The organism is Herbaspirillum sp. NPDC101396 (genome assembly GCF_044767365.1).
Taxonomy (GTDB): Bacteria; Pseudomonadota; Gammaproteobacteria; order Burkholderiales; family Burkholderiaceae_D; genus Herbaspirillum.
Genome location: NZ_JBIWNT010000006.1, coordinates 341382 through 396604 on the forward strand (window position 1 = coordinate 341382; position 55223 = coordinate 396604).

Consider the following 55223-nt stretch of genomic DNA (forward strand, 5'->3'; position numbering starts at 1 on the left):
TGTCGCAGTTTATGGACCAAACCAACCCGCTGTCGGAAATCACGCACAAACGCCGTGTTTCCGCCCTAGGACCTGGTGGTCTGACCCGCGAACGCGCCGGCTTTGAAGTCCGCGACGTGCACCCGACCCACTATGGCCGCGTGTGCCCGATCGAAACGCCTGAAGGCCCGAACATCGGTCTGATCAACTCGCTGGCGCTGTATGCGCGCCTGAATGAATACGGCTTCCTGGAAACCCCATACCGCAAGGTTGAGGGCAGCAAGGTTACCAACCAGATCGACTATCTGTCGGCAATCGAAGAAGGCCGCTACATCATCGCTCAGGCGAATGCGACCATCGACGCCTCGCTGAAGCTGTCCGATGAACTGGTCTCGGCGCGTGAAGCCGGCGAAACCATTCTGGTCTCGCCAGAGCGCGTCCAATACATGGACGTGGCCCCAGGCCAGGTCGTGTCGGTGGCGGCATCGCTGATTCCGTTCCTCGAACACGATGATGCGAACCGCGCATTGATGGGCGCCAACATGCAACGCCAGGCTGTGCCTTGCCTGCGTCCGGAAAAGCCGCTGGTCGGCACCGGTATCGAGCGTACCGTTGCAGTTGACTCCGGTACGACCGTGCAAGCGCTGCGTGGCGGTATCGTCGATTACGTCGATGCAGGCCGTGTGGTGATCCGCGTGAACGATGAAGAAGCCCAGGCTGGTGAAGTCGGCGTCGACATCTACAACCTGATCAAGTACACACGTTCGAACCAGAACACCAACATCAACCAGCGTCCTATCGTCAAGGTTGGCGACCGTGTTGCAAAGCATGACGTGATCGCCGACGGCGCATCGACCGACCTGGGCGAACTGGCTCTGGGTCAGAACATGCTGGTGGCGTTCATGCCATGGAACGGCTACAACTTCGAAGATTCGATCCTGATCTCCGAAAAAGTCGTGGCTGACGACCGCTACACCTCGATCCACATTGAAGAGTTGTCGGTTGTTGCACGTGACACCAAGCTCGGCGCGGAAGAAATCACCCGCGATATTTCGAACCTGGCGGAAAACCAACTGGCGCGTCTGGACGAGTCCGGCATCACCTACATCGGTGCTGAAGTCGAAGCCGGCGATACGCTGGTCGGTAAAGTGACGCCAAAGGGCGAAACCCAGCTGACACCGGAAGAAAAGCTGCTGCGCGCGATCTTCGGTGAAAAGGCTTCGGACGTTAAGGACACCTCGCTGCGTGTGCCTTCGGGCATGGTCGGCACCGTCATCGACGTGCAAGTGTTTACCCGCGAAGGCATCCAACGCGACAAGCGCGCACAACAGATCATCGACGATGAACTGAAGCGCTATCGCCTGGACCTGAACGACCAGTTGCGTATCGTTGAAGGCGATGCCTTCCAGCGTCTGGAAAAGATGTTGATCGGCAAGGTCGCCAACGGCGGTCCGAAGAAGCTGTCGAAGGGCACCAAGCTGGACAAGGCGTACCTGGACGATCTGGACAAGTACCACTGGTTCGACATCCGTCCTGCGGATGACGACATGGCGACTGCACTGGAAGCGATCAAGGAATCGATCGCCGAAAAGCGTCACCAGTTCGATCTGGCGTTTGAAGAAAAACGCAAGAAGCTGACACAAGGCGACGAGCTGCCGCCGGGCGTGCAAAAGATGGTCAAGGTTTACCTGGCCGTGAAGCGCCGCCTGCAACCAGGCGACAAGATGGCGGGTCGTCACGGTAACAAGGGTGTGGTTTCGCGCATTCTGCCGATCGAAGACATGCCGCACATGGCCGACGGTACACCAGCCGACATCGTGCTGAACCCGCTGGGCGTGCCATCGCGCATGAACGTCGGTCAGGTTCTCGAAGTCCATCTGGGCTGGGCAGCCAAGGGTCTGGGCCTGCGCATCGGCGAAATGCTGACCGCACAGGTGAAGATCGCTGAGCTGCGCAAGTTCCTGACGACCATCTACAACGAATCGGGCAAGAAGGAAGCGCTCGACGAGTTCAGTGATGAGGAAATCCTGGAACTGGCATCCAACCTGAAGAAGGGCGTTCCGTTCGCCACACCGGTGTTTGACGGCGCGCACGAAGACGAAACTCGTCGCATGCTGGATCTGGCGTACCCGGATCACATCGCCAAGCAACTGGGCATGACGCCGTCGAAGAATCAGGTCACCATGTATGACGGCCGTACCGGCGAAGCTTTCGAGCGCACCGTCACTGTCGGCTACATGCACTACCTGAAGCTGCATCACTTGGTTGATGACAAGATGCATGCACGTTCGACCGGTCCTTACTCGCTGGTTACTCAGCAGCCTCTGGGCGGTAAGGCGCAGTTCGGCGGTCAACGCTTCGGTGAAATGGAAGTCTGGGCATTGGAAGCCTACGGCGCATCGTATGTGCTGCAGGAAATGCTGACCGTGAAGTCCGATGACGTGAACGGCCGTACCAAGGTTTATGAAAACCTGGTCAAGGGCGACCACGTGATCGACGCCGGCATGCCGGAGTCCTTCAACGTGCTGGTCAAGGAAATCCGTTCGCTCGGTATCGACATCGATCTCGAACGCGACTGATGTTCCCAAGGGCAAGGCGGCGTGGCCGTCTTGCCCTGTTTCATCGTCTGATCCTGCCGCCGGCAACAACGGCGGCAACGCAGTAAAGTAAAGCAATACAGCAGTTCAGCAAGCAGCTACAAGCAATTGTAAGCAGTCAAGGACGACCAAGTCTGTCCCGGTACATGCGGAACCCGGCGCAAGCCACGGCTCTCCCGCAGGTGCGAACAGGGTGTGCGCAGATTGTGGTGCGGCCGTCTCGATATACATAGCATTACCTAGCGTTCTCACGCCAACCTGGAGTGATACATGAAAGCACTGCTCGATCTATTCAAGCAAGTTCAGCAAAACGAACAATTCGACGCGATCAAAATTGGTCTGGCGTCCCCGGAAAAAATCCGTTCGTGGTCCTACGGCGAAGTAAAAAAGCCGGAAACCATCAACTACCGTACTTTCAAGCCTGAGCGCGACGGTCTGTTCTGCGCCAAGATCTTTGGCCCGATCAAAGACTACGAATGCCTCTGCGGCAAGTACAAGCGCCTCAAGCACCGCGGCGTCATCTGCGAAAAATGCGGCGTTGAAGTCACGCTGGCCAAGGTGCGTCGTGAACGCATGGGCCACATCGAGCTGGCTTCGCCAACTGCGCACATCTGGTTCCTGAAATCGCTGCCGTCGCGTCTGGGCATGGTCCTCGACATGACCCTGCGGGACATCGAACGCGTGTTGTACTTCGAAGCCTACGTCGTGACCGATCCAGGCATGACTCCGCTGAAGAAGTGCCAAATCATGTCGGAAGACGACTACGCCGCCAAGTACGAAGAGTACGGCGACGACTTCACCGCATTCATGGGCGCCGAAGGCATCCGTGAACTGCTGCGCTCGATTGACATCGACCGCGATGCAGAAACCCTGCGCGTGGAACTGAAAGAATCGAAGTCCGAAGCCAAGATCAAGAAATACGCCAAGCGCCTGAAAGTGCTGGAAGCGTTCCAACGCTCGGGCATCAAGCCTGACTGGATGATCATGGAAGTGCTGCCGGTGCTGCCACCGGAATTGCGCCCGCTGGTCCCGCTGGACGGCGGCCGTTTTGCGACCTCCGATCTGAACGATCTGTATCGCCGCGTCATCAATCGTAACAACCGTCTGAAGCGTCTGATGGAATTGCGCGCTCCGGAAATCATCACGCGCAACGAAAAGCGCATGCTGCAGGAAGCGGTTGACTCGCTGCTGGACAACGGCCGTCGCGGTAAGGCGATGACCGGCGCCAACAAGCGTCCGCTGAAGTCGCTGGCCGAAATGATCAAGGGCAAGGGCGGTCGTTTCCGTCAAAACTTGCTGGGCAAACGCGTCGACTACTCCGGCCGTTCCGTCATTGTGGTGGGTCCGCAGCTCAAGTTGCATCAGTGCGGTCTGCCGAAGCTGATGGCGCTGGAACTGTTCAAGCCGTTCATCTTCAACAAGCTGGAATTGATGGGTCTGGCAACGACCATCAAGGCAGCCAAGAAGCTGGTCGAAATTCAAGAGCCGGTCGTCTGGGACATCCTGGAAGACGTGATCCGCGAACATCCGGTCATGCTGAACCGCGCGCCGACATTGCACCGTCTGGGTATCCAGGCGTTCGAGCCGGTCCTGATCGAAGGCAAGGCGATCCAGCTGCATCCGCTGGTGTGCGCCGCGTTCAACGCCGACTTTGACGGCGACCAGATGGCGGTCCACGTTCCACTGTCAATCGAAGCACAGATGGAAGCGCGTACGCTGATGCTGGCGTCGAACAACATTCTGTTCCCATCGAACGGCGAACCGTCGATCGTGCCGTCCCAGGATATCGTGCTGGGTCTGTACTACGCGACACGTGAAGCGATCAACGCCAAGAACGAAGGCATGTTGTTCCAGGACGTCTCGGAAGTCATCCGTGCGTACGACAACAAGGAAGTCGAACTGGCTACCCGCGTCACCGTGCGTATCGTCGAAAATCCAAAGGATCCGGTCACCGGCGAATTCGTGCGTACCGTCAAGCGTTACGAAACGACTGTCGGCCGTGCCATCCTGTCGGAAATTCTGCCGAAGGGCCTGCCATTCTCCGTGCTGAACCGCGCGTTGAAGAAGAAGGAAATTTCGAAGCTGATTAATACTTCGTTCCGCAAGTGTGGTCTGCGCGCAACCGTTGTGTTCGCCGACCAGCTGATGCAATCGGGCTTCCGCCTGGCGACACGCGCCGGTATCTCGATTTGCGTGGACGACATGCTGGTGCCGCCACAAAAGGCGACCATCATTGCGACTGCAGAACAAGAAGTGAAGCAGATCGAACAGCAATACTCGTCCGGTCTGGTTACCGCCGGCGAACGCTACAACAAGGTTGTGGACATCTGGGGCAAGGCCGGCGACGACGTCGGCAAGGCCATGATGGACCAGCTGAAGGTCGAAGACGTGGTCCGCCGCGACGGTACCAAGGGCACGCAAGAGTCGTTCAACGCAATTTACATGATGGCCGACTCCGGCGCCCGCGGTTCCGCAGCGCAGATTCGTCAGCTGGCAGGTATGCGTGGTCTGATGGCGAAACCGGACGGTTCGATTATCGAAACGCCGATTACCGCGAACTTCCGCGAAGGCCTGAACGTGTTGCAGTACTTCATCTCGACGCACGGCGCCCGTAAGGGTCTGGCCGATACCGCGCTGAAGACTGCGAACTCCGGTTACCTGACACGTCGTCTGGTTGACGTGACTCAGGATCTGGTCGTGATCGAAGATGATTGCGGTACGTCCAACGGCGCGTCCATGAAGGCAATGGTTGAAGGCGGCGAAGTCATTGAAGCGCTGCGCGACCGTATCCTCGGCCGCGTTGCAGCTACCGACATCATCAATCCGGAAACCCAGGCTACGCTGTACGAAGCCGGCACCCTGATGGATGAAGACACCGTTGAAGAAGTCGAACGCCTCGGCATCGACGAAGTCAAGGTTCGCACTCCGCTGACTTGCGACACGCGCTACGGCCTGTGTGCCAAGTGCTACGGTCGCGATCTGGGCCGCGGCGTGCTGGTCAACAGCGGCGAAGCAGTCGGCGTTATCGCTGCGCAGTCGATTGGTGAGCCAGGTACTCAGCTGACCATGCGTACGTTCCACATCGGTGGCGCGGCATCGCGTGCAGCAGTGGCCTCGTCGGTGGAAGCCAAGTCGAACGGCACCATCCGCTTCACGGCGACCATGCGTTACGTCACCAACGGCAAGGGCGAGCTGATCGTCATTTCCCGTTCGGGCGAAGTGCTGATCACCGACGATCTCGGCCGTGAGCGTGAGCGTCATAAAGTACCGTACGGCGCGACCCTGATCGTCAAGGACGGCATGATCATCAAGGCCGGTACTGCACTGGCGACATGGGATCCGCTGACACGTCCGATCATCACCGAGTACACCGGTACCGTGAAGTTCGAAAACGTCGAAGAAGGTTCGACCGTCGCCAAGCAGATCGATGAAGTGACCGGTCTGTCGACACTGGTGGTTATCGATGCCAAGCGCCGCGGTTCGTCCGCTGCCAAGGTGTTGCGTCCGCAGGTCAAGCTGCTGAACGAGCAAGGTGAAGAAGTCAAGATCGCCGGCACCGAACACGCAGTGACGATCGGCTTCCAGGTCGGCGCGCTGATTACTGTCAAGGACGGTCAGCAAGTGCACGTTGGTGAAGTGCTGGCACGTATCCCGACTGAATCGCAAAAGACACGCGATATTACCGGTGGTCTGCCGCGCGTTGCCGAACTGTTCGAAGCGCGTTCGCCGAAGGATGCCGGTATGCTGGCTGAAGTCACAGGTACTGTGGCGTTCGGTAAGGAAACCAAGGGCAAGCAACGTCTGGAAATCACCGACATGGACGGCGCCAAGCATGAGTTCCTGATCACCAAGGACAAGCAAGTCCTGGTGCATGACGGCCAGGTGGTGAACAAGGGCGAAATGATTGTCGACGGTCCTGCCGATCCGCAAGACATCCTGCGCCTGCTGGGTATCGAAGCGCTGGCGCGTTACATCGTCGACGAAGTTCAGGACGTGTACCGTTTGCAAGGCGTGAAGATCAACGACAAGCACATCGAAGTCATCGTGCGTCAGATGCTGCGTCGCGTGCAGGTTGTGGATCCGGGCGATACCAACTACATCACCGGCGAACAGGTCGAACGTTCCGAACTGCTGGACGAAAACGACCGCGTCAATGCAGAGACCAAGATCCCTGCAACGTACGAAAACGTCTTGCTGGGTATCACCAAGGCATCGCTGTCAACCGACTCGTTCATCTCGGCTGCATCGTTCCAGGAGACCACACGTGTCCTGACCGAAGCGGCGATCATGGGCAAGAAGGACGGCCTGCGCGGTCTGAAGGAAAACGTCATCGTTGGTCGTCTGATCCCGGCTGGTACCGGTCTGGCGTTCCACCGTGCACGCAAGGAAAAAGACGCATGGGAAGCCGACGAGCGCGCAGCGCTGTTGGAATCCGAGCGTGTGGCGCGTGTGACCGAAACCGAAGCGCATCCTGCCGAGACTTTCGGCGGTGCGGACGGCGAAGCGTGATGATGCAATAGCAGCGCATCTGCCCTGAAGGGTGGATACGTGGCAAAGAAGAGCGGCGTCGGAAGAAATTCCGGCGCCGTTTTTTTATGGACGGAAACATTGCAGCGCACTTGAGCGCGGGCTGTCATGTAGCGCCGTGTAAATGCTGACGAATCAACTTGAGATGATTCAGGTTTTGTCCTACAATCTTTGAATAAGAATTATTCTTATTAAAAATAATCCGCCTCAGGAATGCCCGACGGTACTCCCACCCGTTTCATCGGACCGGACGTCGCGCGTGACCAAAACAAAAACGACTCTGCGCGATCAACATGTCGCGGTGCAGTCGCGGGGCAGGCAAAAATCTCGTACTAACATCCAGGTAGCCAGCTAGCAGCATGCCAGTAACCGAACTCACTCAGGGGAATGGTTATCATGAAGCTATGCAAGAAAAAACTGGTCTTGGCAACGGCTGTCGTACTGCAACAATGGGCCATGGCGCCCGCCACCGCGCAGCAAGCCACGCAGCAACTGGCAGCGCTGAATCGCCCGCTCGATGAAATCACCGTCACCGCCACCCGCGGCGTCGACAGTGACCTGAACCGTGTCGCCGCCACCGTTTCGGTGATCACCGCCGAAGAGCTCGAACAACAGAACGCCAAGGACATCAAGGATGCGCTGCGCTATGAACCGGGCGTGGAAGTGCGCCGTTCTGTATATCGCGTCGGCGGCGTGACCGGTGCGTCCGCCACGATGGGGCGGGGCGGCAACGAAGGCATCAATATCCGTGGCCTGGAAGGCAATCGCGTCATGTTGCTGGAAGACGGCGTGGCCTTGCCGCGTGCATTCAGCCAAGGCACATTGAGCGCCGGTCGTGGCGCCTACACCGATACCGACCTGTATCAGCGTATTGAAATCCTGCGCGGTCCGGCGTCATCCATGTATGGCAGCGACGGTCTGACCGGTGTGGTCAACTTCGTCACCAAAGACCCGCAGGATCTGCTCAACGTCTTCGGCAAGAGCAGCTACTTTGCGCTGCGTCCTTCCTATGATTCGAGCGACAGCAGCTATGGCGCTACCGGCACCATGGCCTTTGGAAATGATCGCGTGCAAGGCATGCTGGTGCTCAATGCGCGTCATGGCAACGAGACCGAAACCAAGGGCAGCGTCGGCGGCACCGGCGCCGCGCGCACCAAGGCCGATCCACTGACCTACAACAATCGCTCGGCGCTGGGCAAGCTGGTGTTCAAGATCGATCCGCGCAACCTCCTCAAGCTGAGTTTTGAAACGGTGGAAAACAAGTTGCGCGGCGACAGCCTGTCCGCCGTCGCCGCGCCGACGATCACCGGTTATCGGAGCACCAGCGACGTCAAGAGCAACAAGCTGCAACTGCAATTCGAGCATGACGACGTCGACAACCCGGTGTTCCAGAAATTGCGCGCCAACATTTACTACCGCGATTCGAAGACCAATCAATACTCCTTCGAAAACGGCGCTGCGCCGACGCGTCCTCGTTTCCGTGACATCACCTACCAGGACGACATCCTCGGCGGCGGCGTGCTGGCCGAGAGCGGCTTCAGCACCGGCATCGTCAAACACAAGATGACCTATGGCGTCGACCTCAGCGTGGCCAAGTTGCAGATGGCGGCATCCGGCACCGGCTGGACGACCTGCACCGGTACGCAATACTGCGAGTATTTCCCGAAAACCGAGTACAGCGTGTTCGGCGCCTACCTGCAGGACGACATGCGCATCGGCGCATTGAGCATCGTGCCGGGTCTGCGTTACGACGCCTACAAGATCAAGCCGGAAGCCAGCGCCAAGTACGACGCGCAGGCCGTCGCCAACGGCCAGCCGGCGTCGACCAGCAAGGACAGCGCATTCTCGCCGCGCCTGGCCTTCATCTACGAAGTCGCACCCGCATTTGCGCCGTACATCCAGTACGCCCGCGGGTTCCGTTCGCCGTCCCCGCACGAGGTGAACTCCTACTTCAACAACGCGTCGCAGGGCTATTCGCAAATCGCCAATCCGGCTCTCAAGCCGGAGACCAGCAATTCGTATGAAATCGGTTTCCGCGGCAAGCTGCCGACCTCAGCCGGCCTGTTCAGCTACAGTACCGCAGCCTATGCCGGCGAGTATCGCAACTTCATCGACTCGGTGTCGGTGGCAGGCGCAGGAACGGTACTCAACCCGACCATCTTCCAATACGTGAATGCAGCCAAGGCATCCATCCACGGCTTCGAGGGACGCCTCGACTGGCGTATGGAAAACGGTATCTCGCTGAAGAGCGGCTTCGCCTACACCAAGGGCACGACCACCGACCGGACGGGCAAGAAGACCGGACTGGAGTCGGTGGCGCCATTGTCCGTGGTCGCCGGCGTGCGCTACGAGCCGAGCCAGGTGTGGTTCGTGCAGAGCGACGTGGTCTACAACGCCGCCAAGAAAAAGGAAGACATTGCGACGCCGACCAACTTCGTCTCGCCATCCTTCTTCGTCATGGATCTGAGCTCCGGCTATCGCTTCAGCAAGAACGCTGTGCTGTATGCCGGCATCCGCAACCTGTTCGACCGCAAGTACTGGAATTGGACCGACATCCGTGGTCTGTCGCTGGCCGACAGCGCCACCAACAAGGACGCCTACACAGAACCGGGCCGCAGCTTCAACGTCAGTATGAAGTTCGAATACTGACATCAGCAAAAAAAACGCCGCAAGGCACTTAACCGAAAAGAGGCATGAAATGAAATACACCAAACTGGGCGCGTTGCTGCTGGCGGCAGGCGTCATCAGCATCGCCGCATGTTCGACCACGCCGAACAGCAACCTGGCCGAGCGCTGGTCGGCATTGCGTGCGGAACAGCCAAAGCTGCAACCGCGCGACGCCGCGCAGAAGCTCAACGTCTCGGAAGCAGAGCTGGTCGCCACCAATGTCGGCAAGGGGGCGACCCGCCTGCGCGACGGCGGCGTCTCCTACAAGGCGGTGTACGACCGGCTGCATGAGCTTGGCCAGATCAAGGCCATCACGCGCAATGACACCGCCGTGCTGGAGCGTGTCGGAACGGTCACGCAGGCAAAGCTCAATGCGGACGGCCGCGTGATTCCAGGTACCGGATTCGCCGGGGGCCCCATTGATCTACGCTTCGGCACCGATCAATGGCGCTCGGCGTTCGCCGTGGTGCAGCCCGGCCGCGAAGGCAAGATCAGCCGCAGTCTGCAGTTCTTCGACGTGCATGGCAACGCGGTGAACAAGGTGTACCTCGACAACGAAGCCGGCGTGGCGGCGTTCGACAAGCTGGTGGCGGACTTCAAGGCACCCGAGCAGCCTGCCTACCTGAGTGTCGACAAAGCGCCGGCCAAGGTCGTCAAGAAGCCGAACGGCGAAGTCGACGTCAAGGAGTTGCGCGACACCTGGAACGAACTCAGCGACGTGCATGAATTCCCGCGTCTGCTCAAGGACCTGGGGATTACGCGTGAGCAAGCGCTGGACCTGATCGGCAAGGATGCCGCCTATCGCATCAGTGCACAGTCGGTGCAGACCCTGCTCGACAGCGCCGCTACGCAAGGGCAGCCGATCATGGTGTTCGTGAGCAATCCGGGCATGACACAAATCTTCAGCGGCAAGATCACGAAAGTGAAGGCGACCGAAGAGTGGTACAACGTGCTGGATCCGGATTTCAACCTGCATCTGCGCCAGGCCGGTATCGACCATGGCTGGGTGGTCAAGCGTCCGGCCAAGGACGGCATGATCACCTCGGTGGAGTTCTACGACGCCAAGGGTGAGCAGGTCGTCAACTTCTTCTCGCGCCGGGACCGCAACAAGGAGGAGACAGCCGCCTGGCGCAATATTGTTGCCAGTCTGGCAAAATCGTCTTGACGCGGGATGCCGCTTGATGAAAAAAGTGGCAGAAACGTCGTAAAACGGACACGGGGGTCAGGGCGCAGGGAGCTGCCCTTGACCCTTTTACGTTTTTGGCATACACTCGCGAGTTCTCGAATTTGGGCTCTCCTGAGCTTAAGCGTTCTTTGGTCTGCTTCCGGCTTTCTTCGGCGCTTCTCTCGTTTTCTCTAAAATCGGTGTGCACAGGTTTCTTTCGTGCAAGTTTCTTGTTTAATTCCAAGCAACCGTTCCTGGAATTAATGTTATTAACGTCGTAAATTTTGTTGGATATAAAACGATGCCAACCATCAATCAATTGATTCGCAACCCACGTGTCTCCGCGACCGTGAAAAGCAAATCGCCGGCGCTGGAAAACAGCCCGCAAAAACGCGGCGTATGTACCCGTGTTTACACAACGACTCCTAAAAAGCCAAACTCCGCTTTGCGTAAAGTTGCAAAAGTGCGTTTGACCAACGGCTTCGAAGTGATTTCGTACATCGGTGGTGAAGGCCACAACCTGCAAGAACATAGTGTCGTGCTGCTGCGCGGCGGCCGTGTGAAGGATTTGCCGGGTGTGCGTTACCACATGGTTCGTGGTGCTCTGGATACCCAAGGCGTCAAGGATCGTAAGCAAGCTCGCTCGAAGTACGGTGCTAAGCGCGCCAAGGCCGCTAAGAAGTAATTTGTTTTTTGTCGGGCGCAAGCCTGGTGAAATGTGTCGGTCCGTAACGGGCCGAGTAAGTGGTTGGCTATGATGGCCGTCCGCGAGTGCGGCAAGAGTTTATCTGCGCGCTCAACTGAAGACTGAAAGGAATTGAAATGCCACGTCGTCGTGAAGTACCCAAGCGGGATATCCTGCCTGATCCAAAGTTCGGCAATGTTGAAGTTGCTAAGTTCGTCAACGTGTTGATGTTGTCCGGCAAGAAGTCGGTCGCTGAAAACATCATCTACGGTGCGTTCGACCATATCCAAACCAAAACCGGTAAAGACCCGCTGGAAGTGTTCTCCGCTGCGCTGAACAACTGCAAGCCGCTGGTCGAAGTGAAGTCCCGCCGCGTTGGTGGCGCCAACTACCAGGTGCCGGTGGAAGTGCGTCCTGTCCGCCGTATGGCGTTGTCGATGCGTTGGTTGCGCGAAGCCGCAAACAAGCGTAGCGAAAAGTCCATGCCGCAACGTCTGGGTGGCGAGTTGATCGAAGCGGCTGAAGGCCGTGGCGGTGCGATGAAGAAGCGTGACGAAGTTCACCGTATGGCTGAAGCGAACAAGGCGTTCTCGCACTTCCGCTTCTAACAAGACTGTGCGGGGCTTTCCGGGCTTTTTGGAAAGACTTCGCTTGTATCTAAAATTTGTTCGAGCCGAGCGACTATTTTACAAAAATGGCGCTCGGTTTCGCGCATTAAAGACTTAGGAATAAATCATGGCTCGCAAGACCCCCATTGAGCGCTACCGCAACATCGGTATTTCCGCTCACATTGACGCCGGTAAGACAACGACGACTGAGCGCGTTCTGTTCTACACGGGCGTGAACCACAAGATCGGTGAAGTGCATGATGGCGCCGCCACCATGGACTGGATGGAACAAGAGCAAGAGCGTGGCATCACCATTACCTCGGCTGCGACGACCTGTTTCTGGAAGGGCATGGCGAACAACTTCCCGGCTCACCACATCAACATCATCGACACCCCGGGCCACGTTGACTTCACCATTGAAGTTGAGCGCTCGATGCGCGTGCTCGACGGCGCCTGCATGGTCTACTGTGCAGTCGGCGGCGTGCAGCCACAGTCGGAAACAGTCTGGCGTCAAGCGAACAAGTACAAGGTTCCACGTCTGGCGTTCGTCAACAAGATGGACCGTACCGGCGCGAATTTCTTCAAGGTGTACGATCAAATGCGTGCACGCCTGAAGGCCAACCCGATCCCTATGCAAGTGCCTATCGGCGCCGAAGACAACTTCGAAGGCGTGATCGATCTGGTCAAGATGCGTGCGATTTATTGGGATGACGCCAGCCAGGGCATGAAGTTCGACTACCGTGATATCCCTGAGCATCTGAAGGCAGAAGCTCAAAAATGGCGCGAGAACATGGTCGAAGCGGCTGCTGAAGCATCCGAAGAACTGATGAACAAGTACCTGGAAGACGGTGATCTGAGCGAAGAAGAGATCAAGGCTGCGATCCGTCAACGCACCATCGCCAGCGAAATCGTTCCGATGATGTGCGGCACCGCGTTCAAGAACAAGGGCGTGCAAGCCATGTTGGATGGCGTGATCGAATACCTGCCGTCGCCGGTCGACATCCCGCCTGTTCCAGGTCTGGATGAAGACGACGAGCCGGTCGTGCGTAAAGCAGAAGACACCGAGAAGTTCTCGGCGCTCGCATTCAAGATCGCAACTGACCCGTTCGTTGGTCAGCTGTGCTTCATTCGTTGCTACTCGGGCACCCTGAATTCGGGCGACACCGTGTTCAACTCGGTGAAGTCCAAGAAGGAACGTATTGGCCGTATCGTTCAGATGCACGCCAATCAACGTGAAGAAATCAAGGAAATGCTGGCAGGCGATATCGCTGCCGTGGTCGGTCTGAAAGACACCACAACCGGCGACACCCTGTGCGACGACAAGGCTGTGGTCGTGCTGGAACGCATGGTCTTCCCTGAGCCAGTGATTTCGCAAGCTGTCGAGCCAAAGACCAAGGCTGACCAGGAAAAGATGGGCCTGGCGCTGAACCGTCTGGCTGCAGAAGATCCGTCGTTCCGCGTGCGTACCGACGAAGAATCGGGTCAAACGATCATCGCCGGTATGGGCGAGTTGCATCTGGACATTATCGTCGACCGCATGAAGCGTGAATTCAACGTCGAAGCGACCGTCGGCAAGCCACAAGTTGCTTACCGCGAAACCATCCGCAAGACTTGCGAAGAAATCGAAGGCAAGTTCGTCAAGCAATCCGGTGGTCGTGGTCAGTACGGTCACGTGGTTCTGAAGATCGAACCGCAAGAGCCGGGCAAGGGCTTCGAATTCGTTGACGCGATCAAGGGCGGTACCGTTCCTCGCGAATTCATCCCTGCAGTTGAAAAGGGTGTGCGTGAAACACTGAACACCGGCGTGTTGGCCGGCTATCCAGTGGTTGACGTCAAGGTCACTCTGTTCTTCGGTTCCTACCATGACGTCGACTCGAACGAAAATGCGTTCCGCATGGCCGGCTCGATGGCGTTCAAGGATGGTTGCCGTAAAGCCAGCCCGGTCATTCTGGAGCCGATGATGGCCGTTGAAGTTGAAACACCGGAAGACTACGCCGGTACCGTGATGGGCGATCTGTCGTCCCGCCGCGGTATGGTGCAAGGCATGGATGAAATCGCCGGCGGTGGCGGCAAGATCATCAAGGCTGAAGTGCCGCTGTCGGAGATGTTCGGTTACTCGACTTCGTTGCGTTCGGCAACACAAGGTCGTGCGACATATTCGATGGAGTTCAAGCACTACTCCGAAGCACCGAAGAACGTCATCGACGCGATCGTTACTTCCAAGACCAAGTAATTTAGTTTTGCGCATTCCCTGCGTTGGCAGGGATGCGCTTTTAATTGTTGAGAAAATCGTTCTTTTTGAAGGAAATGCAAAATGGCAAAAGGTAAATTCGAGCGGACCAAGCCGCACGTGAACGTTGGCACGATTGGTCACGTTGACCACGGCAAGACCACACTGACAGCCGCAATCGCGACCGTGTTGTCGAAGAAATTCGGCGGCGAAGCGAAGGCCTACGATCAAATTGACGCAGCGCCAGAAGAAAAGGCACGCGGCATCACCATCAACACTGCGCACGTTGAATACGAAACAGCAAACCGTCACTACGCACACGTTGACTGCCCAGGCCACGCTGATTATGTGAAGAACATGATCACCGGCGCCGCGCAGATGGACGGCGCGATCCTGGTTTGCTCCGCAGCAGACGGCCCGATGCCACAAACGCGCGAACACATCCTGCTGTCGCGTCAAGTTGGCGTTCCTTACATCATCGTGTTCCTGAACAAGGCCGACATGGTTGATGATGAAGAGCTGCTGGAACTGGTCGAAATGGAAGTGCGCGAGCTGTTGACCAAGTACGAATTCCCAGGCGACGACCTGCCAATCATCAAGGGTTCGGCGAAGCTGGCCCTCGAAGGCGACACTGGCCCGCTGGGCGAGCAAGCGATCATGGCCCTGGCAGAAGCGCTGGACACTTACATCCCGACACCGGAACGTGCTGTTGACGGCGCCTTCCTGCTGCCAGTGGAAGACGTGTTCTCGATCTCCGGCCGCGGTACCGTTGTGACCGGTCGCGTTGAGCGCGGTATCGTCAAGGTCGGCGAAGCCCTGCAAATCGTCGGTATCCGCGACACACAAGACACAGTTTGCACCGGCGTCGAAATGTTCCGCAAGCTGCTGGACCAAGGTCAGGCAGGCGACAACGTTGGCGTGCTGCTGCGCGGCACCAAGCGTGAAGACGTGGAGCGTGGCCAAGTGTTGGCCAAGCCAGGTTCGATCAAGCCGCACAAGCACTTCACCGGCGAGATCTATGTATTGTCGAAAGACGAAGGCGGCCGTCATACTCCGTTCTTCAACAACTATCGTCCACAGTTCTACTTCCGTACTACGGACGTGACTGGTTCGATCGAGTTGCCGAAGGACAAGGAAATGGTCATGCCAGGCGACAACGTGTCGATCACCGTGATGCTGATCAACCCGATCGCGATGGAAGAAGGTCTGCGTTTCGCTATCCGTGAAGGCGGTCGTACCGTCGGCGCCGGTGTGGTTGCCAAGATCCTGCCAGACGCGTAATACGTAGTTATTTATCATTGCCGCGGATGGTTGTCATCCGCGGTTCGTTCTTTAAAGGAAAACCATGTCAGTTCCTAGCCAAAAAATCCGTATCCGCCTGAAGGCATTCGACTACCGTCTGATCGACCAATCCGCACAGGAAATCGTCGACACGGCAAAGCGCACCGGCGCCGTCGTCAAGGGTCCAGTTCCGCTGCCGACACGCATCCAACGTTTCGACGTTCTGCGTTCGCCACACGTCAACAAGACCTCGCGCGATCAATTTGAAATCCGCACGCACCAGCGTCTGATGGACATCGTTGATCCGACCGACAAGACAGTCGATGCACTGATGAAGCTGGATCTGCCGGCTGGCGTTGATGTAGAAATCAAGCTGCAATAAGCTTTTGCGGCAGGTGTTGTAAAAAGTATGACCGGGTAGGACTTTGACATACCACGACACTGTCGGGTATTGCAAATAAAAATTTACCCGGTTATACTGATCGGCTTCGGTGGAGTCGCGCTGGCTTTTTGTCTCGGCGATTTCACATATTTTAGTAGTACAAACATCAGCCCCGCCCAATCGCAGGCGGGAATGGAGAAAAACAATGAGCCTAGGCCTTGTTGGTCGCAAGGTTGGTATGATGCGTATCTTCACGGAAGACGGGGATTCTATTCCTGTGACCGTGTTGGATGTGTCGAACAACCGCGTGACCCAAATCAAAACGCCTGAAGTGGATGGCTATTCCGCTGTTCAGGTCGCATACGGTCAGCGTCGCGCCTCGCGTGTGACTAAAGCTGCTGCCGGTCACTACGCCAAAGCTGGCGTTGAAGCTGGTACCGTCCTGAAAGAATTCCGCATTGACGCAGCCAAGGCTGCCGAGTTGAAAGCTGGCGACGTCGTCGCAGCAAGCTTGTTCGAAGCTGGCCAGAAAGTGGACGTGCAAGGCGTGTCCATCGGTAAGGGCTACGCTGGTACGATCAAGCGCCACAACTTCGCATCCGGTCGCGCATCCCACGGTAACTCCCGTTCGCACAATGTTCCAGGCTCCATCGGTATGGCGCAGGATCCAGGTCGTGTTTTCCCTGGTAAGCGCATGACCGGTCACCTGGGTGACGTTACCTGCACAGTGCAAAACCTCGAGATCGCACGCATCGACGCTGAGCGTCAATTGCTGCTGGTCAAGGGTGCCGTGCCAGGCGCGAAGAACGGCCAAGTGGTCGTGTCGCCGGCAGTCAAAGTTAAAGCCAAGAAGGGAGCCTAATTCATGGAACTCAAGCTCCTGAATGATCAAGGTCAAGCCGCATCGAACGTCGCTGCCCCTGACACGATCTTTGGTCGTGACTACAACGAAGCGCTGATTCATCAAGTCGTCGTGGCTTATCAAGCCAATGCTCGCAGCGGTAACCGCAAGCAAAAAGACCGTGAAGAAGTGCACCACACAACCAAGAAGCCATGGCGCCAAAAGGGTACTGGCCGCGCTCGTGCCGGTATGTCGTCGTCGCCACTGTGGCGCGGCGGTGGTCGTATTTTCCCGAACTCGCCTGACGAAAACTTCTCGCACAAGGTCAACAAGAAGATGTATCGCGCAGGTGTCTGCTCGATTCTGTCCCAGTTGGCTCGCGAAGGTCGTCTGTCGATCGTCGAGAATTTCTCGGTCGAAGCACCGAAGACCAAGCTGCTGTCCGAAAAGCTGAAGGTCATGGGTCTGGACTCCGTGTTGGTCATTACTGACAACCTGGAAGAAAACCTGTTGCTGGCATCGCGCAATCTGCCGAACGTGCTGATTGTCGAGCCGCGTCAAGCTGATCCAGTCTCCCTGGTGTTCTACAAGAAAGTGCTGATCACCAAGCAAGCACTGGCCAAGATTGAGGAGTTGCTGGCATGAACGCAATTAAACATAGCGAAGAGCGCTTGCTGAAAGTGCTGCTGGCGCCGGTGATCTCTGAAAAGGCAACCTTCGTCGCTGAGAAAAACGAGCAAGTCGTTTTTCTGGTGACGCAAGATGCGACCAAGCTGGAAGTCAAGGCTGCGGTCGAACTGCTGTTCAAGGTCCAAGTGGAGTCCGTTCAGGTCGCGAATCGTCAAGGTAAGCAAAAGCGCTCCGGCCGTTCGGTTGGTCGCCGCAACCATACACGTCGCGCATTTGTCAGCCTGAAGCCTGGTCAAGAGATCAACTTCACCGAGGAGGCTAAATAATGGCACTCGTAAAAGTTAAACCAACCTCGCCTGGTCGTCGTGGCATGGTCAAGGTCGTCAGCGACCTGTACAAGGGTCGTCCGTTTGCCGGCCTGATCGAAAAGAAGTCCAAGACTGCTGGTCGTAACAACAACGGTCACATCACCACCCGTCATATCGGTGGCGGCCACAAGCAACACTACCGCGTTATCGACTTCCGTCGTAACAAGGACGGTATCGTTGCCAAGGTCGAGCGTATCGAATACGACCCGAACCGTACTGCGCACATTGCTCTGCTGTGCTACGCAGACGGCGAACGCAAGTACATCATCGCTCCCAAGGGCATCGCAGTCGGCGATCAGCTGATCAGCGGCTCGGAAGCGCCGATCAAGGCTGGTAACTCGCTGCCGATCCGCAACATTCCTGTCGGTACAACAATCCACTGCGTGGAAATGTTGCCAGGCAAGGGTGCTCAGATCGCTCGTACCGCCGGCGCCGGCGTTGTGCTGATGGCGCGCGAAGGTACTTACGCTCAGGTGCGTCTGCGCTCCGGTGAAGTGCGCCGCATTCACATCGAATGCCGAGCAACCATCGGTGAAGTCGGTAACGGCGAACACAATCTGCGCAAGATCGGTAAAGCTGGTGCCATGCGTTGGCGTGGCGTTCGTCCGACAGTGCGTGGTGTGGTCATGAACCCGGTCGATCACCCGCACGGTGGTGGTGAAGGTAAGACTGCAGCAGGTCGTCATCCAGTTTCGCCGTGGGGTCAACAGACCAAGGGCAAGAAGACACGCAGCAACAAGCGTACGACTTCAATGATTGTCTCGCGCCGCGGCAAGAAATAAGGATAAAACATGACACGTTCATTGAAAAAAGGTCCATTCTGCGACGCTCACCTGGTCAAAAAGGTTGAGGCCGCTCAAGCGACTAAAGACAAGAAGCCAATCAAGACATGGTCCCGTCGTTCGACAATCATGCCGGATTTCATCGGCCTGACGATCGCGGTGCACAACGGCAAGCAACACGTGCCGGTGTATGTGTCCGAAAACATGGTTGGTCATAAGCTCGGTGAATTCGCGCTGACCCGTACGTTCAAGGGTCACGCCGCCGATAAGAAGGCTAAGAAATAAGGTCCTATGATGGAAACTAAAGCTACCCTGCGTGGTGTGCATCTGTCGGCCCAGAAGGGCCGTCTGGTTGCAGACCTGATCCGCGGCAAAAAAGTTGATCAAGCACTGAATATCTTGGCCTTCAGCCCTAAAAAGGGTGCGGTCATCATCAAGAAGGTTCTGGAGTCCGCAATCGCGAACGCCGAACACAATGATGGCGCCGACATTGACGAGCTCAAAGTCACGACTATTTATGTGGAAAAAGGTACGGTCCTCAAGCGCTTCACAGCGCGTGCAAAAGGCCGTGGTGATCGTATTTCCAAGCAATCCTGTCACATTTACGTGACTGTCGGAAACTAAGGAGTCACGATGGGACAGAAGATTCATCCAACCGGTTTCCGTCTGGCGGTTACACGTAACTGGGGATCGCGCTGGTATGCAGGCAATAACAATTTTGCCGACATGCTCAACGAAGATCTGAAGGTTCGTGCTTACCTGAAGACAAAACTGAAGAACGCTTCGGTTGGTCGCGTCGTTATCGAGCGTCCGGCGAAGAACGCCCGCATCACCATTTACAGCTCCCGTCCAGGCGTTGTGATCGGTAAGAAGGGTGAAGACATCGAAGTGCTGAAGGCAGCGCTGGGTAAATTGATGGGCGTGCCCGTGCACGTCAACATCGAAGAAATCCGCAAGCCGGAAGCCGATGCGCAATTGATCGCCGATTCGATCGCTCAGCAGCTCGAAAAGCGTATCATGTTCCGTCGCGCCATGAAGCGTGCGATGCAAAACGCAATGCGTCTGGGTGCTCAAGGCATCAAGATCATGTCGTCCGGTCGTCTGAACGGTATTGAAATCGCCCGCAAGGAATGGTATCGCGAAGGCCGCGTGCCTCTGCACACCCTGCGCGCTGATATCGACTACGGCTTCGGCGAAGCACAAACCACATACGGCATCATCGGTATCAAGGTTTGGGTTTACAAGGGCGATCGTCTGGCTAACGGCGATGCACCAGTGTTGGTCGGTGAGCCAGAAGACGACAAGAAGCGTCGCGGTCCACGTCGTGATGATGGCAAGCCAGGTGCTCGTCCTCGTCCGAAGACCGCCGGTGCTCCAGCAGGTGCGGGCGCCAAGCGTGCTCCACGTCAAGCTGCCGATGCCGGTGTGTCGGCTGAGAAAGCAGGAGAATAATCATGCTGCAACCAGCACGTAGAAAATATCGTAAAGAACAAAAAGGTCGCAATACGGGTATCTCGCACTCGCGTGGTACAGCCGTATCGTTTGGCGAATTTGGTCTGAAGGCAGTTGGCCGTGGTCGTATCACGGCGCGTCAGATCGAAGCCGCTCGTCGTGCTATGACCCGTCACATCAAGCGTGGCGGTCGTATCTGGATCCGCGTTTTCCCGGACAAGCCGATTTCCCAAAAGCCTGCTGAAGTGCGTATGGGTAATGGTAAGGGTAATCCAGAATACTACGTGGCTGAAATTCAGCCAGGTAAGATGCTGTACGAGATGGATGGTGTTGACGAAGCTCTGGCGCGTGAAGCGTTCCGCTTGGCAGCAGCCAAATTGCCACTGTCGACGACTTTTGTTGTTCGTCAAGTCGGTCAATAATAGGAGCGGAATATGAAAGCATCTGAACTCCGTGGTAAAGACGAAGCGGCTCTGGCCAAAGAACTGAATGAGCTGCTGAAGGCTCACTTCAGCTTGCGCATGCAAGTGGCTACGCAGCAACTGAACAATACTGCGCAACTGAAGAAAGTACGTCGCGATATCGCACGTGTGAAAACAGTCATCAATTCGAAGGGTCAACAATGAACGATCAAGTGAAACAAGCGCTCAAGCGCACGCTGATTGGCAAGGTTGTGTCCGACAAGATGGATAAGACTGTTACCGTTCTGATCGAGCGTCACGTCAAGCATCCTCTGTACGGCAAAATCATCGTGCGTACCAACAAGTACCACGCTCATGATGAAGCCAACCAGGCGAAGACTGGCGACACCGTCGAGATCCAGGAAGGTCGTCCAATCTCCAAGACCAAAGCTTGGAGCGTGACACGCGTTGTACAAGTGGCACAAATAGTTTAAGTAGTGCTTGCTTACTCAGCATTATGGCGTCATAATGCTGAGCTCTCCTTTGCTTCTTGGTGTTTGGCAAGGCCGAGAGGCAAGATGCAGTTACGTAGCTTAATCGTCCCCTAACTAGCAGGTTCGCTTGCTAACAGGACCAAGACTGACCGCGATTCACATTGTGTGATTTAAGCGGATTAAGTTGGGAAAGAAAATATCATGATTCAAACTGAAAGCCGGCTCGAAGTGGCCGACAACACCGGTGCGCGCGAAGTTTTGTGCATCAAAGTCTTGGGTGGTTCCAAGCGCCGTTACGCAGGCATCGGTGACGTGATTAAAGTTACCGTGAAGAGCGCAGCTCCACGCGGTCGCGTCAAAAAAGGTGAAATTTATAACGCTGTCGTCGTTCGTACCGCCAAGGGCGTGCGTCGTCAGGATGGTTCCTTGGTCAAGTTCGACAGCAATGCTGCTGTCCTGCTGAACGCCAAGCTTGAGCCTATCGGTACCCGTATTTTCGGGCCAGTTACTCGTGAGCTGCGTACAGAGCGCTTCATGAAGATCGTCTCTCTGGCGCCTGAAGTTCTGTAAGGAGTGGTCATGGGAAAGATTCGTAAGAACGATGAAGTCATCGTGCTGACCGGCAAAGACAAAGGTAAGCGCGGTGTGGTAACTCAGCGTGTCAGCGCTGATTACGTTGTTGTTGACGGCATTAACGTCGCTAAAAAAGCGACCAAGCCTAATCCAATGACTGGTGCAACTGGCGGCATCGTCGATAAGCTGATGCCAATTCATGTGTCGAACCTCGCATTGTTCAATGCGACGGCCGGCAAGGCAGATCGCGTGGGTTACAAGAACGTGGACGGCAAGAAAGTCCGCGCTTATAAATCCAGCGGCGAAGTTGTTAAGGTTTAATAGATCATGGCACGTCTCCAAGAGTTCTATAAAGAAAAAGTCGTTGCCGACTTGACTGCTAAGTACGCTTATAAGTCGGTAATGGAAGTTCCGCGCATTCTGAAGATCACATTGAACATGGGTCTGTCGGAAGCTGTTGCGGATAAGAAAATCATCGAGCACGCTGTCGGCGATTTGACCAAGATTGCTGGTCAAAAGCCGGTCGTGACCAAGGCGCGTAAAGCGATTGCGGGTTTCAAGATCCGTGAAGGCTACCCAATTGGTTGCATGGTGACCCTGCGTGGCGCCCAGATGTACGAGTTCCTGGATCGTTTCATCACCGTGGCTCTGCCGCGTGTGCGTGACTTCCGTGGTGTCTCCGGTCGTGCTTTCGATGGTCGTGGTAACTACAATATCGGTGTGAAAGAGCAAATCATTTTCCCCGAAATTGAATACGACAAAATCGATGCGCTGCGTGGCTTGAATATCAGCATCACGACAACCGCGAAGACCGACGACGAAGCGAAATCGCTCCTCGCCGCATTTAAATTCCCGTTCAGAAACTGAGGCTGCCATGGCAAAACTGGCACTGATTAACCGTGAACAAAAGCGTGCAGATCTGGTGAAGAAATACGCCGGCAAGCGCGCTGAGTTGAAGGCAATCATCGACGACCAATCCAAGTCGGAAGAAGAACGTTACGAAGCGCGCCTGAAGTTGCAAGCGCTGCCACGTAACTCTGCTCCGACCCGCCAACGTAATCGTTGCGCACTGACAGGTCGTCCACGTGGCACATTCCGTAAATTCGGTTTGGGCCGTATTAAGGTCCGTGAAATCGCCATGCGTGGCGAAATCCCGGGTTTGACTAAAGCCAGCTGGTAATAGGAGAACAAGCAATGAGTATGAGCGATCCTATCGCCGATATGCTGACCCGTATCCGCAATGCGCAAGTTGTGCAAAAGACGACCGTAGCAATGCCGTCGTCGAAGGTCAAAATCGCAATTGCTAACGTCCTCAAGGACGAGGGCTATATCGAAGACTTCGCCGTGGCAGAAGCCGGCGGCAAAGCAGAACTGAAAATCGGCCTGAAGTACTATGCCGGTCGTCCAGTTATCGAGCGCCTCGAGCGCGTGTCCCGTCCTGGCCTGCGTATTTACAAAGGCAAAGACGAGATTCCTAACGTGATGAACGGCCTGGGTGTGGCAATCGTTTCCACTCCACGTGGCGTCATGACAGATCGCAAAGCGCGCGCTACCGGTGTCGGTGGCGAAGTGATTTGCTACGTGGCCTAAGGAGTGCAATATGTCTCGTGTTGGTAAAATGCCGATTGCACTGCCAGGTGGCGCGGAAGCGACCATTACTGCAGCGCAGATCACAGTAAAAGGCCCGTTGGGCTCGCTTTCCCAGCCATTGACTGGCCTGGTGAAAGTTGCAAACAACAATGGCACGCTGAACTTCGAAGTGGCAGATGACAGCCGCGAAGCGAATGCAATGTCCGGTACCCTGCGTGCGTTGGTCAATAACATGGTCAACGGTGTCACTAAGGGTTTCGAAAAGAAGCTGAACTTGGTTGGTGTGGGTTTCCGCGCTCAAGCACAAGGCGACAAGCTGAATCTGTCGCTGGGCTTTTCGCACCCGATCGTTCACCAGATGCCACAAGGCATCAAGTGTGAAACCCCGACTCAAACCGAGATCTTAATCAAGGGTATCGACCGCCAAGTAGTTGGCCAGGTCGCCGCTGAAATCCGTGCATATCGTCAGCCAGAGCCTTACAAGGGCAAGGGCGTTCGCTATTCGGATGAAGTGGTTGTACTCAAAGAAACCAAGAAGAAGTAATAGGGGTTGACGATGGACAAGAAACAATCACGTCTGCGCCGCGCGACTCAAACCCGTGCCAAGATCGCAGAATTAAAGGTCAATCGCCTGGCCGTGCATCGTACCAACACGCACATCTACGCGAGCATCATCGGCCCCGACGCAAACGTCCTGGCTTCGGCATCGACGTTGGAAGCGGAAGTTCGCCAACAACTGGCTGGCCAATCGGGCAAGGGCGGCAACGCTGCTGCCGCGACATTGGTAGGCAAGCGCGTCGCCGAGAAGGCACTGAAAGCTGGAGTCACCGAAGTAGCGTTTGACCGCTCCGGTTTCCGTTATCACGGCCGCGTCAAGGCGTTGGCTGAAGCTGCGCGTGAAGCCGGCCTGAAGTTCTAAGGAAAATCATCATGGCAAAAATGCAATCGAAAATGCAAAGCGACAAGCCGGATGACGGCATGCGCGAAAAAATGATCGCGGTCAACCGTGTCACCAAAGTGGTGAAGGGTGGTCGTATCATGGGTTTCGCAGCGCTGGCAGTTGTTGGTGACGGCGATGGCCGTATCGGCATGGGCAAGGGCAAGTCGAAAGAAGTGCCAGTTGCAGTGCAAAAGGCAATGGAAGAAGCCCGTCGCAAGATGATCAAGGTCACCTTGAAGAACGGTACTCTGCAACATACAGTGACCGGCAAGCATGGTGCGTCGTCGGTTCTGATGTCGCCAGCCAAAGACGGTACCGGTGTGATCGCCGGCGGCCCGATGCGCGCAATTTTCGAAGTGATGGGCGTGACCAACGTTGTTGCAAAGTCGAATGGTTCCACCAATCCTTACAACATGGTCCGTGCAACACTCGACGGTTTGGCCAAAATGAACACTCCAGCAGAAATTGCAGCCAAGCGCGGCAAGTCTGTTGAAGACATCCTGGGCTAAGGTAAAACAGATGGCAAACACAATCAAAGTACAACTGGTCAAAGGTTTGATCGGTACTCGCCAAGACCACCGTGCAACAGTGCGCGGTCTGGGACTGCGTCGCGTTAATTCGGTCTCCGAATTGCAAGACACCCCATCGGTTCGCGGCATGATCAACAAAGTGTCCTATCTTGTGAAAGTGGTTTCGTAAGCCTTGGGCTTGCGAACGGAGCAAATCATGGAATTAAACACAATCCAACCAGCTGATGGCGCCAAGCACTACAAGCGTCGCGTCGGCCGTGGTATCGGTTCTGGCCTGGGCAAGACAGCCGGTCGTGGTCACAAGGGTCAAAAATCGCGTTCGGGCGGCTTCCATAAAGTCGGCTTCGAAGGTGGTCAGATGCCTCTGCAACGTCGTCTGCCAAAGCGCGGTTTCAAGTCGCTGGCAGCGCCGTACAAGGCTGAAGTCCGTTTGTCCGACCTGGAAAGCCTGCCGGTTACCGAGATCGATATCCTGGCATTGAAGCAAGCCGGCGTCATCGGCGAACTGGCCAAGGTTGTCCGCATCATCCTGTCGGGTGAGCTGACCAAGAAAGTAACAGTCAAGGGTTTGATTGCTACCAAGGGCGCAAAAGCAGCTATTGAAGCTGCCGGCGGTTCGGTAGCTTAATCTGACGTTTGACGCGGAGCATTAATTGGCGACTACACCTCAACTTGCTAAAGGCGCTGCAAAAGGATTCCCTTGGAACCGTTTGTGGTTTTTGCTGGCGGCATTAGTTGTATATCGCATCGGTGCTCACATTCCTGTTCCAGGAATTGACCCGACGCAGTTGGCGCAATTGTTCAAACAAAACCAGGGCGGCATCTTGGGCATGTTCAACATGTTCTCCGGCGGCGCCCTGTCGCGTTTCACAATTTTCGCTCTTGGGATCATGCCGTATATTTCGGCGTCGATCATCATGCAGTTGCTGTCGGTGGTATCGCCGCAGCTCGAGGCGTTGAAAAAAGAAGGTGAAGCCGGGCGTCGCAAGATTACCCAGTACACCCGCTACGGCACTCTGGTGCTGGCAACGTTTCAGGCGCTGGGTATTGCTGTTGCACTGGAATCGCAAGCTGGTCTTGTGTTGGATCCGGGTCTGGCGTTCCGCCTGACGACGGTCGTGACGCTGGTGACCGGTACGATGTTCCTGATGTGGCTGGGCGAGCAGATTACGGAGCGCGGTTTGGGTAATGGCATTTCGATCATTATCTTCGCCGGTATCGCTGCTGGTTTGCCGAACGCATTGGGTGGCTTGTTTGAACTGGTTCGTACAGGTTCGATGAGCGCATTGTCGGCGATCCTGATTTGCGTGATTGTGGCGCTGGTGACGTTCCTGGTGGTGTTCATTGAACGCGGCCAACGCAAGATCCTGGTGAACTATGCGAAGCGTCAGGTCGGCAACAAGATCTACGGCGGGCAAAGCAGTCATTTGCCGCTGAAGCTGAACATGGCTGGTGTGATTCCTCCCATCTTCGCTTCGTCGATCATCTTGTTCCCGGCGACGATCACGAGCTGGTTCACTTCCGGCGATACATCGAATCCTTTCATTCGTTTCCTGAAGGATTTGGCTGCATCGATGGCGCCGGGCGAACCGATTCATGCGCTGCTGTATGCGATTGCAATTGTTTTCTTCTGTTTTTTCTACACTGCGTTGGTTTTCAACAGCAAAGAAACGGCAGATAACCTGAAAAAGAGCGGTGCGTTTGTTCCTGGTATTCGTCCTGGTGACCAGACTGCCCGTTACATCGACAAGATCTTGATGCGCTTGACGTTGGCCGGTGCGGTGTACATCACATTGGTTTGCTTGTTGCCTGAATTTTTGATCGCACGTTGGAAGGTGCCTTTCTACTTCGGTGGAACCTCTCTTCTGATTATTGTGGTCGTCACCATGGATTTCATGGCGCAGGTCCAGAATTATGTAATGTCTCAGCAGTATGAATCGTTGCTTCGCAAGGCAAATTTCAAGGGCGGTATGACTTCACGATAGGTGAAGGGTAGCGCCCAAAGGAACAGACGATCGAATGGCAAAAGACGACGTTATTCAGATGCAAGGCGAGATTCTGGAGAATCTGCCTAATGCGACATTCAGAGTTAAGTTGGAAAACGGACATGTTGTACTCGGCCATATTTCCGGGAAAATGCGGATGAACTATATTCGCATCCTCCCAGGAGATAAGGTCACGGTGGAACTGACTCCTTATGATTTGAGCCGGGCACGTATCGTGTTCCGTACCAAGTAGTGTGAAACGAACCTAGTATCGAAAGAAAGAGGGCCACAATGAAAGTGCTCGCATCAGTCAAGCGGATCTGCCGCAACTGCAAAATCATCAAGCGCAAAGGCGTAGTTCGTGTTATCTGCACAGAACCGCGTCATAAACAGCGCCAAGGTTAATTTAACGTTATTGATCGAGGAATAACGCATGGCACGTATTGCAGGGGTCAACATCCCCAACCATCAGCACACTGTAATCGGCTTGACAGCCATCTACGGTATTGGCCGTCCACGCGCGCAAGATATTTGCGTCGCCACCGGTGTCCCGACCAATAAAAAGGTCAAGGATCTGGACGATAACGAACTGGAAAAGCTCCGTGACGAAATTGCAAAATTCGTCGTCGAGGGTGACCTGCGTCGCGAACTGTCGATGAACATCAAGCGTTTGATGGACCTGGGCTGCTACCGTGGTATGCGTCACCGTAAGGGCTTGCCTTGCCGTGGCCAACGTACCCGCACCAATGCGCGTACTCGCAAGGGTCCACGTAAAGCCGCACAATCGTTGAAGAAATAATCCCGGCACCCGCTAGTCGATTACCGGATTCAAGGAAATAATTATGGCAAAGAGCCCAAATAACGCCGCAGCAGCACGTGTGCGCAAGAAAGTTAAGAAGAACGTTGCAGAAGGTATCGCTCACGTTCACGCTTCGTTCAACAATACCATCATCACGATCACCGATCGCCAAGGTAATGCTTTGTCTTGGGCGACTTCGGGTGGTGCCGGTTTCAAGGGTTCGCGTAAATCGACTCCGTTTGCTGCCCAGGTCGCTGCTGAAGCTGCCGGCAAGGTTGCAATCGAATGCGGCATCAAGAATCTGGAAGTGCGCATCAAGGGCCCAGGCCCAGGTCGTGAATCGGCTGTGCGCGCACTGAACAATCTGGGCATCAAGATCACCCAGATCCAGGACGTGACTCCGGTCCCGCACAACGGCTGCCGCCCACCAAAGCGTCGTCGTATCTAATCTGTAGTATAATCTTGCGCTTTCGCAGAACATGCGAAAGCGTTGGAAATCACCCGCCAATGACCTTGGCGGGTTTTGTTCTTAAGCCCACTGTTTGATTGCACGCAGATCAAACTAGCGTTCAGGCCGGCGACGGTCTTGGAACGTCATTCAATTAAAGGAAATACCGTGGCACGTTATATCGGACCTAAAGCAAAACTTTCCCGCCGTGAAGGCACCGACCTGTTCCTGAAGAGCGCACGCCGCTCGCTGGATTCCAAGTGCAAACTGGATTCCAAGCCAGGTCAACACGGCCGCACTTCCGGTGCTCGCACTTCGGATTACGGCAACCAATTGCGCGAAAAGCAAAAGGTCAAGCGTATCTACGGCGTGCTCGAGCGCCAATTCCGCCGCTACTTCGCAGAAGCCGACCGCCGCAAGGGCAACACCGGCGAAACGCTGCTGAAGCTGCTGGAAGCTCGTCTGGACAACGTCGTTTATCGTATGGGTTTCGGTTCGACCCGTGCTGAAGCGCGTCAACTGGTTTCGCATAAGGCGCTGACCGTCAACGGTATCGTCGTGAACATCGCTTCGTACCAGGTCAAGGCTGGTGACGTCGTCGCCGTCCGCGAAAAGGCCAAGAAGCAAGTGCGTATCGCCGAAGCCCTGTCGCTGGCTGAGCAATCCGGTTTCCCATCGTGGGTTTCCGTCGATGCCAAGAAGCTGGAAGGCACTTTCAAGACTTCCCCGGACCGTAACGAAATCGCCAACGACGTCAACGAATCGCTGATCGTCGAACTGTATTCGCGTTAATCCGTATCCTGCGTTTTCCCTGTGCCCACCTTCTTGGTGGGCATTTTTCCGACATGCCATCAGCCTTATCGGTGTAACGAACCGAGGGTATTGAAGAGGACATTTCATGCAAAATAGTTTGTTGAAGCCACGTATCATCGAAGTTGAAGCACTGGGCGCCGGTCACGCGAAGGTCGTGATGGAGCCGTTCGAGCGTGGCTATGGCCACACCCTGGGCAACGCGCTGCGCCGCGTTCTGCTGTCGTCGATGATCGGTTACGCCCCGACCGAAGTCACCATCGCCGGCGTCGTACATGAGTATTCCTCCCTCGACGGCGTGCAGGAAGACGTCGTTGACATCCTGTTGAACCTGAAGGGCGTCGTGTTCAAGTTGCATAACCGCGACGAAGTCACACTGACCCTGAAGAAAGAAGGCGAAGGCGTTGTTCTGGCATCGGATATCGATCTGCCGCACGATGTCGAGCTGATCAATCCGGATCACGTGATCGCCAACCTGACCGCAGGCGGCAAGCTGGACATGCAGATCAAGGTCGAAAAGGGCCGTGGCTATGTGCCGGGCAACGTTCGTCGTCTGTCCGAAGATGCCAACAAGACCATCGGTCGCATCATCCTGGACGCGTCGTTCTCGCCAGTGCGCCGTGTTTCCTACGCTGTCGAATCGGCACGCGTGGAACAACGTACCGATCTGGACAAGCTGGTCATCAACATCGAAACCAACGGTGTGATCACACCGGAAGAAGCGATCCGTCAATCGGCCCGCGTCCTGGTTGATCAACTGAACGTGTTCGCCGCCCTGGAAGGCACCGAAGCGACTGCCGAAGCTCCATCGCGCGCACCGCAAGTCGATCCTATCCTGCTGCGTCCGGTCGACGATCTGGAACTGACTGTCCGTTCGGCAAACTGCCTGAAGGCCGAAAACATCTACTACATTGGCGATCTGATCCAACGTAGCGAGAATGAACTGCTGAAGACGCCGAACCTGGGCCGCAAGTCCCTGAACGAAATCAAGGAAGTTCTGGCATCCCGCGGTCTGACCCTGGGCATGAAGCTGGAAAACTGGCCGCCAGCCGGCCTGGAAAAGTAATTTTGCAATGATGGTGAGCGGTTGAAAGATCGCTCACCGTGCAAAGCGAAGCAGTAAAAAGCAGCACCGTAGAGCAGCACCAAGTCCTGGCAACAGGCAATAACCCAATCGATACCGGTCCGCGGCAAATAGACACTGCCGATAGAAGAACTGGATTAAAACTGTAATCTGAAAGGAAATATCATGCGTCACCGTCACGGTCTCCGTAAACTGAATCGTACTTCCTCGCACCGCCTGGCAATGCTGCGCAACATGACAGTATCCCTGCTGCGCCACGAAGCCATCAAGACAACTCTGCCAAAAGCCAAGGAACTGCGCCGCGTCGTCGAGCCTATCCTGACTCTGGGCAAGACCGATACACTGGCCAACAAGCGCCTGGCATTCTCCCGCCTGCGCGACCGCGAAATCGTCGGCAAGCTGTTCTCCGAACTGGGCCCACGTTACGCAGCACGTAACGGCGGCTACCTGCGCATCCTGAAAATGGGTTTCCGCGTCGGCGACAATGCTCCTATGGCTTTCGTTGAACTGGTTGATCGTCCGGACGTCTCGGAAGAAGCGCCAAGCGTCGAGTAATCACGCTGCTGCATGCTGACATCGCGTCAAGCACGATGGAAGAAAAAAGCCAGGCCATGCCTGGCTTTTTGCATTTCCGGGACATTGCAATACCGCGCAGTTTGCTCTGCCGAACTTGACCGCCCCGACTGCAACAAGCACACGTAAACACGGTCGAACCGCTTGTTGCAAGTCGGGCGGATCGGACGAACCGTCGCAGCTACATCAACGGCATGCCCGGCGCAACCAGCCGGCATGCCGATACGCCAACCACGAAGCGCCCGCGCGGCGCCAGGAACGATATGACGGAGCCATCGATACTGTCGGTCAGCAAGCTGCACAAGGCATTCGGCGCCGGCGACCAGCGCGTCGCCATCATCAACGACTTGAGCTTCGCCCTGCGTCCCGGTGAATGCTACGGCCTGCTTGGCCCCAACGGCGCCGGCAAGACCACCACGCTGCGTCTGTGCCTCGGGCTGGCCACGCCCGACAGCGGTGAGATCCGGCTCGGCGGCAAGGCCATCCCGGAACAGGCGCGCGCCGCACGCATGCGCGTCGGCGTGGTGCCGCAGGCCGATAACCTCGATCCCGACTTCACCGTGCAGGAAAACCTGCTGGTGTTCGCGCGCTACTTCGGCATCACCGATGCGACGATGGCGCAGCGCATTCCCGAGTTGCTCGAGTTCGCCAACCTGACGGCAAAGAAGGATGCCCGCATCGCTGAGCTGTCCGGCGGCATGAAGCGGCGACTGACGCTGGCGCGCGCGCTGGTCAACGATCCCGACCTGATCTTCATGGACGAGCCGACCACCGGCCTCGATCCGCAGGCGCGCCACATGATCTGGGAGCGCCTCAAGAACCTGCTGGCGCGCGGCAAGACCATCCTGCTGACCACCCACTTCATGGACGAAGCCGAACGGCTGTGCGACCGCCTGGCGGTGATCGATCACGGCAAGATGATCGCGGAAGGTTCGCCGCAGGACCTGATCGCGCAACACATTGAAGCCGAGGTGCTCGAGATCTACGGTGAGAATGCCAAATCATGGGCCGAGCAGCACGGCCGCAGCCATGCCTCGCGCGTCGAATACAGCGGCGAGACCGTGTTCTGCTATACCAACGATGCGCAGGCGTTGCTGGCCACCCTGCAGCACGTGCAGGGGGTGCGTTACATGCACCGCCCGGCCAATCTCGAAGACCTTTTCCTCAAACTCACCGGCCGCGAAATGCGCGATTAGGCCTCAGGAAAATCACATGACGACAATCTACGCACCGCCGGTGTTTTCGCTGCGATTCTATCCGATCTGGCGCCGCAATTTCCTGGTCTGGAAAAAGCTCATGGCCGCCAGCATCATCGGCAACATCGCCGAGCCGCTGATCACGCTGATCGCCTTCGGTTACGGCCTCGGCAGCATCCTCAAGGAAATCGACGGCATTCCCTACATCCACTATCTCGCCTCGGGCTCGATCTGCATGTCGGTGATGATTGCCGCGTCGTTCGAGGCGCTGTATTCGGCCTACTCGCGCATGAGCGTACAGCGCACCTGGGACGCACTGATGAACGCGCCGCTGGCGCTCGACGATATCGTTCTCGCCGAGCTGCTGTGGGCCGCCACCAAGTCGTTGTTCAGCGGCGCCGCCATCCTGTGCGTGATGTTCGCGCTCGGCATCGGCCTGCATCCGCAGGTGGTGCTGGTGCTGCCGGTGCTGTTCCTGGTTGGCATGACGTTCGGCGCGTTGGGTCTGATCATGAACGCGCTTGCCAAGGGCTACGATTTCTTCACGTATTACTTCACGCTGGTGCTCACGCCGATGACCTTCCTGTCGGGCGTGTATTATCCGGTTGCGCAGTTGCCGTCATGGTTGCAAACAGTGTCGCAATTCCTGCCGCTGAGAGCCGCCGTGAACCTGGTGCGCCCGCTGGTGCTGGGGGGCTGGCCGCAGACGCCGTTGCTGGATCTGGCGGTGCTGGCGTTTTACTGCTGCGGCGGATTCTACGCCGCGGTGATCTTCACGCGGCGGCGCTTCTGAATATTGAAGAAAACCGGAGAGATGCCATGGAACAAGCGCTGATCGTACTGACCAATCTGCCCGACGCCGAGCTGGCAAAATCGCTGGCGCACACGCTGGTGGAACGCCGCCTGGCGGCCTGCGTGAATATCATGCCTGCGGTACAGTCAATATATCGGTGGCAGGGCGCCGTCGAGCATGCCAGCGAGATAAGCTTGATGATCAAGAGCACGCAGGCGCGCTATGCCGAACTGGAAGCGGCGATCGTCGCCGCGCATCCTTACGACGTGCCGGAAATCATCGCACTGCCGATTACCGCAGGCTTGCCCGCCTACCTGAATTGGATCGTTGCAGAAACCGGGAAAGAGATGAATGTTTAAGCGTTTGCTGGTCGCCGTACGTGGCGGCTTCTTGATGAAATTATTGCTGGCCGCCGTGTTGGCCGCTTCGCTGGCGCCGGCAAGCGCGTCGGCGGAAGAGTATCTCGCGCCGGAAGCCGCCTTCCGTTTTTCCGCCGTGATGGTCGATGCCGGTACGCTGCAGATCACCTACGCGATCGCCGACGGCTACTACATGTACCGTGATCGCTTCCATTTCAAGGCCGACGGCGCCACGCTGGGCCAGCCTGATTTTCCGCATGGCAAGGTCAAGTACGACGAGAATTTCCAGAAGGAAGTCGAGACCTATCGCAACAGCGTCAGCATCCGCATCCCGGTTGAGGTGTCCACATCCCCTGGCGCATTCAAACTGGTCTCGACCGCACAGGGCTGCGCCGACAAGGGCTTGTGCTATCCGCCGATGGATACTGCTGTGGACATGTCGGCCAGCGCTGTCGGCAAGGTCGTAGGACCGGCGGATGCATCCGGCAATGTCATCGCTTCCAGCGGCTCGGACATGGACAGGATCACCGCTGCACTCAGGAGCGGCAAGCTGCTGACCGTCCTGTCGCTGTTCTTCCTGCTCGGCGTTGGTCTCTCGTTCACACCCTGCGTGCTGCCAATGGTGCCGATCCTGTCGTCCATCATCGTCGGCGAAGGCGCGCAGGCCAAACGCGGCCGCGGCCTCTTGCTGTCGGCCGATTACGTGCTTGGCATGGCGCTGGTCTACACTGCGCTCGGCATCGCCGCCGGCCTGATCGGCGAAGGCCTGTCGGCAGCGCTGCAGAATCCCTGGGTATTGTCGGCGTTCGCGCTGCTGATGGTTGGTTTGTCGCTGTCGATGTTCGATTTTTACCAGCTGCAAGTGCCGGCGGCATGGCAATCCAAACTGACGGAAGCGTCCGGGCAGGGCGGCGGCAAGCTGGCGGGGGTATTTGTGATGGGCGCGATCTCGGCCCTGATCGTCGGCCCCTGCGTCGCGGCGCCGCTGGCCGGCGCGCTGCTGTACATCAGCCAGACGCGCGACGTCGTGCTGGGCGGCAGCGCTCTGTTCGCGATGGCGCTCGGCATGGGCGTGCCGCTGCTGGTCATCGGCGCCTCCGCCGGCGCCTTGCTGCCGCGCGCCGGCGGCTGGATGGAATCGGTCAAGCGCTTCTTCGGCGTGCTGATGCTGGCCACCGCCTTGTGGATGGTGTCGCCGGTCATCCCGGCCTGGGCCTTCGTGGCCGGCTGGGCGGTGCTGGGCATCGCCTACGGCGCCTACCTGCTGTGGAGCAAGCGGGGACACTGGATGTCGCGCGCCTGCGGCATGGCGTTCGCTGCGCTGGGATTGTTGCAACTGGTCAATGTCACTACCGGCGGTCGCGATCCGCTGGCGCCGTTGTCGCATCTGGGCGGCCCCAAAGCGGCGGTGCATACCGATTTCGTACGCGTGCGCTCGGTCGCCGAACTCGACGCCGCGCTGGCGCAGACCGGCGGCAAGCCCGCAATGCTCGACTTCTATGCCGACTGGTGCGTGTCCTGCAAGGAGATGGAAAAATTCACCTTCACCGACCCGCGCGTGCGTGAAAAATTCGCCCGCATGGTCCTGCTGCAGATCGACGTCACCGCCAACAACGCCGACGACAAGGCCATGCTCAAGCGCTTCCAGCTGTTCGGCCCGCCCGGCATCATCCTGTTCGACGGCCAGGGCCGCGAGCTGGCCGGCAAGCGCGTGATCGGCTACCAGAACGCCGATCAGTTCTTGCAAAGCCTGCAAGCTTTGGCGCCTTGAAATCGGTCGCCGCCGGCGGCGTTTTCATAGCGCGGCGTTATTTGGTTACTCGTTAATAATTGTTGGGTCGTGACGTCACTGACGTTATAGTGGACGTCCTGAATTTTGTTACCAAGGAGACTGACATGACACTACGTTTGGGCGACACCGCGCCGGATTTCGAGCAAGATTCCTCTATCGGCAAAATCAAGTTCCACGAATGGGCAGGCGACTCCTGGGTGGTCCTGTTCTCGCATCCGGCCGACTTCACGCCGGTCTGCACCACTGAACTCGGCCTGACCGCCAAGCTGAAACCTGAATTCGACAAGCGCAACGTCAAGGCCATCGCCCTGTCGGTCGACGGCGCCGAAGCGCACACCCAATGGATCAAGGACATCGAAGACACGCAGAAGACCGTGGTCGGTTTCCCTATCGTCGCCGACGTCGACAAGAAAGTCGCCGGCCTGTACGACATGATCCATCCGAACCAGTCCGAAACCGCGACCGTGCGTTCGCTGTTCGTCATCGATCCGAAGAAGAAGGTGCGCCTGATCATCACTTACCCGATGAGCACCGGCCGCAACTTCGACGAAGTGCTGCGCGTGCTGGATGCGCTGCAACTGACCGACGGCTACACCGTCGCGACACCGGGCAACTGGAAAGACGGCGACGACGTCATCATCCCGTTGTCGGTCAAGGATGAAGAAGTGATCAAGCAAAAGTATCCGAAGGGCTACACTTCACCGCGTCCTTACCTGCGCATCACGCCGCAGCCGAACAAGTAAGCAGGTTCGGAAAATATCGAAAGCGCTCCCTTCGCGGGGCGCTTTTTTTACGCCTCTTCCTTCGGCGTCTCGCTGAATTCGTCGATGAACAGCTGCGCCACCGACGAACGCATGCTGCCGTGGCGCGTCACCAATTGATACGGCTCGCTGCGCGAATGCAGCGGCAGCGGCAGGATCGTGGTCATGCCGAAGCGCGTGCAGAACTGCGCCACGTCGACCGACATCAGCGCCACGAACGATGGATTTCTTTGCAATAGCGACAAGGTGGTGAAGGCCGAGGTGGTTTCCAGCAGATGCAGTGGAAAGCGCAGGTTGGCCTCGTGGAATTCGCGCTCCAGCAGCAGCCGCATCGGCATGTTGGCCGAATACACCACCCAGCGCGAATCCGCCAGGTCGGTCAGCTGCAGTGTCTCGCGCCCCGCCAGCGGGTGGTGGATGTTGGCCACCACCGCCAGTTTCTCGTTATGGATGTCGATGCTGTCGTACAGATGCGGCTGCTGGCTGATGCTGGTGCGGCAGATCGCCATGTCCAGCCGGCCCTGGTCGAGCAGGCGCAACAGCCGCGCGCTGGTGTCTTCGACGATTTCCACCGACAGCGCCGGGCGCTTTTCCAGCAGCCGCGTCAGGGCGTCGGTCAGCAGCGGCACCGCGCCCATGATGACGCCCAGCGCCAGCCGGCCGCCATGGCCCTGCAGGATGCCGATCATGTCTTCGCGCAGGTGCGCCAGGTCGGTCTGGATCAGGCGCGCGTAGCGGATCACGCAATGGCCGAGGTCGGTGGCTTCCAGGCCGCGGTTGGTGCGCACGAACAGTTGCGCACCCAGGGTGGTTTCGATCTCCTGCAAGGCCTTGCTGGCGCCTGGTTGCGTCAGTGCGACCTGTTCCGCCGCCTTGAGCAGCGAACCGTGGTCGGCCAGTGCAATCAGCAGGCGCAGCTGTTTCAGATGCAGGCGGGAAGTGATGGAGCTCAGCGAGGGGATTTCTTGCATTATGGATATGAGTGTTGGTTATAGCTGTATCAGCAGCTCTCATTAGGCAAAGCCTGCCGATTGGCATACAGTTTTGCCTCTAAAGCTTGAATCGCTCAGGGAAACCGCCTGATGCGCCGTGTTGTTGAAGCTGCCGGCTCCGCAACACGCTGCAAGTATATCTATAACTTTAAGGCTATGTACGATGGCATTGATTAACTACATTACCCAAGTCCAGTTCGACTTCGGCGCACTCGCGCTGCTGCAGCAGGAATGCGACCGCATCGGCATCCGCAAGCCGCTGATCGTCACCGACATGGGCATTCGCAATGCCGGCATCCTCGACAAGGTGGTCGCCCAGCTGAAAGACGGCGCCCAGGTCGCGGTGTTCGACCAGACCCCGCCGAACCCGAATGAAACTGCCGTGCGCGCTGCGGTCAAACTGTTCCGCGACGGTGCCTGTGATGGCATCATCGCCGTCGGCGGCGGTTCCTCGATCGACCTCGCCAAGGGCGTGGCTGTCTGCGGCACACACGAAGGCACGCTCAAATCGTTTGCACTGATCGAAGGCGGTCTCGCCAACATCACCGCCAAGACCGCGCCCGTGATCGCCATCCCGACCACCGCCGGCACCGGCAGCGAAGTCGGCCGCGGCGCCATCCTGATCCTCGACGACGGCCGCAAGGTCGGCGTGCTGTCGCCATACCTGGTGCCGCGCCTGGCGATCTGCGACCCCGAACTGACGCTGAATCTGCCGGCCATGATGACCGCCGCCACCGGCATGGACGCCATCGCCCACTGTCTGGAAACCTTCATGGCGCCGTCCTTCAACCCACCGGCCGACGGCATTGCGCTGGACGGCCTGTGGCGCGCCTGGGCGCACATCGAACGCGCCACCAAGGAACCGCACGACCGCGAAGCGCGCCTGAACATGATGAGCGCATCGATGCAAGGCGCCATGGCCTTCCAGAAGGGCCTTGGCTGCGTGCACAGCCTGAGCCACTCGCTGGGCGGCATCAATCCGCGCCTGCACCACGGTACCCTGAACGCCATCTTCCTGCCGGCCATCATCGAATTCAACAAGGATTCGGAATCGGTCATCAAGGAAAAGAAACTGGCGCGCATCGCGCACGCCATGGGACTGGCGAACGAAGCCGACATCGGCCCCGCGATCAAGGACATGAGCAAGCGCCTCGGCTTGCCGACCGGCCTGGCCGAACTCGGCGTGACCGAAGACATGTATCCGAAGATCATCAAGGGCGCACTGGCTGACCACAGCCACAAAACCAATCCGCGCGTGGCGTCGGAAGACGACTACGCTCGTATGCTCACCCAATCGATGTAACAGGAGAACGATAAAAATGACTCTGCTCGGACATAACTATATCGGCGGCGGACGCAGCGGCGAAGGCGACGTCAAGTTGCTCAGCATCGCAGCGGCGACCGGCGAGGCACACGCCGTCCCATTCCTGACCGCGACCGAAGCCGAAGTCAGCGCTGCGGTCGACGCCGCCAGCACGGCTTATCCCGCTTATCGCGCCTTGTCGGCCGAAGCGCGCGCCAAATTCCTTGATGCCATCGCGGAAGAAATCGACGCCCTCGGCGACGACTTCATCGCGGAAGTTTCGCGTGAAACCGCCTTGCCTGCAGGTCGCCTGCAAGGCGAGCGCAGCCGCACCAGCAACCAGATGCGTTTGTTCGCCAAGGTCCTGCGCCGCGGCGATTTCTACGGTGCCCGCATCGATACGGCGCTGCCGCAACGTCAGCCGCTGCCGCGTCCCGACCTGCGTCAATACCGCATCGGCGTCGGTCCGGTGGCCGTGTTCGGCGCCAGCAATTTCCCATTGGCGTTCTCGGTGGCCGGCGGCGACACTGCCGCTGCACTGGCGGCCGGTTGCCCGGTCGTGTTCAAGGCGCACAGCGGCCATCTGATCACCTCCGAACTGGTGGCTGACGCCATTGAGCGCGCAGTCAAGCGCAGCGGCGTGCCGGCCGGCACCTTCAACATGATTTACGGCGATCGCGTCGGCGCGCAACTGGTCAAGAGCGCCGGTATCCAGGCGGTCGGTTTCACCGGTTCGCTGCGCGGCGGCCGTGCACTGTGCGACATGGCGGCGGCGCGTCCGCAACCGATCCCGGTGTTCGCCGAAATGTCGAGCATCAACCCGATCATCGTGTTGCCGCAAGCATTGGCCACACGCGGCGACGCGATCGCCCGCGACCTGATCGGCTCGGTCGTAGTCGGCGTCGGTCAGCTGTGCACCAGCCCGGGCCTCGTGCTCGGCGTGCGTTCGCCGGAACTGACCAAGTTCATCGAACAACTGCGCGAAGCGACACTCGCACAATCGCCCCAGACCATGCTCAACAGCGCCGGTCTGAAGACCTACGGCGGCGGTGTGGAACGCCTGAGCAAAGTCCCCGGCGTAGTCGTTCTTGCCGCCGGCGGCAGCAGCGCTACCCAGGCTGTGCCGCATCTGTTCAAGGCGGAAGCGTCGGTGCTGTTCACCAAGGAAGCGCCGCTGGAAGAGGAAGTCTTCGGCCCCGCGACCGTGATCGTCGAACTGGAAAGCCGCGAGCAACTGATCGATTTCGCCCGCAACATGCACGGTCAGCTGACCGCGACCTTGCAGGCGCAACCGGAAGACCTGCGCGCTCACCAGGACCTGATCGCGCTGCTGGAACAAAAGGCCGGCCGTCTGCTGGTCAACGGCTTCCCGACCGGCGTCGAAGTGAGCGATGCGATGGTGCATGGTGGTCCGTATCCGGCCACTTCCGACGCGCGCGGCACCTCGGTGGGCACGCTGGCGATCGACCGCTTCCTGCGTCCGATCTGCTACCAGAACTATCCGGACGAGTTGTTGCCGGCTGCACTGCAAAACGCCAATCCGCTCGGCCTGCTGCGTCTGGTCGACAGCGAGCCGACCAAGGCGGTGGTGAACGATCCGCGTACTGCACAATAATTTGAATTGAACAGGGAGGCGGCGCGCAATTCCAGGTTGCGCGCCGCGGCAGGACCATAACAACAGAGGAGACGGGTTTGAAAAAATTTCTGAAAATGGCGGCAATGTCCGCCGCGATGTGCGCTGCGTTCAGCGGTAACGCCAATGCAGCCGGCGACACCATCAAGATCGGTTTCATCACCGACTTGTCCGGTACCTACGCCGACATGGACGGCCAGGGCGGCATCGAAGCGATCAAAATGGCGATCGCCGATGCAGGCGGCACCATCAACGGCAAGAAGGTTGAATTCGTTTTTGCCGATCACCAGAACAAGGCCGACATCGCCGCCAACAAGGCGCGCGAATGGTTTGACCGCGACGGCGTCGACATGCTGGTCGGTGGCGTGAACTCCGCAGCCAGCCTGGCCATGGGCAAAGTGGCCGGAGAAAAGAAAAAGGTCTTCATCTCGGTCGGCGCCGGCACCACGCGCCAGACCAATGAAGAATGCAATGCCTACACCGTCCAGTACGCCTACGACACCACGGCATTGGCGCGCGGCACCGGCGCTGCCATCACCAAGCAAGGCGGCAAGTCGTGGTACTTCGTGACGGCCGATTACGCCTTCGGCACCTCGCTTGAAAAAGATACCAGCGATGTGGTCAAGGCCGGCGGCGGCACCGTCGTCGGCCAGGTGCGCGCTCCATTGGCGACGTCCGACTTCTCGTCCTTCCTGCTGCAGGCGCAATCGTCCAAGGCGCAGATCCTGGGTCTCGCGGTTGCCGGCGGCGACGTCATCAACGCCATCAAGGCAGCCAATGAATTCGGCGTGAACAAGACCATGAAGCTGGCCGGCCTGCTGATCTTCATCACCGACACGCATTCGCTGGGCCTGCAAGTCACGCAAGGCATGTACCTGACCGACGGCTGGTACTGGGACATGAACGACCAGGCGCGCGCATGGGGCAATCGCTACTTCGGCAAGATGAAAAAGATGCCGACCATGTTCCAGGCCGGCGACGCCTCCGCTGTGGGCCAATACCTGAAGGCAGTCAAGGCAGTCGGCAGCACAGATGCCGACAAGGTCATGGACTACCTGCGCAAGAACAAGATCAACGACTTCTTCACCTCCAACGGCGTGGTCCGTCCGGACGGCCGCATGGTGCATGACATGTACCTGATGGAAGTGAAAAAGCCGTCCGAATCCAAGCGCCCATGGGATTACTACAAGCTGGTGCAGACGATTCCCGGCGACCAGGCGTACATGACCAAGGCGGAGTCGAAGTGCTCGCTGTGGAAGTAACCAGAAGCCTGGCAAAGACAGATTTGAAGCAGTAACGTTTCTGAGCAGAAGTCGGCGCAAGCCGATGCATTTCAGCGCATCTCGACTCACGTCGGGGTGCGCTTTTTTTATGCGGCGTTCAGCTTGGTGGAGTCGTCCTGCGCGCGCCAACAGTCGCGCGTCGGTGTGTCGCAAATCCATGCAAGGGAGAATGCGGCGTCGCGCTGAGGGCGACGCCGGCGGGATTGCTTCTGCAGCCTTATTTCTTCAGGTAGCGCGCGATGTCGCGTGCGAAATACGTCAGCACGCCGTCGGCGCCGGCGCGCTTGAAGGCCATCATCGCTTCCATCATGGCCTTGTCGTGATCGAGCCAGCCGTTCTGCGCTGCCGCCTTGATCATCGCGTATTCGCCGCTGACTTGGTAGGCGAAGGTCGGCACCTTGAATTCATCCTTCACGCGACGCACGATGTCCAGGTACGGCATGCCGGGTTTGACCATGACCATGTCGGCGCCTTCCTGCAGGTCCAGCGCCACCTCGCGCAAGGCTTCGTCGCTGTTGGCGGGATCCATCTGGTAGGTGCTCTTGCTGCCCTTGCCGAGATTGGCGGCCGAGCCGACCGCATCGCGGAACGGACCGTAGAAGGCCGACGCGTATTTGGCCGAGTAGGCCATGATGCGGGTGTAGATGAATTGCTCCGCTTCCAGCGCGTCGCGCACCGCGCCGATACGGCCGTCCATCATGTCCGACGGCGCCACGATATCGACACCGGCCCGGGCCTGCGCCAAGGCCTGGCGCACCAGCAGTGCGGTGGTTTCGTCGTTGAGCACGTAGCCGTTGTCATCCATCACGCCGTCCTGACCATGGCTGGTGTACGGATCGAGCGCGACGTCGGTGAGGATGCCAAGTTCAGGGAAGCGCTGCTTGAGCGCCGCCACCGCGCGCGGCACCAGGCCGTCGGGATTGATGGCTTCGATACCGTCGGGCGTTTTCAGCGCGACGTCGATGACCGGGAACAGCGCCAGCACCGGAATCCCGAGCGCGACCGTCTCTTCGGCCACGTGCAGCAACTGGTCAATCGACAGGCGTTCAACGCCGGGCAGGGAGCCGACCGGCGTACGCAGGTTCTGGCCTTCCTGGATGAAGACCGGATAGATCAGGTCGGCGGGCGTGATGACGTTTTCCTGCATCATGGCGCGCGAAAACGCATCCTTGCGCATGCGGCGCATGCGGATGGCGGGGAACTGGGCGGAGGTGGAAGTCGATGACATAGTAAGTGCTCGCTAAACCGCAAGGAAAGGCTGCCACGGACAGATGGCTGGCGGTATCTGCCAGCCTTCGCGGCACGATGTTGCCGGCCTTTTAACTGCGGACAAATTTAAACAATTTCAATTAAAAAATAGTCAAAAGACGATAATTAAAAAATCGATTCGTCCTCTGAAACTTTTCTCCCGGGAGGGGTTCTGACGCATAGGCAATGTATGTTGCCTCCCGCTTCCCCTTCCCTCCCTGAGCGGGGCTCATCGTGCAAACGATAGGCGTTTGCCCTGGAAAGGTTTCCCCCCTTCCAGGGCATTTTTATTTGCGGTATTGATTCGCTGTCAATTCGCTGCTAATTCTCTTCATTGCCGATATCGTCGGGCGCATTCGATGCATCCCATTCGGTATCTTCATCATTCGACAATCCCGCCAGTTCCAGAATCTTGTCGTTGGCCTCTTCGAGGCCGGTGCGCTTGAGTGCGGAAAACAATTGCGCCGTGAATGGAAACGGCTGGCCGTTCGCATCGACGTAGCTGGACAAAAAGGTATGCGCCTGCCGCAATGCATTGGTCGCATCGTTGCGGTTGAGCTTGTCGGCTTTGCTGAGGATGCAATGCAGCGGCTTGCCGGTGGGCGCAAACCATTCCACCATCTGGATGTCCAGGTCTGTGAAAGGCCGGCGCGAGTCGACGATCATCACCAGCGCAGCGAGTTGGTCGCGGCGGCGCACGTAGTCGCCCAGCAGTTCCTGCCAGTGCAGCTTGGCCGACCCGGACACTTGGGCGTAGCCATAACCGGGCAAGTCGACCAGCAGCGCGCGGATTTCATCCACTTTTGTCTCATCTTTGCGATGCTGCGCGACATGCGCGCCGCCGATCGAGAAATAGTTGATATGCTGTGTGCGTCCTGGCGTTTTTGATGCAAAAGCCAACTTTTTTTGATTGCACAGTACGTTGATGGCCGTGGATTTGCCGGCATTGGAGCGGCCGGCAAAGGCGATCTCCGGCACCTGAGTATTTGGCAAATCACGGAGATGATTCACCGTGGTGAAGAAGCGGGCTTGCCAAAGTTGGGACATAGTAGGAGGAAAATGCATTGAAAGTGGGCAAAAATGCCGAAAAGCTATTGTACAATAAGGGGTTGTCTCTTGTTGTGTTGTACTGGGGGAAACACTTTTCGGATGTGCACTTTCAAACGTGCCTGAAAAGTTAGGGAAAGAGGAATCGCGTCGCCAACCTGGCAATTTATTATCACAATCAAGTCTCAGGGTGTTTGAATGAATCGTGCCTTTTCGCCGTTGTTGAAATCCTTGTTCATTGCAATGCTGGCGGTATCTTCCGCAGCGTTTGCAGCCGAAGAAAAAAAACCCGAGCCCGTCGCCAAGGTTGATCCGGCCAAAGGCGAAACGCTCTATACCAACGGCGACGCGGCGCGCAACATCACCGCCTGCGTTTCCTGTCATGGTGCCGCGGGTAATTCGACCATTACCGCCAATCCGCGCCTGGCGGGCCAGCATACTGCCTACATCGTCAAGCAATTGACCGATTTCCGCAGCGCCGGCCGCAGCAACCCCATCATGTCGCCGCTGGCCAAGGCCTTGTCGGATGAAGACGTGAAGAACATCGCCGCCTACCTCAATGCCCAGGCACCGAAGCCGGGCGCCGCCAAGAGCAAGGACACCCTTGACCTCGGCAAGCAGATCTGGCGCGGCGGCATCGCCTCCAAGAACGTTCCGGCCTGCGCCGGCTGCCATAGCCCGAACGGCGCCGGCATCCCTGCACAGTATCCGCGTCTGGCTGGCCAGCATCAGGATTACACGGCAACCGAATTGACGGCATTCCGCGGCGGCGCGCGCAGCAACAGCCCGCAGATGACGACCATCGCGGATCGCCTGTCGGACAAGGAAATCAAGGCTGTGGCAGACTACATCGCCGGCCTGAAGTAAAGAATCCGCTTTAAAGAGTCCGTTGTAAAAAATCCGATGTAAAAATTCGGTCGCAACAAATTGGAGGGGGTGGCTGCGAAGCCGCCCCCTTTGCATTTCCGCCCTGTCAGGCAAACTCAACCCGGCAGGCGAGGCAGCCGCTGAGAATTGCACCGCAAAAAACAGCACCGCAAGCAGCATCGAGCATCGATAAAGGTAGCACTTATGACAGGCAGTACCGCAGGCATCCAATTGAAGACCCGCCAACGCTGGGTCGCCGAAATCGTCGAGCTGTTTTCCTCCATGCGCTTTGCCATCAGCCTGCTGACGCTGATCGCGGTCGCCTCCATTATCGGCACCGTGCTGCAGCAGAACCAGCCGATGCCTAACTACGTCAACCAGTTCGGGCCGTTCTGGTTCGAGGTGTTCGGCAAGCTCGGGCTGTACGCCGTGTACTCGGCCTGGTGGTTCCTGATGATCATGGGGTTCCTGGTGCTGTCGACCTCGCTGTGCATCGCGCGCAACGGTCCCAAGATGCTCAAGGACATCGGCAGCTGGCGTGAAAACGTGCGCGAGCAATCGCTGCGCAATTTCCACCACAAGGCCGAATGGACCGCCGCCACGCCGGTGGCCGGGCTGGCGCAGCAACTGGCGCAGCGCATCGGTGCCAACGGCTACAAGGTCAAGCTGGTGGAAAAAGACGGGGCTACGCTGATCGCCGCCAAGAAGGGTGCGGCCAACAAATGGGGCTACATCTTCGCGCACTCGGCCATCGTCATCATCTGTCTCGGCGGCTTGCTCGACTCCGACCTGCCGATCCGCTTCCAGCAATGGTTCTACGACAAGACGCCGTTCGCCGGCAACGGCGTGATTTCGCAGATTCCGGCCGAGCACCGGCTGGGCCTGGGCAATCCGACCTTCCGCGGCAACACGCTGATCCCTGAAGGCGCCAGCAGCAGCACCGCCATCATCCCGCAGCAGAATGGCGTGATGATCCAGGACCTGCCGTTCACGATCCAGTTGAAACGCTTCGTCATCGACTACTACTCGACCGGCATGCCGAAGCTGTTCGCGAGCGACGTGATCGTGCGCGACAACGCCACCGGCAAGGATTTCGCGGCCACCATCAAGGTCAATGAACCGCTGATCTACAACGGCATTGCGGTGTACCAGTCGAGCTTCGAGGACGGCGGCAGCAAGCTGCGCCTGACCGGTCACGCCATGACCGGCGCCGACGACAAGCGCTTCGAGATCGCCGGTGAAGTCAACGGCAGCACCCCCTTGTCGGCGGCCAAGGACAATGAGTACACGGTGGAGTGGAGCGGTTTCCGTCCCTTCAACGTGGAAAACATGAACAACAGCGGCAATGGCGGCAACGGCGCCAGCGGTGGCGATGTCCGCAGCGTCAACAAGGGTGTGAACAAATCGTTCGCCGAAGGCCTCGACAAGCACCTCGGCTCGGGCGCCAAGAACGCCAACAGCAAGGACCTCAAGAACGTCGGCCCGAGCGTGCAATACAAATTGCGCGACAAGACCGGCCAGGCGCGCGAGTTCCTGAACTACATGCAGCCGGTGCAGGTCGACGGCGCCTATGTCTTCCTGGCGGGCGTACGCGACATGCCGGACGAGCAATTCCGCTACCTGCGCATCCCGGCCGACGACGAAGACAGCGTCGACGAGTGGATGCGCCTGCGCGCCGCGCTGGCCAACCCGGCGTTGCGCACGGAAGCCGCCGCACGCTATGCGCGCCAGGCCATGAAAGGCGATGGCGCCAACGCCCAGCAGTTGCGCGACCAGGTGCAGCAGTCGGCCTTGCGCGGTCTGAGCATTTTTGCCGGCGACGGTAAGGAGTCGGGTTACATCGCGGTGTCGCGCTTCATCGAGAAGATTCCCGCCGCCGAGCAGGAAAAGGCCGCCGACATCTTCATGAAGATCCTCAACGGCAGCATGTGGGAGTTATGGCAGGTCGCGCGCGAGAAGGCCGGCCTCAAAGCCATGGGCACTGACGAGAAGCATGCACGCTTCCTGCAACTGGCGATCAACGCGATGGCCGATGCCGGCTTCTACCATGCGCCGGTGTACCTCAAGCTGAGCGGTTTCGACGAGATCAAGGCTTCGGTGTTCCAGGTCACGCGTTCGCCGGGCAAGAAAGTGGTCTACCTGGGCTGCCTGTTCCTGGTGCTGGGCGTGTTCTCGATGCTGTACATCCGCGAACGTCGCCTGTGGGTCTGGATCCGCCCGCAAGACGACGGCGGATCGCATTCGCTGATGGCCATGAGCACCCAGCGCAAGACGATGGATTTCGACAAGGAATTCGAATTACTGAAGGCGAAGCTGACGCAAACGGCGTAAGCTAGCGTCGGACATAATATAGGCATGGGCGTTTAACGCTTATGCCCGCAACGACATATCTCCCCCACGCCAGACGGGTAGGATGTCGGAGGGCCTGATGCCGCGACGATGCGCGGCGGCCCCAGGATTGAACTGGAGATCGTAATGGAATTGAGCCAAACCCACGCCTATTCGCAGGATATCGGCTTTTTCAAGCGCCTCAGCGTGCTTGACTGGATTTACGCGGCTGCGCTGGTGGCGGCGTCGCTGTTTGCGCTGAGCCGCTACGGCGGCCACATGGATTACTACGAAAAGGCCGTGCTGCTGCTGGCGGCGCCAACCTTCGCCTGGCTCGGCTGGCACTGGAAATCGGTGCGCTGGCTGATGGCGGTGCTGGCGGTGCTGGCGTTGTCGGCGATCGCCATGTACGGCGGCGCGCTGGAGATGGCCGACAAGAAATTCTTCCTCAAATACCTGCTCTCGAGCCAGTCGGCCATCCTGTGGATGAGCGCGCTGTTCGTGTTGTCCACGCTGTTCTACTGGGTCGGCCTGGTGGCGCGTTCCGGCACGGGCGCCGCACTCGGCTCCAAGCTGTGCTGGGCGGCAGTGGTGCTGGGCTTCACCGGCATGCTGGTGCGCTGGTACGAGTCCTACCTGATCGGCCCGGACATCGGTCACATCCCGATTTCCAACCTGTATGAAGTGTTCATCCTGTTCTGCATGATCACGGCGCTGTTCTACCTGTATTACGAAGATCGCTACGCCACCCGCCAGCTTGGCGCCTTCGTGCTGCTGGTGATTACGGCGGCGGTCGGTTTCCTGCTGTGGTACACGGTCTCGCGCGACGCCGCCGAGATCCAGCCGCTGGTGCCGGCGCTGCAAAGCTGGTGGATGAAGATCCACGTGCCGGCCAACTTCATCGGCTACGGCACCTTCGCGCTGGCGGCGATGGTGGCGGTGGCCTACCTGCTCAAGTCCAAGGGCTATCTGGAAGATCGCCTGCCGTCTCTGGAAGTGCTCGACGACGTCATGTACAAGGCCATCGCGGTCGGCTTCGCCTTCTTCACCATCGCCACCATCCTCGGCGCGCTGTGGGCGGCCGAAGCCTGGGGCGGCTACTGGTCGTGGGACCCGAAGGAAACCTGGGCGCTGATCGTCTGGCTCAACTATGCGGCATGGCTGCACATGCGCCTGATGAAGGGCCTGCGCGGCCAGGTTGCGGCCTGGTGGGCGCTGGTGGGTCTGCTGGTCACGACCTTCGCCTTCCTCGGCGTGAACATGTTCCTGTCCGGTCTGCATTCTTACGGCGAACTGTAGGCGAACCATGCTATGAGCAAAGCACTGCCCGGCATTGACCTGATCCTGTTCGACTGCGACGGCACCCTGGTCGACAGCGAAATCGTCGCCGCCGATGCCTGGGTCGAGCACAGCGCACGCTTCGGCGTCAGCATCACCGCGGTCGAAGCGCTGGAGAAATTCAAGGGCGTCAACATGGCCGACTGCGTGGCCGAGATCGAACGCCTCGCCGGCAGCCCCTTGCCGGCCAGCTTCGTGACCGAACTGCGCGATCTCATGGCGATCATGTTCCGCGCCCGCCTGCAACCGATCGCCGGCGCGCTGGAACTGGTGCAGTCGCTGGCCGTATCGTTCTGCCTGGCCTCCAATGCGCCGCGTGAAAAGATCGAGCTGTGCCTGCGCGTGACCGGCATGCTGCCGTATTTTGAAGGGCGCATTTACAGCGCCTACGACGTCCAGAAATGGAAGCCCGATCCGGCCCTCTTCCTGCATGCCGCAGCCGCCATGGGCGTGGCGCCGGCGCGCTGCGCCGTGGTCGAGGACAGCCTCCCGGGAGTCAAGGCCGGCCTGGCGGCAGGCATGACGGTGTTTGCGCTGCAGTCGGAAGACCATGTGCTGACCTTGCCCGACGGCGTGCACGTGATCCGCGAACTGGCGGAGTTGCCGGGCCGCCTGGCGCCGGTCGTCCATCCTTCCTGAGATTCTCCTGAGCTCGGCCGCTGCCGGCACAATCAAATCGGCGAACTTCTGTAAGATGGTGCGGATCAACGCGACCAACGGTCGTCAATGACCGTCACAGGAGATTCCATGTTCATCAAGCGCCAGATCCGCAACATCGACGTCCCGCTGTCTTCCGAGATCACGCCGCGCGCGCTGTTCGAGTCGCGCCGCGGTTTCATGCGCCACGTCGCGGTCGGTTCCATCGCCGGCGGCGCCTTGCTGGAAACCCTGACGCAACCCGCGCTGGCGCAGACGCCGGGCGCGCAAAAGCTGGCCGCCAAGGCCAATTCCGCCTACGTCGTGATGGACAAGCAGACCAGCTTCAAGGACGCCAGCACCTACAACAACTTCTATGAATTCGGCACCGACAAGGGCGATCCCGCGCAAAACGCCGGCACGCTGAAGACACGGCCTTGGACCATCGCCATCGAAGGCGAGGTGAAGAAGCCGCTGACGCTCGACATCGACGCGCTGCTCAAGCTGGCGCCGCTGGAAGAGCGCATCTACCGCCTGCGCTGTGTCGAGGGCTGGTCGATGGTGATTCCGTGGATCGGCTATTCGCTGTCCGAACTGATCAAGAAGGCCGAGCCCACCGGCAACGCCAAATACATCGAATTCGTCACCCTTGACGACAAGAAACAAATGCCCGGCGTCTACGAGCGCGTGCTGCAATGGCCATACACCGAAGGCCTGCGCCTGGATGAGGCCAATCATCCGCTGACGCTGCTGACGGTGGGCATGTACGGCGAAGTGCTGCCGAACCAGAACGGCGCGCCGGTGCGCGTGGTGGTGCCGTGGAAATACGGTTTCAAGTCGGCCAAGTCCATCGTCAAAATCCGCTTCCTCAAGGAACAGCCCAAGACTGCCTGGAACGTCTCGGCGCCGCAGGAATACGGCTTCTATTCCAACGTCAATCCCAACGTCGATCACCCGCGCTGGTCGCAGGCCTCGGAGCGCCGTATCGGCGAAGACGGCTTCCTGTCCCGCAAGCGCAAAACGCTGATGTTCAACGGCTATAGCGAAGTCGCGCCGCTCTATGCGGGCATGGACCTGAAGAAATTCTTTTGAGCGCGCCCATGAATGCACTGCGTAACCTCAAGCCGCGCCAGGTCGGCATCCTCAAGGGCGTGCTGTTCGTGTTGGCGCTGTTGCCGTTCGTGCGGCTGATCGCCTTCGGCTTCCTCGACCGGCTCGGCGCCAATCCGATCGAATTCATCACGCGCAACACCGGCGACTGGACCCTGTATTTCCTGTGCATCACGCTGGCGGTCACGCCGCTGCGGCGCCTGACCGGCTGGAACTGGCTGATCCGGCTGCGCCGCATGCTGGGGCTGTTTTCGTTCTTTTACGTCGTGCTGCACTTCATGACGTTTTTCTGGTTCGACCATTTCTTCGATGTGGAAGAGATGTGGCGCGACGTCCTCAAGCGGCCGTTCATCACGGTCGGCTTCATCGCCTTCGTGCTACTGATCCCGCTGGCGGCCACCAGCACCAACGCCATGGTGCGCCGGCTGGGCGCCAAACGCTGGCTGTGGCTGCACCGGCTGATGTACATGATCTTGCCACTGGGCATCTTGCACTTCTGGTGGATGAAGGCGGGCAAGAACCTGCTGGCGCAGCCGATACTTTTTGCAACAATTGTTACGATTCTGCTGCTACTGCGTATGTTCTTCAAATACCAATCGAGAAAAACGCCGTAAAGCCTTGTAAAGACTGAAATTTTCAATTTGCTGCGCCGCCGCAAACATGGCGGCGTTTTGTTTTTTCTTGCTACTCCCTGACAAAAATTCGGATTTTGCGTATTCCAAATCGAATTTGGTGCGTTAGTTGACTTACAGCGCGCCAAAAACGCGCAACTGCGATGGCGCCGCAAGGTGTTGATCGTCGCAGAACGCCACGAACGGGAACGTCATCAGACGTGTAAGGACAGGGTCATGCAAGCAATCGAACGCAATATCGCAGTCAAGAATGCCAAGAACGGCGTCGCTCATCACCAGCAATATGTGCTTGCGGCCAAGGAAGGCCGTTTCAGCAAGGCAGGAAAATCGTTTCGCGCGAAAGAGCGCGAAGACGATTGCTCGGTCTACGACAAGCTGCCGAAGCAGATCGACGACATCGTCGAGGGCGAGTCGCCCAAGCGTTTCAAGCGCCCCAAAATGGAGAGCGATATCGTCGCACGCTAAGTTTTCAGCGTCGCAGCAGCGGGACTGAGCGCCAGGCGCCAGTCCCGTTTTTCATCGGCCCGTGGTTTTGCCCGGCGTCAATTTTCAGTTGTTCAGTTCTCTTCGCGCGGATCGCGCGACAGCAGCTGCGCCACCATTTCCTGTACCGAAACCCCATCGAACAAGGCCCCGGCCACCGCATTGGTGATCGGCATGTCGATGTCCAGCTCCTGCGCCAGCGAGCGCACCGCCTGCGCGCAGCGCACGCCCTCGGCGACATGGCCAAGCTCGGTCACGATGGCGTCGAGCTTCTTGCCCTGCGCCAGGCCGAGGCCGACACGGCGATTGCGCGACAGGTCGCCGGTGCAGGTCAGGATCAAATCGCCGACGCCGGACAGGCCCATGAAGGTTTCGGCGCGGCCGCCCAGCGCGATGCCGAGCCTGCTGATTTCCGCCAGCCCGCGTGTGATCAATGCCGCGCGCGCATTTAACCCCAATTGCAGGCCGTCGGCCGCGCCGGTGGCGATGGCCAGGATGTTCTTCACGGCGCCGCCGATTTCCACGCCGATCAGATCGTCGCTTGAATACACGCGCAGGTTGCCGCCGTGCACCGCGCCGACCACGCGTTCGCACAGGGCCTTGTCGTGGCTGGCGATGGTCAGGGCGCAGGGCAGGCCGCGCGCCACTTCCTGGGCGAAGGACGGGCCCGACAGTGCGCCGGCCGGGATCTTGTCGCCCAACACTTCGCGCACGATCTGATGCGGCAGCAGGCGGGTTTGTTCTTCCAGGCCCTTGCACAGCCAGACGATGTTGGGGATCGGATGCGCGCGCAAGGTCTCGGCCAAAGCTCGCAGGCCGGATACCGACGAGGCGACGATCAGCAGGCTGTCCTGGCTGGAAGTGACGTGGTCGACCGCATGGGTGAAGTCGGCGGTCACGACAAGCGACTCCGGCAGATGGAAGCCGCGCAGATAGGCCATGTTTTCGCGTTGCAGGGAAGCTTCCTGCATGGCCTGGCCGTTGCGGCCCCACAGCACGACCTGATGGCGCTGCGCCAGCACGATGGCCAGCGCCGTGCCCCAGGCGCCGGCGCCGAGTATGGAAATATTCATGAAGATTCGCTTGTAGAGGCCGGAAAGGGGTGAGTATGCGCCCGCTGGTCCGGCTTAGTCGCCCCAGACCTCGGACGCCTTGACGAAGCCGCTCTGGCCGTCGCGATGCCTGACCTTGACCCAGCCGCCGGATACCGGGGTCGCGTCCGTCAATTCCAGCAGCACGTTCTTGTCGGCGCTGAAGACGGTGGCGCTGTTGTCATCGGCTGCCGCATGAATCTTGGCATTGGCGACATTGACCACGACGTTGCGCTTGGTCGCCAGCGATTTGGACATGACCCACGACAGCGTGCCGGCCGCATCGCGCACCTTGCTCCACTCGCCGTAGGTCAGCACCACTTCGACCGGCATGCCGCGCGGCGCCACGAAGACGCGCCGGCCTTTTTCGGAAGGAGCGTCATACAGCACGGCCGGCGCTGCACCGACCGACTTGAAGTCGAGCGCATAAGCGGGTACTGCTGCAGCCGAACCGAGGATCAGAGCGGAAAGGACGAGAGGGGAAAATTTCATGGACTTGCTCCGCTGAAGAGGTTGAGGCCGTGCGTGGCGCGGATGGTCGCGGTGCGCGGCATCGGATAGCAGGATACGACGAGGGTGAGACGTTGGTAAGGCGCCGACCGCTGCGCGCTCCGCGCGGAGCGGAGCAGCGTGCGGCGGATGGAGCGAGATCAGTTGACCGTGGTCGTGCCGGTGACCAGCGTGCCGTCGGTCTGTTGTTCGGCCAGCGCCTGCAGGCGTTGCTGGTAGAACACTTCGAAATTGATTTCGGCCAGGTGGATCGGCGGGAAGCCGGCGCGGGTGATCACATCGGCGATGTTGGCGCGCAGGTAAGGATAGATGATGTTCGGGCAACCGATGCCCAGCAGCGGATCCAGTTGCTCGGCAGGAATGTTGCGCACTTCGAAGATGCCGGCTTGCTTGCCTTCGACCAGGAACGCGACCTTGTCCTTGACCTTGGCGGTCACGGTGATGGTGACGGTGGATTCGAAGATGCCGTCGGCCAGCGCTTCGGCGCCGACGTCAACTGCCACTTCAATCGCTGGCGCGTCCTGTTCCAGGAAGATCGCCGGGGAGTTCGGTTGCTCCAGCGACAGGTCCTTGAGGTAGACGCGCTGGATCTGGAATACGGGTTGCTGTTCAGCTTGTTGGTTCTCTTCCGCCATGGAATGCTCTCGTTTCAGGTTGGATTAATACGGATGGTAAAAATGCGAATGGATCAGTTCGGAACGGATCAGCCCTGCAGCAGCGGATCAAGACCGCCGGCGCGGTCCAGCGCGCTGAGGTCGTCGAAACCGCCGACGTGGGTGTCGCCGATGTAGATTTGCGGCACCGTGCGGCGGCCGGTCTTCTCCATCATGATGTCCTTCTGCTGCGGATCGAGGTCGATGCGGATCTTTTCGATGTCCTCGACGCCCTTGCTCTTGAGCAGGCGCTCGGCCATCATGCAATACGGGCACACGCCGGTGCTGTACATGAGGACGCGCGCTGTCATTTTGCCGCCTTCTGGCTGGCGGTCGGCAGGCCTTGCGCCTGCCAGGCCGCGATGCCGCCGGTCAGGCCGTGCACTTCGGTGAAGCCGGCCTTCTTGAGGATGCCTTCAGCCTTGGCTGTTTGCGTGCCGGACTGGCACACCACGATGACGTTCTTGCCCTTGAACTTGTCGAGTTCGGCGATACGTTGCGACAGGTCCTTGAGCGGGATGTTGCGGGCGTCGCGCAGGTGGGCGGCGTTGAATTGCTCCACGTCGCGCACGTCCAGGACCAGGGTCTTGCCGGTGTTGATCAGTTGGGTGGCTTGCAGCAACGTCAGCTTGCTGCCGCGCTGTTGCAGGAAGGGAACGAGCAGCGCGCCACCGGAAATGATGACCAGGCCGATCAGGAAAATATTGTCTACGATGAATTTCACGGGATCTCAATGGGTTTACTGAATCCTGGCATTATAAAATAGAAGCTGACACGCTATTTGATTCTTCCTTTGCTATTTTCTGATCGCTTCCCGTTTCTTCTTATTTCTCACGAATCCACACTATGTACAAAATCGTTTTCATGCGCCACGGCGAGTCAACCTGGAACCTCGCCAACCGTTTCACCGGCTGGGTTGACGTCGATCTGACCGAAAAAGGCGTGGCCGAAGCGAAGCAGGCCGGCAAGCTGCTGAAAGAAGCCGGTTTCACCTTCGACCTGGCTTACACTTCGGTGTTGAAGCGCGCCATCCGCACGCTGTGGACCACGCTCGACGAAATGGACCTGATGTATCTGCCGGTGCAGCACGACTGGCGTCTTAACGAACGCCACTACGGCGCGCTGCAAGGCCTGAACAAGGCGGAAACCGCCGCCCAGTACGGCGATGAACAGGTACTGGTCTGGCGCCGCAGCTACGACACGCCGCCACTGCCGCTGGAGCCGAGCGATCCGCGCGCGTCCTACAACGACCCGCGCTACGCCAGCCTCAAGCGTGAAGACATTCCGCTGACCGAATGCCTCAAGGACACCGTGGCGCGCGTGCTGCCGGCCTGGAACGACACCATTGCACCGGCCATCCGCGCCGGCAAGAAGATCATCATCTCGGCTCACGGCAACAGCCTGCGCGCACTGATCAAGTACCTCGACGGCATCAGCGACAACGACATCGTCGGCCTCAACATCCCCAACGGCCAGCCGCTGGTGTATGAATTGGATGCCGACCTCAAGCCGATCAAGAGTTACTATCTGGGCGACCAGTCGGCCATCGACGCGGCGCTCAAGGCCGTGGCAAACCAAGGGAAATCGAAATAACTAAGCTTTTTTGCATGACTGAAGGATTGCGGCGCTGGCGCGCCGGCAGACCGGCGGTTCTCGGCGCTGCGGCATTGGCCGCAGCGTTGTGTTTGCCGTCGCCGGTCGCCGCCCAGGTCACCGAGCGCGCCAAGCAAAAGCAGGCGGCCGAGAAAGAGCGCGCCGACCTGCAGCAAAAGCTGGCCAACCTCAAGCGCGACATTGACAAGACCGAGACCGCCAAGGGCAACGCCGCCGATGCGTTGGCCGAGTCGGAGCAGGCGATTTCCAAGGCCAATCGCTCGCTGCGCGAACTGAGCCAGGAGCAGGCCGGCACCGAGGCTAAGCTCAACGTGCTGGTAAAGCAGCAGGCCGACCTGTCCGGCGTGGTCAACAGTCAACAGGCGCAATTGTCCAAACTGCTGCGTGACCAGTACGTGGCCGGCAACGAGGATCGCATCAAGCTGCTGCTGTCGGGCGACAATCCCAATCGCATCAACCGCGAGCTGCAATACATGGGCTACGTGTCGCAGGCGCAGGCGAAACTGATCGAAACGCTGCGCGTGAACCTGCAGGCCATCAAGGACAACAAGGCCGCGACCCAGAACGCCAAGTTCGAACTGGAAGAAATCGCCCAGGAAGAGAACGAGCAAAAGAAACTGCTGGAGAAGGAAAAGGCCAAGCGCGGCACGCTGCTGGCGCAACTGTCGACCAAGCTGAACTCGCAGCGCAAGGAAGTCGGCAACCTGCAGCGCGACGAGCAGCGCCTGTCCGGCCTGGTCGACAAGCTGGCGCAACTGATCGAAGACCAGAAGAAGGCTGAAGCCGCGGCGCGCGAAAAGCGCCGCCAGGAACAATTGGCCAAAGCGAAGGCCGAACACGAACGGCGTGCGGCTGCTGCAGCTCAGCAAGCCAAGGCCGCGCCGGGAACCAAGGCCAGGCCGGCGCCGTCGGACACCATTGACGACGATGAAGCGCCGCAATCGCTGGGCCGCAACGAAGCCACGCCGTCGCCGGAAGAAAATTTTGGTAAACCTTTCGCCAGCCTGCGTGGCCAGCTGCGCCTGCCGATACGCGGCGACCTGATCGCCAAGTTCGGCGGCAAGCGCGGCGACGGACCGAGCTGGAAAGGCTTGTTCATCCGGGCGCCGGAAGGCACGGAAGTCAAGGCTGTG

The 55223-nt window shown here is 58.5% G+C and carries 62 protein-coding genes (2 of these 62 cut by a window edge); 54 read left to right on the plus strand and 8 right to left on the minus strand.

The features are described from left to right. From rpoB to ACIROY_RS21785, 42 genes are all read left to right on the plus strand, one after another. Nucleotides 1–2558, plus strand: partial view of a DNA-directed RNA polymerase subunit beta gene (rpoB, locus tag ACIROY_RS21580; RefSeq protein ID WP_402277762.1) — the 3' portion only. The gene continues 1549 nt to the left of window position 1, outside the view; 2558 of the gene's 4107 nt are visible here — the last part of the coding sequence; its start codon lies off the left edge, out of view; the stop codon is at nucleotides 2556–2558. A gap of 288 nt (nucleotides 2559–2846) precedes the next feature. Next, on the plus strand, nucleotides 2847–7085 hold the full coding sequence (gene rpoC / locus ACIROY_RS21585) for a DNA-directed RNA polymerase subunit beta' (RefSeq protein WP_402277761.1): 4239 nt from the start codon (nucleotides 2847–2849) through the stop codon (nucleotides 7083–7085). A 414-nt stretch (nucleotides 7086–7499) separates the two neighbouring features. After that, nucleotides 7500–9752, plus strand: a complete 2253-nt coding sequence (locus tag ACIROY_RS21590; RefSeq protein WP_402277760.1) for a TonB-dependent hemoglobin/transferrin/lactoferrin family receptor — start codon at nucleotides 7500–7502, stop codon at nucleotides 9750–9752. Between the two features lie 49 nt (nucleotides 9753–9801). Then, the gene (locus ACIROY_RS21595) at nucleotides 9802–10935 is read left to right on the plus strand and encodes a hemin-degrading factor (protein ID WP_402344148.1); all 1134 of its coding nucleotides are present in this window, start codon (nucleotides 9802–9804) and stop codon (nucleotides 10933–10935) included. A 301-nt stretch (nucleotides 10936–11236) separates the two neighbouring features. After that, nucleotides 11237–11620 (plus strand): 30S ribosomal protein S12, encoded by a 384-nt coding sequence (gene rpsL, locus ACIROY_RS21600; protein ID WP_053200552.1) that lies wholly within the window; start codon nucleotides 11237–11239, stop codon nucleotides 11618–11620. 137 nt (nucleotides 11621–11757) lie between these two features. Continuing rightward, a complete protein-coding gene (rpsG, locus tag ACIROY_RS21605; RefSeq protein WP_016836042.1) occupies nucleotides 11758–12228 on the plus strand; it encodes a 30S ribosomal protein S7 in 471 nt (156 codons plus the stop codon). A 127-nt stretch (nucleotides 12229–12355) separates the two neighbouring features. Then, the gene (gene fusA, locus ACIROY_RS21610) at nucleotides 12356–14461 is read left to right on the plus strand and encodes an elongation factor G (protein ID WP_402277758.1); all 2106 of its coding nucleotides are present in this window, start codon (nucleotides 12356–12358) and stop codon (nucleotides 14459–14461) included. A gap of 81 nt (nucleotides 14462–14542) precedes the next feature. Then, nucleotides 14543–15739 (plus strand): elongation factor Tu, encoded by a 1197-nt coding sequence (gene tuf / locus ACIROY_RS21615; RefSeq protein ID WP_016836040.1) that lies wholly within the window; start codon nucleotides 14543–14545, stop codon nucleotides 15737–15739. Nucleotides 15740–15803: 64 nt separating this feature from the next. Continuing rightward, nucleotides 15804–16121 (plus strand): 30S ribosomal protein S10, encoded by a 318-nt coding sequence (gene rpsJ, locus ACIROY_RS21620; RefSeq protein WP_016836039.1) that lies wholly within the window; start codon nucleotides 15804–15806, stop codon nucleotides 16119–16121. A 205-nt stretch (nucleotides 16122–16326) separates the two neighbouring features. Then, complete coding sequence (rplC, locus tag ACIROY_RS21625; RefSeq protein ID WP_053200846.1) at nucleotides 16327–16983, plus strand: 50S ribosomal protein L3; 657 nt, start codon at nucleotides 16327–16329, stop codon at nucleotides 16981–16983. A gap of 3 nt (nucleotides 16984–16986) precedes the next feature. Next, entirely contained in the window at nucleotides 16987–17607 is a 621-nt protein-coding gene (gene rplD / locus ACIROY_RS21630; protein WP_016836037.1) for a 50S ribosomal protein L4, read from the plus strand. Continuing rightward, the gene (rplW, locus tag ACIROY_RS21635; RefSeq protein ID WP_016836036.1) at nucleotides 17604–17918 is read left to right on the plus strand and encodes a 50S ribosomal protein L23; all 315 of its coding nucleotides are present in this window, start codon (nucleotides 17604–17606) and stop codon (nucleotides 17916–17918) included. The genes rplD and rplW overlap by 4 nt, the downstream gene beginning before the upstream one ends. Further along, on the plus strand, nucleotides 17918–18742 hold the full coding sequence (rplB, locus tag ACIROY_RS21640) for a 50S ribosomal protein L2 (RefSeq protein WP_265216066.1): 825 nt from the start codon (nucleotides 17918–17920) through the stop codon (nucleotides 18740–18742). The genes rplW and rplB overlap by 1 nt, the downstream gene beginning before the upstream one ends. A gap of 9 nt (nucleotides 18743–18751) precedes the next feature. Continuing rightward, nucleotides 18752–19027 carry a 30S ribosomal protein S19 gene (gene rpsS / locus ACIROY_RS21645; RefSeq protein WP_007875308.1) on the plus strand — a complete coding sequence of 92 codons (276 nt, stop codon included), beginning with the start codon at nucleotides 18752–18754 and terminating at the stop codon, nucleotides 19025–19027. A gap of 6 nt (nucleotides 19028–19033) precedes the next feature. After that, nucleotides 19034–19366, plus strand: a complete 333-nt coding sequence (gene rplV / locus ACIROY_RS21650) for a 50S ribosomal protein L22 (protein WP_016836033.1) — start codon at nucleotides 19034–19036, stop codon at nucleotides 19364–19366. Between the two features lie 9 nt (nucleotides 19367–19375). Continuing rightward, a complete protein-coding gene (gene rpsC / locus ACIROY_RS21655; RefSeq protein ID WP_053200843.1) occupies nucleotides 19376–20194 on the plus strand; it encodes a 30S ribosomal protein S3 in 819 nt (272 codons plus the stop codon). 2 nt (nucleotides 20195–20196) lie between these two features. Continuing rightward, on the plus strand, nucleotides 20197–20616 hold the full coding sequence (rplP, locus tag ACIROY_RS21660; RefSeq protein WP_007875315.1) for a 50S ribosomal protein L16: 420 nt from the start codon (nucleotides 20197–20199) through the stop codon (nucleotides 20614–20616). 12 nt (nucleotides 20617–20628) lie between these two features. Continuing rightward, nucleotides 20629–20820: a 50S ribosomal protein L29 gene (gene rpmC / locus ACIROY_RS21665; RefSeq protein WP_016836031.1), complete on the plus strand. Its 192-nt coding sequence runs from the start codon at nucleotides 20629–20631 to the stop codon at nucleotides 20818–20820. After that, on the plus strand, nucleotides 20817–21089 hold the full coding sequence (gene rpsQ, locus ACIROY_RS21670) for a 30S ribosomal protein S17 (protein ID WP_016836030.1): 273 nt from the start codon (nucleotides 20817–20819) through the stop codon (nucleotides 21087–21089). The genes rpmC and rpsQ overlap by 4 nt, the downstream gene beginning before the upstream one ends. A gap of 201 nt (nucleotides 21090–21290) precedes the next feature. After that, entirely contained in the window at nucleotides 21291–21659 is a 369-nt protein-coding gene (rplN, locus tag ACIROY_RS21675; RefSeq protein ID WP_016836029.1) for a 50S ribosomal protein L14, read from the plus strand. 9 nt (nucleotides 21660–21668) lie between these two features. Then, nucleotides 21669–21983, plus strand: coding sequence for a 50S ribosomal protein L24 (gene rplX / locus ACIROY_RS21680; RefSeq protein WP_402277757.1), 315 nt, complete (start codon nucleotides 21669–21671; stop codon nucleotides 21981–21983). Nucleotides 21984–21989: 6 nt separating this feature from the next. Continuing rightward, a complete protein-coding gene (gene rplE / locus ACIROY_RS21685) occupies nucleotides 21990–22529 on the plus strand; it encodes a 50S ribosomal protein L5 (RefSeq protein ID WP_016836027.1) in 540 nt (179 codons plus the stop codon). 7 nt (nucleotides 22530–22536) lie between these two features. Next, nucleotides 22537–22842: a 30S ribosomal protein S14 gene (gene rpsN / locus ACIROY_RS21690; RefSeq protein WP_007875333.1), complete on the plus strand. Its 306-nt coding sequence runs from the start codon at nucleotides 22537–22539 to the stop codon at nucleotides 22840–22842. Between the two features lie 14 nt (nucleotides 22843–22856). After that, nucleotides 22857–23252 (plus strand): 30S ribosomal protein S8, encoded by a 396-nt coding sequence (rpsH, locus tag ACIROY_RS21695; RefSeq protein ID WP_007875335.1) that lies wholly within the window; start codon nucleotides 22857–22859, stop codon nucleotides 23250–23252. Nucleotides 23253–23262: 10 nt separating this feature from the next. Continuing rightward, nucleotides 23263–23796 (plus strand): 50S ribosomal protein L6, encoded by a 534-nt coding sequence (gene rplF / locus ACIROY_RS21700; protein WP_016836026.1) that lies wholly within the window; start codon nucleotides 23263–23265, stop codon nucleotides 23794–23796. Between the two features lie 12 nt (nucleotides 23797–23808). Beyond that, a complete protein-coding gene (gene rplR, locus ACIROY_RS21705) occupies nucleotides 23809–24171 on the plus strand; it encodes a 50S ribosomal protein L18 (protein WP_016836025.1) in 363 nt (120 codons plus the stop codon). An 11-nt stretch (nucleotides 24172–24182) separates the two neighbouring features. After that, the gene (gene rpsE, locus ACIROY_RS21710; RefSeq protein WP_016836024.1) at nucleotides 24183–24701 is read left to right on the plus strand and encodes a 30S ribosomal protein S5; all 519 of its coding nucleotides are present in this window, start codon (nucleotides 24183–24185) and stop codon (nucleotides 24699–24701) included. 10 nt (nucleotides 24702–24711) lie between these two features. After that, a complete protein-coding gene (rpmD, locus tag ACIROY_RS21715) occupies nucleotides 24712–24891 on the plus strand; it encodes a 50S ribosomal protein L30 (RefSeq protein WP_007875342.1) in 180 nt (59 codons plus the stop codon). Between the two features lie 27 nt (nucleotides 24892–24918). Continuing rightward, nucleotides 24919–25350, plus strand: coding sequence for a 50S ribosomal protein L15 (gene rplO / locus ACIROY_RS21720; protein WP_029363883.1), 432 nt, complete (start codon nucleotides 24919–24921; stop codon nucleotides 25348–25350). A 25-nt stretch (nucleotides 25351–25375) separates the two neighbouring features. Further along, nucleotides 25376–26707, plus strand: coding sequence for a preprotein translocase subunit SecY (gene secY / locus ACIROY_RS21725; RefSeq protein ID WP_029363882.1), 1332 nt, complete (start codon nucleotides 25376–25378; stop codon nucleotides 26705–26707). A gap of 34 nt (nucleotides 26708–26741) precedes the next feature. Beyond that, the gene (infA, locus tag ACIROY_RS21730) at nucleotides 26742–26960 is read left to right on the plus strand and encodes a translation initiation factor IF-1 (RefSeq protein WP_005663428.1); all 219 of its coding nucleotides are present in this window, start codon (nucleotides 26742–26744) and stop codon (nucleotides 26958–26960) included. Between the two features lie 38 nt (nucleotides 26961–26998). After that, complete coding sequence (rpmJ, locus tag ACIROY_RS21735; protein ID WP_014004415.1) at nucleotides 26999–27112, plus strand: 50S ribosomal protein L36; 114 nt, start codon at nucleotides 26999–27001, stop codon at nucleotides 27110–27112. 28 nt (nucleotides 27113–27140) lie between these two features. Then, on the plus strand, nucleotides 27141–27506 hold the full coding sequence (gene rpsM, locus ACIROY_RS21740) for a 30S ribosomal protein S13 (RefSeq protein WP_016836021.1): 366 nt from the start codon (nucleotides 27141–27143) through the stop codon (nucleotides 27504–27506). Between the two features lie 43 nt (nucleotides 27507–27549). Further along, entirely contained in the window at nucleotides 27550–27954 is a 405-nt protein-coding gene (gene rpsK, locus ACIROY_RS21745; protein ID WP_016836020.1) for a 30S ribosomal protein S11, read from the plus strand. Between the two features lie 168 nt (nucleotides 27955–28122). Beyond that, entirely contained in the window at nucleotides 28123–28746 is a 624-nt protein-coding gene (rpsD, locus tag ACIROY_RS21750) for a 30S ribosomal protein S4 (protein ID WP_402277756.1), read from the plus strand. A 106-nt stretch (nucleotides 28747–28852) separates the two neighbouring features. Next, nucleotides 28853–29830 carry a DNA-directed RNA polymerase subunit alpha gene (locus ACIROY_RS21755; RefSeq protein WP_007875351.1) on the plus strand — a complete coding sequence of 326 codons (978 nt, stop codon included), beginning with the start codon at nucleotides 28853–28855 and terminating at the stop codon, nucleotides 29828–29830. Nucleotides 29831–30013: 183 nt separating this feature from the next. Beyond that, on the plus strand, nucleotides 30014–30403 hold the full coding sequence (gene rplQ / locus ACIROY_RS21760) for a 50S ribosomal protein L17 (protein WP_007875352.1): 390 nt from the start codon (nucleotides 30014–30016) through the stop codon (nucleotides 30401–30403). A 281-nt stretch (nucleotides 30404–30684) separates the two neighbouring features. Then, nucleotides 30685–31617, plus strand: coding sequence for an ATP-binding cassette domain-containing protein (locus tag ACIROY_RS21765; protein WP_402344151.1), 933 nt, complete (start codon nucleotides 30685–30687; stop codon nucleotides 31615–31617). 16 nt (nucleotides 31618–31633) lie between these two features. Continuing rightward, nucleotides 31634–32410 (plus strand): ABC transporter permease, encoded by a 777-nt coding sequence (locus tag ACIROY_RS21770; protein WP_402277754.1) that lies wholly within the window; start codon nucleotides 31634–31636, stop codon nucleotides 32408–32410. 26 nt (nucleotides 32411–32436) lie between these two features. Further along, nucleotides 32437–32769, plus strand: a complete 333-nt coding sequence (cutA, locus tag ACIROY_RS21775) for a divalent-cation tolerance protein CutA (protein WP_402277753.1) — start codon at nucleotides 32437–32439, stop codon at nucleotides 32767–32769. After that, nucleotides 32762–34540 (plus strand): protein-disulfide reductase DsbD, encoded by a 1779-nt coding sequence (gene dsbD, locus ACIROY_RS21780; RefSeq protein WP_402344154.1) that lies wholly within the window; start codon nucleotides 32762–32764, stop codon nucleotides 34538–34540. The genes cutA and dsbD overlap by 8 nt, the downstream gene beginning before the upstream one ends. 125 nt (nucleotides 34541–34665) lie before the next feature. Next, complete coding sequence (locus ACIROY_RS21785; protein ID WP_402344157.1) at nucleotides 34666–35304, plus strand: peroxiredoxin; 639 nt, start codon at nucleotides 34666–34668, stop codon at nucleotides 35302–35304. Nucleotides 35305–35351: 47 nt separating this feature from the next. On the opposite strand, the gene ACIROY_RS21790 is transcribed toward ACIROY_RS21785, so the two are convergent. Continuing rightward, entirely contained in the window at nucleotides 35352–36293 is a 942-nt protein-coding gene (locus ACIROY_RS21790; RefSeq protein WP_402277751.1) for a LysR substrate-binding domain-containing protein, read from the minus strand. A gap of 184 nt (nucleotides 36294–36477) precedes the next feature. Here ACIROY_RS21790 and ACIROY_RS21795 point away from each other — a divergent pair, with 184 nt between their 5' ends. The 3 genes from ACIROY_RS21795 (at nucleotide 36478) to ACIROY_RS21805 (ending at nucleotide 40512) form a co-directional block, all read left to right on the plus strand. Next, complete coding sequence (locus ACIROY_RS21795) at nucleotides 36478–37617, plus strand: iron-containing alcohol dehydrogenase (protein WP_402344160.1); 1140 nt, start codon at nucleotides 36478–36480, stop codon at nucleotides 37615–37617. 16 nt (nucleotides 37618–37633) lie between these two features. Then, nucleotides 37634–39232: an aldehyde dehydrogenase (NADP(+)) gene (locus tag ACIROY_RS21800; protein ID WP_402344163.1), complete on the plus strand. Its 1599-nt coding sequence runs from the start codon at nucleotides 37634–37636 to the stop codon at nucleotides 39230–39232. Between the two features lie 95 nt (nucleotides 39233–39327). Beyond that, nucleotides 39328–40512: an ABC transporter substrate-binding protein gene (locus tag ACIROY_RS21805; RefSeq protein ID WP_402344209.1), complete on the plus strand. Its 1185-nt coding sequence runs from the start codon at nucleotides 39328–39330 to the stop codon at nucleotides 40510–40512. Nucleotides 40513–40750: 238 nt separating this feature from the next. Here the strand turns inward: ACIROY_RS21805 and hemB are convergent, their stop codons facing one another. Both hemB and yihA read right to left on the minus strand, forming a co-directional pair. Further along, nucleotides 40751–41761, minus strand: a complete 1011-nt coding sequence (gene hemB / locus ACIROY_RS21810) for a porphobilinogen synthase (protein ID WP_402277748.1) — start codon at nucleotides 41759–41761, stop codon at nucleotides 40751–40753. Between the two features lie 341 nt (nucleotides 41762–42102). After that, on the minus strand, nucleotides 42103–42828 hold the full coding sequence (yihA, locus tag ACIROY_RS21815) for a ribosome biogenesis GTP-binding protein YihA/YsxC (protein WP_402278041.1): 726 nt from the start codon (nucleotides 42826–42828) through the stop codon (nucleotides 42103–42105). 198 nt (nucleotides 42829–43026) lie between these two features. On the opposite strand from yihA, the gene ACIROY_RS21820 reads away from it, so the two are divergent. From ACIROY_RS21820 to ACIROY_RS21850, 7 genes are all read left to right on the plus strand, one after another. Further along, nucleotides 43027–43695: a c-type cytochrome gene (locus ACIROY_RS21820; protein WP_402344166.1), complete on the plus strand. Its 669-nt coding sequence runs from the start codon at nucleotides 43027–43029 to the stop codon at nucleotides 43693–43695. A 204-nt stretch (nucleotides 43696–43899) separates the two neighbouring features. Then, nucleotides 43900–46026, plus strand: coding sequence for a cytochrome c biogenesis protein ResB (locus ACIROY_RS21825; protein ID WP_402344169.1), 2127 nt, complete (start codon nucleotides 43900–43902; stop codon nucleotides 46024–46026). Nucleotides 46027–46170: 144 nt separating this feature from the next. Then, nucleotides 46171–47322, plus strand: a complete 1152-nt coding sequence (gene ccsB, locus ACIROY_RS21830) for a c-type cytochrome biogenesis protein CcsB (protein WP_116436351.1) — start codon at nucleotides 46171–46173, stop codon at nucleotides 47320–47322. A 12-nt stretch (nucleotides 47323–47334) separates the two neighbouring features. Further along, nucleotides 47335–48000, plus strand: coding sequence for an HAD-IA family hydrolase (locus tag ACIROY_RS21835; protein ID WP_402277744.1), 666 nt, complete (start codon nucleotides 47335–47337; stop codon nucleotides 47998–48000). Between the two features lie 108 nt (nucleotides 48001–48108). Beyond that, the gene (msrP, locus tag ACIROY_RS21840; RefSeq protein ID WP_402344172.1) at nucleotides 48109–49089 is read left to right on the plus strand and encodes a protein-methionine-sulfoxide reductase catalytic subunit MsrP; all 981 of its coding nucleotides are present in this window, start codon (nucleotides 48109–48111) and stop codon (nucleotides 49087–49089) included. 8 nt (nucleotides 49090–49097) lie between these two features. After that, nucleotides 49098–49721 carry a sulfite oxidase heme-binding subunit YedZ gene (locus ACIROY_RS21845; RefSeq protein WP_402344175.1) on the plus strand — a complete coding sequence of 208 codons (624 nt, stop codon included), beginning with the start codon at nucleotides 49098–49100 and terminating at the stop codon, nucleotides 49719–49721. A 234-nt stretch (nucleotides 49722–49955) separates the two neighbouring features. Further along, on the plus strand, nucleotides 49956–50204 hold the full coding sequence (locus ACIROY_RS21850; protein WP_402344177.1) for a hypothetical protein: 249 nt from the start codon (nucleotides 49956–49958) through the stop codon (nucleotides 50202–50204). Nucleotides 50205–50296: 92 nt separating this feature from the next. Here the strand turns inward: ACIROY_RS21850 and ACIROY_RS21855 are convergent, their stop codons facing one another. The 5 genes from ACIROY_RS21855 to ACIROY_RS21875 form a co-directional block, all read right to left on the minus strand. Next, on the minus strand, nucleotides 50297–51295 hold the full coding sequence (locus ACIROY_RS21855; protein WP_402344180.1) for an NAD(P)H-dependent glycerol-3-phosphate dehydrogenase: 999 nt from the start codon (nucleotides 51293–51295) through the stop codon (nucleotides 50297–50299). Nucleotides 51296–51349: 54 nt separating this feature from the next. Next, a complete protein-coding gene (locus ACIROY_RS21860) occupies nucleotides 51350–51805 on the minus strand; it encodes an SH3 domain-containing protein (RefSeq protein WP_402277738.1) in 456 nt (151 codons plus the stop codon). 158 nt (nucleotides 51806–51963) lie between these two features. After that, complete coding sequence (gene secB, locus ACIROY_RS21865) at nucleotides 51964–52458, minus strand: protein-export chaperone SecB (RefSeq protein WP_402277736.1); 495 nt, start codon at nucleotides 52456–52458, stop codon at nucleotides 51964–51966. Between the two features lie 68 nt (nucleotides 52459–52526). Continuing rightward, a complete protein-coding gene (gene grxC, locus ACIROY_RS21870) occupies nucleotides 52527–52787 on the minus strand; it encodes a glutaredoxin 3 (protein WP_016835992.1) in 261 nt (86 codons plus the stop codon). Continuing rightward, nucleotides 52784–53200 carry a rhodanese-like domain-containing protein gene (locus tag ACIROY_RS21875; protein WP_402277734.1) on the minus strand — a complete coding sequence of 139 codons (417 nt, stop codon included), beginning with the start codon at nucleotides 53198–53200 and terminating at the stop codon, nucleotides 52784–52786. Before ACIROY_RS21875 ends, grxC begins: the two co-directional genes overlap by 4 nt. Nucleotides 53201–53322: 122 nt before the next feature. Here ACIROY_RS21875 and gpmA point away from each other — a divergent pair, with 122 nt between their 5' ends. Both gpmA and ACIROY_RS21885 read left to right on the plus strand, forming a co-directional pair. Further along, nucleotides 53323–54069 (plus strand): 2,3-diphosphoglycerate-dependent phosphoglycerate mutase, encoded by a 747-nt coding sequence (gpmA, locus tag ACIROY_RS21880; protein WP_402344182.1) that lies wholly within the window; start codon nucleotides 53323–53325, stop codon nucleotides 54067–54069. Between the two features lie 14 nt (nucleotides 54070–54083). Next, nucleotides 54084–55223, plus strand: partial view of a murein hydrolase activator EnvC family protein gene (locus ACIROY_RS21885; protein ID WP_402344185.1) — the 5' portion only. It continues 255 nt past the right edge of the window; 1140 of the gene's 1395 nt are visible here — the first part of the coding sequence; the start codon lies at nucleotides 54084–54086; its stop codon lies beyond the right edge, outside the window.

Excerpts from the sequence above, each read along its gene's own strand:
- rplE (WP_016836027.1), top strand. The coding sequence starts at position 21,990 with ATGGCACGTCTCCAAGAGTTCTATAAAGAAAAAGTCGTTGCCGACTTG.
- ACIROY_RS21785 (WP_402344157.1), top strand. The coding sequence starts at position 34,666 with ATGACACTACGTTTGGGCGACACCGCGCCGGATTTCGAGCAAGATTCC.
- rpsJ (WP_016836039.1), top strand. The coding sequence starts at position 15,804 with ATGTCAGTTCCTAGCCAAAAAATCCGTATCCGCCTGAAGGCATTCGAC.
- tuf (WP_016836040.1), top strand. The coding sequence starts at position 14,543 with ATGGCAAAAGGTAAATTCGAGCGGACCAAGCCGCACGTGAACGTTGGC.
- dsbD (WP_402344154.1), top strand. The coding sequence starts at position 32,762 with ATGTTTAAGCGTTTGCTGGTCGCCGTACGTGGCGGCTTCTTGATGAAA.
- rpsG (WP_016836042.1), top strand. The coding sequence starts at position 11,758 with ATGCCACGTCGTCGTGAAGTACCCAAGCGGGATATCCTGCCTGATCCA.
- ACIROY_RS21820 (WP_402344166.1), top strand. The coding sequence starts at position 43,027 with ATGAATCGTGCCTTTTCGCCGTTGTTGAAATCCTTGTTCATTGCAATG.
- rplR (WP_016836025.1), top strand. The coding sequence starts at position 23,809 with ATGGACAAGAAACAATCACGTCTGCGCCGCGCGACTCAAACCCGTGCC.
- rpmD (WP_007875342.1), top strand. The coding sequence starts at position 24,712 with ATGGCAAACACAATCAAAGTACAACTGGTCAAAGGTTTGATCGGTACT.
- ACIROY_RS21765 (WP_402344151.1), top strand. The coding sequence starts at position 30,685 with ATGACGGAGCCATCGATACTGTCGGTCAGCAAGCTGCACAAGGCATTC.
- rplV (WP_016836033.1), top strand. The coding sequence starts at position 19,034 with ATGATGGAAACTAAAGCTACCCTGCGTGGTGTGCATCTGTCGGCCCAG.
- cutA (WP_402277753.1), top strand. The coding sequence starts at position 32,437 with ATGGAACAAGCGCTGATCGTACTGACCAATCTGCCCGACGCCGAGCTG.
- rplO (WP_029363883.1), top strand. The coding sequence starts at position 24,919 with ATGGAATTAAACACAATCCAACCAGCTGATGGCGCCAAGCACTACAAG.
- yihA (WP_402278041.1), bottom strand. The coding sequence starts at position 42,828 with ATGTCCCAACTTTGGCAAGCCCGCTTCTTCACCACGGTGAATCATCTC.
- infA (WP_005663428.1), top strand. The coding sequence starts at position 26,742 with ATGGCAAAAGACGACGTTATTCAGATGCAAGGCGAGATTCTGGAGAAT.
- rplN (WP_016836029.1), top strand. The coding sequence starts at position 21,291 with ATGATTCAAACTGAAAGCCGGCTCGAAGTGGCCGACAACACCGGTGCG.
- rplX (WP_402277757.1), top strand. The coding sequence starts at position 21,669 with ATGGGAAAGATTCGTAAGAACGATGAAGTCATCGTGCTGACCGGCAAA.
- gpmA (WP_402344182.1), top strand. The coding sequence starts at position 53,323 with ATGTACAAAATCGTTTTCATGCGCCACGGCGAGTCAACCTGGAACCTC.
- rpsN (WP_007875333.1), top strand. The coding sequence starts at position 22,537 with ATGGCAAAACTGGCACTGATTAACCGTGAACAAAAGCGTGCAGATCTG.
- ACIROY_RS21845 (WP_402344175.1), top strand. The coding sequence starts at position 49,098 with ATGAATGCACTGCGTAACCTCAAGCCGCGCCAGGTCGGCATCCTCAAG.
- rpoC (WP_402277761.1), top strand. The coding sequence starts at position 2,847 with ATGAAAGCACTGCTCGATCTATTCAAGCAAGTTCAGCAAAACGAACAA.
- rpsM (WP_016836021.1), top strand. The coding sequence starts at position 27,141 with ATGGCACGTATTGCAGGGGTCAACATCCCCAACCATCAGCACACTGTA.
- ACIROY_RS21790 (WP_402277751.1), bottom strand. The coding sequence starts at position 36,293 with ATGCAAGAAATCCCCTCGCTGAGCTCCATCACTTCCCGCCTGCATCTG.
- ACIROY_RS21860 (WP_402277738.1), bottom strand. The coding sequence starts at position 51,805 with ATGAAATTTTCCCCTCTCGTCCTTTCCGCTCTGATCCTCGGTTCGGCT.
- rpsL (WP_053200552.1), top strand. The coding sequence starts at position 11,237 with ATGCCAACCATCAATCAATTGATTCGCAACCCACGTGTCTCCGCGACC.
- rpsE (WP_016836024.1), top strand. The coding sequence starts at position 24,183 with ATGGCAAAAATGCAATCGAAAATGCAAAGCGACAAGCCGGATGACGGC.
- rplB (WP_265216066.1), top strand. The coding sequence starts at position 17,918 with ATGGCACTCGTAAAAGTTAAACCAACCTCGCCTGGTCGTCGTGGCATG.
- grxC (WP_016835992.1), bottom strand. The coding sequence starts at position 52,787 with ATGACAGCGCGCGTCCTCATGTACAGCACCGGCGTGTGCCCGTATTGC.
- ACIROY_RS21855 (WP_402344180.1), bottom strand. The coding sequence starts at position 51,295 with ATGAATATTTCCATACTCGGCGCCGGCGCCTGGGGCACGGCGCTGGCC.
- rplD (WP_016836037.1), top strand. The coding sequence starts at position 16,987 with ATGGAACTCAAGCTCCTGAATGATCAAGGTCAAGCCGCATCGAACGTC.
- rplQ (WP_007875352.1), top strand. The coding sequence starts at position 30,014 with ATGCGTCACCGTCACGGTCTCCGTAAACTGAATCGTACTTCCTCGCAC.
- rplC (WP_053200846.1), top strand. The coding sequence starts at position 16,327 with ATGAGCCTAGGCCTTGTTGGTCGCAAGGTTGGTATGATGCGTATCTTC.
- ACIROY_RS21835 (WP_402277744.1), top strand. The coding sequence starts at position 47,335 with ATGAGCAAAGCACTGCCCGGCATTGACCTGATCCTGTTCGACTGCGAC.
- ACIROY_RS21590 (WP_402277760.1), top strand. The coding sequence starts at position 7,500 with ATGAAGCTATGCAAGAAAAAACTGGTCTTGGCAACGGCTGTCGTACTG.
- rpsK (WP_016836020.1), top strand. The coding sequence starts at position 27,550 with ATGGCAAAGAGCCCAAATAACGCCGCAGCAGCACGTGTGCGCAAGAAA.
- rpsS (WP_007875308.1), top strand. The coding sequence starts at position 18,752 with ATGACACGTTCATTGAAAAAAGGTCCATTCTGCGACGCTCACCTGGTC.
- ACIROY_RS21825 (WP_402344169.1), top strand. The coding sequence starts at position 43,900 with ATGACAGGCAGTACCGCAGGCATCCAATTGAAGACCCGCCAACGCTGG.
- rplP (WP_007875315.1), top strand. The coding sequence starts at position 20,197 with ATGCTGCAACCAGCACGTAGAAAATATCGTAAAGAACAAAAAGGTCGC.
- ACIROY_RS21595 (WP_402344148.1), top strand. The coding sequence starts at position 9,802 with ATGAAATACACCAAACTGGGCGCGTTGCTGCTGGCGGCAGGCGTCATC.
- ACIROY_RS21800 (WP_402344163.1), top strand. The coding sequence starts at position 37,634 with ATGACTCTGCTCGGACATAACTATATCGGCGGCGGACGCAGCGGCGAA.
- ACIROY_RS21755 (WP_007875351.1), top strand. The coding sequence starts at position 28,853 with ATGCAAAATAGTTTGTTGAAGCCACGTATCATCGAAGTTGAAGCACTG.
- hemB (WP_402277748.1), bottom strand. The coding sequence starts at position 41,761 with ATGTCATCGACTTCCACCTCCGCCCAGTTCCCCGCCATCCGCATGCGC.
- ACIROY_RS21770 (WP_402277754.1), top strand. The coding sequence starts at position 31,634 with ATGACGACAATCTACGCACCGCCGGTGTTTTCGCTGCGATTCTATCCG.
- rpsQ (WP_016836030.1), top strand. The coding sequence starts at position 20,817 with ATGAACGATCAAGTGAAACAAGCGCTCAAGCGCACGCTGATTGGCAAG.
- rplW (WP_016836036.1), top strand. The coding sequence starts at position 17,604 with ATGAACGCAATTAAACATAGCGAAGAGCGCTTGCTGAAAGTGCTGCTG.
- ccsB (WP_116436351.1), top strand. The coding sequence starts at position 46,171 with ATGGAATTGAGCCAAACCCACGCCTATTCGCAGGATATCGGCTTTTTC.
- ACIROY_RS21850 (WP_402344177.1), top strand. The coding sequence starts at position 49,956 with ATGCAAGCAATCGAACGCAATATCGCAGTCAAGAATGCCAAGAACGGC.
- rpmJ (WP_014004415.1), top strand. The coding sequence starts at position 26,999 with ATGAAAGTGCTCGCATCAGTCAAGCGGATCTGCCGCAACTGCAAAATC.
- rpsC (WP_053200843.1), top strand. The coding sequence starts at position 19,376 with ATGGGACAGAAGATTCATCCAACCGGTTTCCGTCTGGCGGTTACACGT.
- secB (WP_402277736.1), bottom strand. The coding sequence starts at position 52,458 with ATGGCGGAAGAGAACCAACAAGCTGAACAGCAACCCGTATTCCAGATC.
- fusA (WP_402277758.1), top strand. The coding sequence starts at position 12,356 with ATGGCTCGCAAGACCCCCATTGAGCGCTACCGCAACATCGGTATTTCC.
- rpsH (WP_007875335.1), top strand. The coding sequence starts at position 22,857 with ATGAGTATGAGCGATCCTATCGCCGATATGCTGACCCGTATCCGCAAT.
- ACIROY_RS21805 (WP_402344209.1), top strand. The coding sequence starts at position 39,328 with ATGGCGGCAATGTCCGCCGCGATGTGCGCTGCGTTCAGCGGTAACGCC.
- rpmC (WP_016836031.1), top strand. The coding sequence starts at position 20,629 with ATGAAAGCATCTGAACTCCGTGGTAAAGACGAAGCGGCTCTGGCCAAA.
- rplF (WP_016836026.1), top strand. The coding sequence starts at position 23,263 with ATGTCTCGTGTTGGTAAAATGCCGATTGCACTGCCAGGTGGCGCGGAA.
- msrP (WP_402344172.1), top strand. The coding sequence starts at position 48,109 with ATGTTCATCAAGCGCCAGATCCGCAACATCGACGTCCCGCTGTCTTCC.
- ACIROY_RS21795 (WP_402344160.1), top strand. The coding sequence starts at position 36,478 with ATGGCATTGATTAACTACATTACCCAAGTCCAGTTCGACTTCGGCGCA.